Below are 57671 nucleotides of genomic sequence, written 5' to 3' on the forward strand. Positions count from 1 at the left end.
TTAACGTGAAAAAGCGCGACTATTCCGCGTGTTGGAAGGTAACAAGCTGCCCGTGAGCAAGCGTCAGCACCCGGTCCATCCGCTCGGCGAGCGCGATATTGTGGGTGGCAACGAGCGCCGCAACGCCCTCTTCCCGCGCCGCTTTGCGGAAGCTGTCGAAGACCGCATCGGAAGTATCCGGATCGAGATTGCCGGTCGGTTCGTCGGCGAGAATAATCTTGGGATTGTTGGCGAAGGCGCGGGCGATGGCGACGCGCTGCTGTTCGCCGCCTGACAGCTCTGCCGGCCGGTGAGTCAATCGCTCACCGAGGCCTAGCGCGGTGAGCAGCCGCCTGGCCTCCGGCATGGCTTTATGACGCATTTCACCATGAATGAGCCGCGGCAGGGTGACATTTTCGAGCGCGTCGAACTCCGGCAGCAAATGATGGAATTGATAGACGAAGCCGATATGGTTGCGCCGCAGCCCGGTGCGGACATCGTCGCTGGCATTAACGGCGTCGATTCCCGCAACCTCGACTTTGCCGTCATCGGGCGGTTCAAGCAGGCCGGCGATATGCAGGAGGGTCGACTTGCCGGATCCTGACGGGCCGATGAGGCCGACAATCTCGCCCGGATGCAAGTCGAGATCGATTCCGCGCAGCACATGCAGGTCTTCCTCGCCCGACTTGTAGGTCCGGGTCACACCGCGCAGGGAGAGCACCGCCTTACTCATAGCGCAGGGCTTCCACCGGATCGAGCCGCGCCGCGCGCCACGCTGGCGGCAGGGCGGCGAGGAAGGCCGAGAACAGGCCGAACAGGATGGCGAAACTCACCTCCCCAGGATCGATGCGGGCCGGCAGGCGTGTCAGGAAATAGACTTCCGGATTGAACGGATCGACCCCGGTCAGCAATTCGATGAAGCCCTGAATGCTTTCGATATTGAGCACGAACAGGAAGCCGAGGGCGGCCCCGCCGAGCGCGCCAACCATGCCAATCATGGTCCCGATCAGGAGGAAGACCCGCATCACCGCGCCGCGCGTGGCGCCCATGGTGCGCAGAATGGCAATGTCGCGTCCCTTGTTCTTCACCAGCATGACCAGCCCGGTGATGATGTTGAGCGCGGCGATCAGGATCACGACGGACAGGATCAATCGCATCGCGAAGCGCTCGACCTGCAGGGCCTGGTAGAAGGCCAGGCTCTGATCGCGCCAGTCGAAGACGATGGTGCCGGCCGGAACGGCCTGCCGGACCTGGGCCATGGTCTCGGCGATTTCGACCGGGTTCTGCACCCGCGCCTCAATCGTCATCGGTCCGTCCTGGCTGAAAAACAGCAAAGCCTGTTCAAGCGGCATGAAGGTCACGACCTGGTCGAACTGGTGAACGCCGACGGTAAATACGCCGCCGATCGTATAGGCCTTGCGCCGCGGCACCGTGCCGAACGGGCCGGAGGCGCCGTTCGGCGCCAGCAGCGTGATTTCATCGCCTTCCTGAACGCCGAGACGCCGCGCCAGCGCCGCCCCGATGAGGATGGTGTCGCCGCCGTTTTCGCCGACGCCGAAGGTTTCGAACGTCCCGCCGATCAATCCATAGCGCTGGCCCGGTCCCGGTGCCGCTGAAATGCGGTCGATATTGGCGAGATCGGCCGGTTCGATGCCCACCACCTGCGCGCCAACCGTCTGGCCATTGGCCGTAAACAAGGCCTGGCCTTCATAGCGCGGGCCGGCATTGAGGACGCCGGGCGTCGCGATCAGCTCGGTCTGAATCTCGTTGATTTCCCGCTCGGTCAGATTGCGCACATCCACATAGACGTGGCTCTGGGCGCCGAGGAGCTGGCTCAACAGCTCGTACCGGAAGCCGTTCATGATCGAGAGCACGATGATCAGTGCAGCGACGCCGAGCATGATGCCGAGGAAGGAGATGATGGCGATCAGCGCAATGCCGCCTTCCTTGCGGCGGGCGCGCAGATAGCGCATCGCGATCACGAACTCGAAGGGCGAGAACGGGCGGGCTCCGCCCAGTCCGGCTTCAACCATCGGCAAATTGTCCTTCCGCGAGGCGGTTGATCGCGTCCTCCAGCGACATTTCGAACTTCTTGCCGGAACGGCGCACCTTGACCTCCACCTTGCCCTCTTTCAGGCCGCGCGGGCCAATGACCAATTGGTAAGGCAGGCCGATCAGATCCATGGTGGCAAACTTTGCGCCGGCGCGCTCGCCCGTGTCATCGAGCAGCGGTTCTTTGCCGGCCTTTGTCAGGGTTTCGTATGCCTGAGCGCACGCCGCAGATGTGGCGTCATCGTCGGCTCGCATATTGATGATGCCGACGCCATAGGGGGCCACGCTTTCCGGCCAGATGATGCCGCTCTCGTCATGGCTGGCCTCGATGATGGCGCCCATCAGTCGCGAGACGCCCACACCATAGCTGCCCATGTGCACTGGCCGGTCCTGGCCGTCGGGATGGGTGACGAAAGCCTTCATCGGCTCGGAATATTTGGTGCCGAAATAGAAGATGTGACCGACCTCGATCCCGCGGGCCGACAGGCGCTTGTCCTCGGGCACTTCGGCGGTGAAGCGATCGGGTTCGTGCATCTCCTCGGTCGCGGCATAGAGCGCGGTGCGCTGGTCGACGATGGGCTGCAGATCGCTGTCGAAATCGACACCCGGACCGGGCGCGCCCATGGAGATCAGGTCGGCATGGCAGAAAACTTTACTCTCACCGGTCTCGGCGAGCACGATGAATTCATGGCTAAGGTCGCCGCCGATCGGGCCCGTATCGGCGCGCATCGGAACGGATTTCAGGCCCATGCGCGAAAAAGTGTTGAGATAGGCCACGAACATGCGGTTATAGGCTTGGCGCGCGGTTTCCTCATCGAGATCAAAGGAATAGGCGTCCTTCATCAAGAATTCGCGGCCGCGCATCACCCCGAAACGCGGACGGCGCTCGTCGCGGAACTTCCACTGGATATGATAAAGAAGTTTCGGCAAGTCCTTGTAAGACTTACAGGAAGCGCGAAAGATCTCGGTGATCATTTCCTCATTGGTCGGCCCGTAGAGCAGGTCGCGCTCATGGCGGTCGACAATGCGCAGCATTTCCTGGCCATAGTCTTCATAGCGCCCGCTCTCCCGCCAGAGATCGGCCAGCTGCAGGGTCGGCATCAGGAGCTCAATCGCGCCGGCGCGGTCCTGTTCCTCGCGTACAATCTGTTCGATCTTTCGCAGCACGCGGTGCCCCAACGGCAGCCAGGCATAGATGCCCGCGGCTTCCTGTCGGATCAGGCCGGCGCGCAGCATCAGCTGATGCGACACAATCTGGGCGTCGGAAGGGGCTTCCTTGAGAACGGGCATGAAATAGCGGGACAGGCGCATGGGGTCCGGACTTCGGCAAGAGTTGTAGAAGCGGCTTAGACCGACGGCCGCGGCGCCGCAAGCGGCGGCGATATAATCATTCACGCGATTGACAGAACCTCCCCACAATCAATGCTATGGACGATGTCCGGCAAGCCTACACACTCGACGCTTATAACACTCACCATGCTGATTTCCGGCATGGCCCTGTTCGGTTCCGCGACACCGGTCAGCCGCATAATCGGCCAGGACTTTCCGGTGCTGCTGGCGGCGGAGCTCCGTGTTCTCATCGGGACGCTGGTGCTGCTGCCGGTCGCGATCGGCCATTTCGGAACCGTCCCGCGCCTATCCCGTGCGGACTGGATGCGGATTGCAATCATCGCGCTGTTCGGCATGTTCGGTTTCACGCTGCTGATGCTCTACGGGATGCGCCTCATTCCCGGCGCGGCCGGAGCCGTCGTGATGAGTACCGCGCCGGCCATCACGGCCATCGGCGCCATAGCGTTTCTCGGCGACCGTTTAACGCGTGCCAAGGCGCTCGCCATCGGCCTGGCCGTCATTGGCGTACTGACCTTAAATCTGCTTAGCGCCGGCGAGAGTGGCGGCCTGCTGCTGTGGGGCAGCCTGCTGGTGCTCGCGGCCGTGTGTTGCGAAGCCGTCTACACGCTGATGGGCCGCCGGACCACGGAGACGGTTTCGCCTGTGCTGGTCGCCTTTCTCGCCGCAGCGTTATCGATCCCGCTGTTTGCACCCTTTGCACTCTGGCAGGCTTGGGGTTGGGACTGGACGACGGTGTCTGCTGCCAGCTGGGTGGCGCTTGTCTGGTATGGGGCCGGCACGCTCGCCCTGGGCAGTTGGGTCTGGTATGCGGGCGTTTCCCGGGCGAGCGGCTCGACCGCCGCCGGCTTTATGGCGGTGATGCCCTGCTCGGCCTTGCTTTTGTCCTATCTGCTGCTCGATGAACCCTTCAGGTGGAGCCATATTGCCGGATTTGCAATCGTCCTCGTAAGCGTCCTGTTGATGTCGCGGGAACATGCAAAAATGGGACAGGAATCGGAGCGTGACAGTTGACAGAAACGATGGATCCGTTTCCGCGAAATGAGCTCGAATATGCGCTGTCGCAGGCGGCCAGCGATGCCGCGTCGCGGTCGGTTTTCTTTAAATTGGTGCTCGGCTCGCGTATTTTCGCGATTGGCCACGCACCGGATTCGCCCGCCGACCAGCCCTTCCGGATCGCCGCCGGCGACACGCTCTCGCTTGAACACTGGACCGGCGCGGACGGTCAGACCTACATCCCGTTCTTCACATCGCTTGACGCCTTGCAACAATCGGTCGAGCGGCAGGTGAGCTATCTCGCCATACTGGGGCGCGAATTGTTCGACTCCACCCGTGGCAAAAGCCTCATTCTCAATCCCGGCCAACCGCATGGCCACGCCTTCTCGCCCAGAGACATTGAGCGTCTGCTGGCGACGGGCGACGTTGCGCCTGTTGCGGCCCAGCCCCATGACGCCACGCCGCCGGTCGAGATCGGCCAACCGAAAGACTATCCGGTGGCCCTGATCGAAGGACTGACGCGGCTCTTTGCCCGGCACGGCGCCATCCGGCGGGCTTATATCGCCTTAATGAAGGACAGCTCGACCGATCGTCCCTTCAGCCTTCTGTTGGGACTCGATCTTGATGGCGAACTGGATCTTCAGTCCACGGGTCTCGGCCATGTCACAGCCGATCATGCGCCTGACGGTCTGCCGGTAGATATTCTGGTTTTGTCCGAGACGGAGGACGGACCGTCACGATATTTCCGGGAGCAGGCACAGCCCTTCTACGAGCGCCGCTGGGGACAGCGATTGATGGCCTTTTTTGTGCGCCCTTAGGCGTCCCAGGCATCCGAACCCGGAATGAAGGGAATATCGTCGAGCGAGATCAGTCCGAATTCAAACACGGCGAACAAGATCAACCAGATCACGGCGGCGGCGACCGTTGTCAGCCAAGCCTTGCGTTTGAGGCCGGGATCGATCGGCGCGCCGGATTCCGTGCCCTGGATCACCTCCCCGCTCTCCGCCTGCCCCGTAATGCCGAGCGGCAGAATGGTAAACAGCACCACCCACCAGGTGGTCAGATAGATGGCGATCCCGGTGATGAAGTTGATACCGCCGGAGGGCAGGAATAGCTGCGCGACAAGTGCGATGACGAAAATCGCAACAATCGCGGACTGGATGAGGCGGGTCAGATTCATGCGGGTTCCTGCATGAGTTCAATCAGCACGCCGTGAGTGTCCTTGGGATGGACGAAAATTACCGGCACGCCATGAGCGCCGATATAGGGCTCACCGGTGCCGAGAACAGTAGCGCCCTTGCCGCGCATCGCATCGCGGGCGGCGATGATGTCCGGCACTTCGAAACAGAGATGGTGCTGGCCGCCCTTCGGGTTCTTTTCGAGGAATCTGTTGACCGGACTTTCGGCGCCAAGCGGCTCAAGGAGTTCCAGCTCGGTATTGCCGGTATCGATGAAACAGACCTTTACGCCAAGCTTCGGGAATTCCTTGATTTCCGTGGCCTTCTCCAGCCCGTAGAGCGCGGCATAGGCATCCCGCGTCGCCGCAATGTCCGGCGTGGCGATGCCGATGTGATTGAGACGTCCGACGTTCATTTCCAACTCCCTCAAGCGGTCAGCACCATGATGTCGACCTGCGGCTTCTTGCCCCAAAGCATGTTGAGCTCGCGGCGCACGGCGCGCCGGACCGCCTCCTCGACCTCGGCCTCGTCGCAGCGGGCGCGGCGCTTGAGCCGGTCGAAAGCCGCTTCGGCGACCAGGCTGATCTGGTCGAGCAATTGATCGGCATCGATCTCCCGGCTTTCCGGCACGCCCAGCACCCGCACATCGGGACCAGAGATGAGACTCCCCTGCCCGTCGATGACCATCGCCACGGTGATGTGGCCCGCATAAGCCATGGACCGCCGTTCACGCATCGCCGGATTCTCGGCCTCGGTCATGAGATGGCCGTCGAGATACAGCCGGCCGGATTTGACCTCGTCGACGACACTCGCGCCGTCCTTGGAAATGCGGATCAGATCGCCATTGCGCGGGGCCAAAGCCTGCGGAATTTGGATCGACCGCGCGAAATTGGCATGCTCGGCAATATGGCGATGCTCGCCATGAACGGGGATCGCGATTTGCGGTCGGACCCATTCGTACATCTGTTTGAGTTCGTCACGGCAGGGATGCCCGGACACATGCACGTGGCGATCGCGCTCGGTGATAATGTCGACGCCGCGTTCGGAGAGCAGGTTCTGCAATTCGAAAATACCGGTCTCATTGCCCGGAATGACACGGCTGGAAAAAATCACGGTATCGCCCGTCGTCAGGTTGACGGCGCGATGATCGCCGCGCGCGATCCGCGACAGGGCAGCGCGCGGCTCGCCCTGGCTGCCGGTGCAGAGATAGAGGATCTTTTCCGGCGGGAACTGCGCGGCCTCGTCCTCGTCGACGAAAGGCTTGGTGTCCGCCAAGAGGCCGACGGATTTGGCCGCGGCCGCCATGCGGTGCATCGAGCGCCCGACCAGGCAGACCCGGCGGCCATTGGCTTCCGCCGCAACGATCGCGCTTTCCATGCGCGCCACATTGGAGGCGAACGAAGCGATGGCGACGCGGCCTTTCAGTTCGCCGACCAGTGCGATGAGGTTTCTGCGAACGCCGGCTTCGGACCCGGATTCGCCTTCGGTAAATACGTTGGTGGAATCGCAGACCATGGCGAGCACGCCTTCCTCGGCGAGCTCGGTCAACGCGTTGACGTCGGTCGTGTCGCCGATCAACGGATCCGGATCGATCTTCCAGTCGCCGGTGTGCAGGATCAGGCCTTCCGGGGTGCGGATGGCCAGACCGTTGGGCTCCGGAATCGAATGCGTCAGTGTCACGAAGCTGATGTCGAACGGGCCGAGTTCAATGCGCCCATCGACCGGAACGACATGGACAATTGCCTCGTTCTCAAGGCCCTTTTCTTTTAACCGGTCGACCATCAGCCACGCCGTGAACGGGGTGGCATAGATCGGGACGCGGAATCGCTCCCAGAGATGCGCGACGGCGCCCATGTGATCTTCGTGGGCGTGCGTCAGCACAATCGCCAGGAGGTCGTGCGCGCGCTCTTCGATGAAATCGGGATCGGGCAGGATGATATCGATACCCGGCGTGGTGAGATCACCAAAGGTGACGCCGCAATCGACCATGATCCATTTGCGGTTCTCTTCAGGCCCATAGCCGTAGAGATTGAGATTCATGCCGATCTCGCCGCTCCCACCGAGCGGCAGGAAGTAGAGCCCGCTGTCAGCGCTCATCAGCGGTCTCCACCGCCATTGAGTTTCCAGACCTCATACAGGCCGTGGATCGTGATGTCGGGGTCGAACCGGTCGATGCTGCGCGAGGCGCCCTCGAACAGAGAGGCGACGCCACCGGTGGCGATGACTGTCATAGGCTCGCCATGCTCGGCCTTGATGCGTTCCGTGAGCCCGTCGATCAGTTCGACATAGCCCCAGAAAATTCCCGACTGCATGGCCGACACGGTGTCCTTGCCGATCGCCTTGTCCGGCTGGCGGATCTCGATGCGCGGCAGGCGGGCCGCGGCCTCATGCAGCGCCTTGACCGAAAGGTTGATGCCCGGTGCGATGACGCCGCCCTCGAAGGCGCCGTCAGCCGACACGACATCGAAGGTCGTCGCCGTGCCCGAGTCGATCAGCAACAACGCACCGTCATACTTCGTCTTCGCACCGAGTGCATTGACGAGCCGGTCGGCGCCGGCTTCCTGCGGTCGTGGTATGCGAACCTCGACGCCCAGCTCGACGCCCGGTTCCCCGATGATCAGCGGTTCGGCCCCGAGATAACGGCGCGAAAGATTGCGCAAATTGAACAGAGCTTGCGGCACCACTGTGGAGATCACGCAGGCGGAAATGTCGCTGAAGGCAAGCCCGTGCATGGACATGATCTGGGACAGCCAGACGGCATGCTCGTCAGCCGTCCGCGTGGAATGCGTGGCGGTGCGCCATTCCGCGCGCCAGCCCTCGCCGTCATGGACAGCGAACAGCGTATTGGTATTGCCGCAATCGATCGCGAGAAACATGGGCGCGGTTTACTCCAAAGCGCCGGGAAAAAATACATCCCCTGCTGAAATAAGGCGTGTTTCGCCTTTCGCCATTTCGAGTTTCAGCGACCCGTCGGCGGCCAGGTCCGCAAAGACGCCCTCCAGCGTTTCGCCGGCCAGGCGCGCCACGCAGCGCTGTCCCAGCCCGTGCGCGCGCGCCATCCAAGCCTCGCGAATCGGTGCGAATCCGTCGGCCGCCCAGCTCGCGCGCCAGTGCTCGAAACGGGAGACCAGCTGTTCCAGCGCTGTGGCCGCATCAATGCGGGAACCCAGGATGGCCAGGCTGGTTGCCGGATAATCGGGGATGTCCGGTGCCGCGGCCACGTTGAGGCCAATCCCGACCACCAGCTGAATCACCCGGCCGGGGGCATCGGCGGATTCCAGCAATACGCCGCAAATCTTCTGGCCATCGACGAGTACGTCGTTCGGCCATTTCACGCGCACTTGGCGGTCCGGCAATTCAGCCCGGCAGACATCGGATGCGGCGAGTGCGGCCGCAAATGACAATTGCGCCGCTTCGCCCGGAGAACATTTGAGCGAATAGAGACCGGAGCAGTAGAGATTTCGGCTTAGATTCGCCCAGCTGCGGCCGCGCCGGCCACGGCCAGCTGTCTGGCGCCGCGCTGCAATCCAGAGCGGACCGATTTCATCGGCGCGAAAGCGGCGCCTTGCCTCTTCATTCGTGGAATCGATCTCGTCCAGCCACTCGATCCGGACGCCGTGCAACAACATCTAGAGCGGGCCCAGACCCGCATTCCGCGCCAACAGGAACAGCGCCGGGACAATGACGATCAGAGCGGCGGTGGCAATGCCGGCGATATTGGTGATGACGCCCGTGGTCGCAGGCGGTCCGATAAAGGACACGACCGGCTCGGAGAACCACATCACGCGCACAACCCGCAGATAGTAGGCCGCGGCAACGACGGAGAACAGAACGAGTGCAATCGGCAGGATCACCAGCCCCGCCTGCAAGGCGGCGTAGAGAATGAACAGCTTGCCGAAGAAGCCGACCAGGAAGGGCAGACCGCCGATCGAGAACATGGCGCCGGTCATTGTCCAGGCGAGGCCCGGACGCGACTGGGCGAGCCCGGCGAGATCATCGACCTGCTCGACCATGCCTTCATTGGTACGCATGGAGAGCACGACGCCGAAGGCCGCGATCAAGCCGACAACGTACAGCACCATGAAGGCGAGTAGTGCCCACAATCCGGTCTCTGTACCGGCGGCAATGGCGACGAGCGCATAGCCCATATTGCCGATCGAGGAATAGGCCATCAGCCGCTTGATGTTCTGCTGGGTGAGCGCGCCGAACGCCCCGACCGCCATGGACGCAATCGCGATGGCCGTGATCACCTGCTGCCATTGTTCGGTCATGGCTCCGAAGGGTTCGAACAGGAGGCGGGCCAGCAGTACGATAGCCGCAAACTTTGGGGCCGTAGCGAAGAACGCCGTTACAGGTGTCGGCGAACCTTCATAGACGTCGGGCGTCCACATGTGGAAGGGCGCCGCCGAGACCTTGAAGGCGAGCCCGCAGATCATGAAAACCAGTCCGAACAAGAGGCCGATCGAAACCTCGCCAGACGCGGCCGCGACCGCGATTTCATTAAAGCCGGTCGCCCCGGAGAAGCCGTAGACCAGCGACGCACCGTAAAGGAGCAGGCCGGAGGACAGTGCGCCGAGCACGAAATATTTCAGTCCGGCCTCGGAGGCCCGCAAGCTGTCGCGGTTGAAGGCGGCGAGCACGTAAAGCGCCAGCGATTGCAGCTCGACCCCCATATAAAGCGCGATCAGATCATTGGCCGAGACCATCATCGACATGCCGAGCGCGGCGAGCGCGATCAGCACGAAGTATTCAAAGCGCGCCAGGCGCTCGGACTTGAGATAGGGCACGGCGAACAACAGCGCGATCGCCGCGGCGCCAAAGATCGCGATCTTCGAGAACAGGGCGAGCGGATCGAATATGAAGGCGCCGCCAAAGGCTTGTCCGCCTTCTCCCGGCACCAGGAAGGCTGCCGCCAGCGCTGCGACGACCAGCAGGCCGGCGGTCAGCGGCGCAACAAGGCCGGCCGCGCGGCCATGATCCTTGATGTAGACGCCGAGCATCAGTAGCGCCATGGCGCCGACGGCCAGGATCACTTCGGGTGTATAGAGCAGATATTCCGCGGAGAGCGTGGCGAGATCCATGATCGGCAGCCCCTACTGCGCGCTGGCGGCAATCGCCGCCTCGTAATTCGAAATCAGCTGCTCGACCGAGGTCGCCGTGACATCGGTGATCAGCGTGGAGAAGAAGCCGAGGACAAGCGTTGCAATGATCAGCGGCATGAAGATCGCCCATTCGCGCACATTCATGTCGTTGATCGCTTCCAGCTTCGGATTGGTGAGATCGCCCAGCACCAGATTGCGGTAGGCGGTCAGCATGTAAACAGCCGACAGGACGACGCCGATGGCAGCCCCCGCCGCGGCCCAAGTCGAAACCTGGAAAGTGCCGATCATCGCCATGATCTCGCCGACAAAGCCCGACGTGCCCGGCAGGCCGACATTGGCCATGGTAAAGAGGGCGAGTACGGCGGCATAGACCGGCATACGGTGCACCAGCCCGCCATAGAAGGCGATCTCGCGCGTATGCATGCGGTCATAAATGACGCCGACGGCGAGGAAGAGCGCGCCGGAAATGACGCCGTGCGAGAGCATCTGGAAAATCGCGCCCTGCACGCCGAGCTCGGTCATGGCAAAGAGGCCCATGGTCACCAGCCCCATGTGGGCGACCGATGAATAGGCGATCAGCTTCTTGATGTCGGTCTGCCGGAAGGCGACCAGCGAGGTGTAGACGATGGCAATCACCGACAGGGCGAAGACCAGCGGCGTGAAATAGGCACTCGCATCCGGGAACATAGGCAGCGAGAAGCGCAGGAAGCCATAGCCGCCCATCTTCAACAGCACCCCGGCCAGGATAACCGAGCCGGCGGTCGGCGCTTCGACGTGGGCGTCCGGCAACCAGGTGTGGACCGGCCACATCGGCATCTTCACCGCGAAGGAGGCAAAGAAAGCAAGCCACAGCCAGGTCTGGATCTCTGCCGCGAAAGGCGTCTCCAGGAGGACGGTGATATCCGTTGTGCCGGCCTGCAGGAACATGAAGACCATGGCGACCAGCATCAGCACCGAGCCGAGCAGCGTGTAGAGGAAGAATTTGAACGCCGCATAGACGCGGTTCGCCCCGCCCCAGACGCCGATGATCAGGAACATCGGGATAAGGCCGCCTTCGAAGAAGATGTAGAACAACACCATGTCCAACGCGCAGAAGACGCCGATCATCAGCGTTTCCAGCACCAGGAAGGCGATCATGTAATCCGCGACGCGCTTCTCGATTTTCCAGCTTGCGAGAATGGCGATCGGCATCAGGAAGGCGGTCAGCAGGACGAAGAGGACAGACAGACCGTCCACGCCCATGCGATAGGCCATGCCGAACTCGGAGAACCACTGGACTTCCTCCAGCAGCTGGAAGCCCGGATTGGACGGATCGAAGCGGATCATCACCACGATCGACAGAGCAAAGGTGACAAGCGTCGTCAGCAGGGCCACGCCGCGCGCATTTTTCTCGATAAAGGCCGAATCCTCGGCGCGCGAGAACAGCTTGAACAGCGTGATCACGAGAGCGCCGGCGAGCGGCGCGAAGGTGACGGCGGATAACAACATCTATTCGCCTCCCGCGCCGGCCATGGCCCAGATGGTGAGCACCACCACCCCGATCAGCATGACGAAGGCATAGTGATAGAGATAACCCGATTGGGCTTTCGACAGCCGCCGCGCCGCGGCGAGCGCCGACGCCGCAAAGCCGTTCGGACCGAAGCCATCAATGATGCGCCGATCACCGACCTTCCAGAACAAATCGCCGAGGGCGCGCGCGCCGCGGACGAAGACGAAATTGTAGATCTCGTCGAAATACCATTTGTTCAAAAGGAAGGAGTGCAAAGGGCCCTCGCGCGAGGCGAGGCGGGCACCGAAACCGGCGAAACGGATGTAGAAGATCCAAGCCAGAATAAAGCCCAGAATACTGACGGTGAGCGGTGCGAAGAGCACCCAGGTCGGCGGATGGTGGCCGCCATGTTCGCCTGCGCCATATTCGCCCTCACCGCCATGATCGTCGCCATTGGCGGCAGCTTCCGACGGTGCTTCTGCATCGCCTGCATCAACGGCGGCCTCATAGGATTGCGCTTCCAGATCGGAATGCTCTTCCAGAATTCCGGCGGCCTGGGATTGTGCGTAAAAGTCGCCGTAATTGCCTTCCGCATAAGGTCCGGGCGGCAGTGAGTCCTCCCAGAAGGTGAAGGCGTGCTTGCCGACGAACTGATCCTTGAAAGCGGCGCCGGCAAGAACCGCACCGACGGCCAGGAGGATCAGCGGAATCATCATCACCGGCGGGCTTTCATGGGCGTGATCGATGACCTCCTTCTCGCCACGGAACTTGCCGTGGAAGGTCATGAAAATCAGGCGCCATGAGTAGAAGCTGGTTAGACCGGCGGCGATCACACCGACCCAGAAGGCCAGCATGCCGAACGGCACGCCCTCCTCACCCATCATGAAGGCTTCCTCGATAATCATGTCTTTCGAGAAGAAGCCGGCAAAACCCCAGCCGATGATCGGCAAGCCGACGCCGGTCAGCGCCAGCGTGCCGATATACATGAGGATCGCGGTAAACGGCAGGTAAGCGAAAACCCCGCCCATTTTCCGCATGTCCTGCTCGTGATGCAGGCCGTGAATGACGGAGCCCGCGCCAAGGAAGAGGAGCGCCTTGAAGAAGGCGTGCGTGAAGAGGTGGAACATCGCCGCGGAATAAAGGCCGAGGCCCGCGGCAAAGAACATGTAGCCGAGCTGCGAACAGGTCGAATAGGCGATGACGCGCTTGATGTCGTTTTGCGCCAGGCCGACCGTTGCGGCGAACAGCGCAGTCGTCGCGCCGATCACGGTGACGAAGGCCGAAGCATTGGGCGCGGCCTCATAGATCGGGAAACAGCGGCAGACGAGGAAGACTCCGGCGGTCACCATGGTGGCGGCATGGATGAGCGCGGAGACCGGCGTCGGGCCTTCCATCGCATCCGGCAACCAGACATGGAGGAAGAACTGGGCCGACTTGCCCATCGCGCCGATGAAGAGAAGGAACGCGATCAACTCGACCGCATTGAATTCGAGACCGAGAAAGTTCCAGGTCAGCGTGGCCATGCCTTCGACGTCGTTGAAGACGGCATCGAAACTGATCGAACCGAACACGGCGAACACCGCCATGATGCCCAGCGCAAAGCCGAAATCGCCGACGCGGTTGACGACGAAGGCCTTGATGGCCGCGTCATTAGCCGATTTCTTCTTGTACCAAAATCCGATCAGCAGATAGGAGGCGAGCCCCACGCCCTCCCAGCCGAAGAAGAGCTGCAGGAAGTCGTCCGCCGTTACCAGCATCAACATGGCGAAGGTGAAGAGCGAGAGATAGCTAAAGAAGCGTGCCCGGTGCGGGTCGTCGCTCATATAGCCCCAGGAGTAGACGTGAACGAGCGAGGAAACGAAGGTCACGACGACCAGCATCACGGCCGAGAGTGCGTCCAGCCGGATCGACCAGGTCGCTGAGAAATCGCCGATCTGCATCCAGGTGGCGAGCGGGATGGTGCGGACGTTTTCCGCGAAGATGACGTCGTAAAAGACCCAGGCCGACAACAAAGCGGACAGGATCAAAAGCCCGGTGGTGAGCGCCATTGCGGCGCGGTCGCCAATGAAGCGCTGGAACAGGCCGGCGATGATGGAGCCCAGAAGCGGGCCGAAGACGATGATTATCGGAGCCATATCGCCTAGCCCTTCATCAGGTTGATGCCCTCAACCGAGATATCACCCCGGTTGCGGAAGAAGACGACAAGAATGGCGAGGCCGATCGCGGCTTCCGCGGCGGCCACCGTCAGCACGAACATGGCGAAGACCTGGCCAGCAAGATCGCCGAGATAAGCCGAGAACGCCACGAGGTTGATGTTTACCGCCAGAAGCAGCAGCTCGACCGACATCAGGAGGACGATGACGTTCTTGCGGTTCACGAAGATGCCGAAGACACCGATCGTGAACAGGATCGCGGATACGCCGAGATAATGCGACAGGCCGATATCCATCATTCGCCCAGCCCCTCTCCGGATTTCACGTCATGCAGCGTGACAGCCGTTTTGCGGTCGCGGCCGACCTGTTCGGCAATGTTCTGGCGCTTGACGTGCGGCTTGTGTTGCAGCGTCAGTACGATGGCGCCAATCATGGCGACGAGCAGGATGAGACCCGAAGCCTGGAAGAAATAGGCGTAATCGTCATAGAGTAAGAGGCCGAGCGCCTCGACATTGGAGATGCCCTCGGGCGTCGCACTGGCAGCATTGGTGGCGACGACATTGGCCTCGGTCCAGGCGCGGCCAACCAGTATCAGCTCGGCCGCGAGGATGACTGCGATCAGCCCGCCGAAGGGCAGATAACTCAAAAAGCCTTCTTTGAGCTCGGCGAAATCGACATCGAGCATCATGACCACAAACAGGAAGAGCACCGCGACGGCGCCGACATAGACAACGATTAGCAGCATGGCGAGGAATTCGGCACCGAGAAGCACAAACAGGCCCGCCGCGGAGAAGAAGGCGAGGATCAGCCAGAGCACCGACCGTACCGGATTGCGGGCCGCCACGACGAAGAAGGCGGACAGGATTGTCACGCTCGCCAGCACCCAGAATGTTATTGCCTGCAGCATCAGCCGCCCCGTCCCTCTCTTCGCGCCCTAGCGGTAAGGCGCATCGATTTCCAGATTGCGCGCGATCTCACGTTCCCACCGATCGCCGTTCGCCAGAAGCTTTTCCTTGTCATAGTAAAGTTCTTCGCGGGTCTCCGCGGCGAACTCGAAATTCGGACCTTCGACAATGGCATCGACCGGGCAGGCCTCTTCGCAGAAGCCGCAATAGATGCATTTCACCATGTCGATGTCGTAACGCGTTGTGCGGCGCGAGCCATCCTCGCGCGGTTCCGCCTCGATGGTGATCGCCTGCGCCGGACAGACCGCTTCGCACAGCTTGCAGGCGATGCAACGCTCTTCTCCGTTGGGATAGCGGCGCAGCGCGTGCTGACCGCGGAAGCGCGGGCTCAAGGGACCCTTCTCGAAGGGATAATTCACCGTCGCCTTCGGGCGGAAGAAGTACTTCATCGCCAGGATGAAGGCGCCGACGAAGTCCATCAGCAAAGCGCCGCGAATGGTTTGCGCGATGCGGCTCATGACTGGCCTCCGAAGTAAGCGATATAACCGCCGACAATCGCGACCGCGGCGAGCGATGTCGGCAGGAAGATCTTCCAGCCCAGGCGCATCAGCTGGTCATAGCGGTAGCGCGGGACGATCGCCTTCACCATGGCGAACATGAAGAAGAAGAAGACAATCTTCGCGGCGAACCAGAAGAAGGGTGGCAGGAAGTCCAGGAAGGGGAATGGCGCATGCCATCCGCCAAAAAAGAGGATCGTGGTCAGCGCGCACATCAGGACGATGTTGAGATACTCGCCGATCATGAAGAGCAGATAGGGTGTGGACGAGTATTCGACCTGATAGCCCGCGACAAGCTCGGATTCCGCTTCCGGCAGGTCAAACGGCGGGCGGTTGGTTTCCGCCAGCGCCGAGATGAAGAAAATCACCATCATCGGGAACATGACGAGGAACATCGGAACCGGCAGGGTGTGCAGGGCCAGCATGTTCCAGTTCCAGAAGCCGCCGGCCTGTTGCTCGACAATGACCGAGAGGTTCATCGAGCCCGCAAACAACAGCACGGTAACGATGATGAAGCCGATCGAGACCTCGTAGGAAATCATCTGCGCCGCCGAGCGCAGTGCGCCCAGGAAGGGGTATTTCGAGTTCGAGGCCCAGCCGCCGATGATGATGCCGTAAACTCCAAGCGAGGAGATCGCGAACAGGTAGAGAATGCCGACATTGAGATCGGCGATCACCCAGCCCGGCGCGACGGGCACGACGGCCCAGCCGATAAAGGCCAGCACGAGCGTGATCAACGGCGCGACCAGGAACAGGACACGATCCGCGCCGGCCGGCACAACGATTTCCTTGAGCACGAATTTGAAGAAGTCGGCGAAGGACTGCAGCAGGCCGAAGGCGCCGACCACGTTCGGTCCCTTGCGCATCTGCACCGCCGCCCAGACCTTCCGGTCCATCAGAAGGAGGAAGGCCAGCGAGATCAGCAGCACGATCATGAAGGCGAGGATCTGGCCGATGGCCAGGGCCGTACCGCCCCAGACGCCGTATTGCTCGATGAAGTGGCCCATCGTCCCCTACTCCGCCGCGAGCGACGCAGGCGCCGCTTTCATTGCCGAACACTCCGCCATGGTCTTCGAGGCCCGCGCGATGGCGTTCGTTAAGTAGAAGTCGGAGACACAGGACCGGAACGGTTCGGCGCCCATATCGCCCGCTTCGCCGATCGATGCCACATCAAATTCAGCCGCCGTCGCATGCCCCGGCGCATGATCGATGCCGCCAAAGACAGGATGATCGGCGATCAGCTTTTCGCGCAGCGCTTCCAGCGTGTTGTAGGGCAGTGTCTTGTTCAGGCGCTCGGAGAGCGCCCGGAAGATCGCCCAGTCCTCTTTCGCTTCGCCTTTCGGGAAGACGGCGCGGGCATTCATCTGCACGCGGCCTTCCATATTGGCCCACATGCCGCGTTTCTCGGTGTAGGCCGCCCCCGGCAGGATCAAATCGGCGCGATGGGCGCCGCGATCGCCGTGATGGCCGATATAGATGACGAAGGCTTCGCCGAATTCGGCGTCGATTTCGTCCGCCCCCATCAGCACGACCGTGTCCATGCCGCCAGCCTGCATCTCGGCCGCCGTCTTGCCGCCCTCGCCCGGCACGAAACCGAGATCGAGCGCGCCGACGCGCGCAGCGGCCGTATGCAGCACGTTGAAGCCGTTCCAGCCGTCCTTGACCGCACCGACTTTCTTGGCGAGATCGCCGACCGCGCTGAGGACCTCAGCGCCATCCTCGCGGGCCAACGCGCCCATGCCGACAATGATCATCGGCTTTTCGGCGTCTTTCAGAGCCTTGGTGAAGCCGGACCGCTTGCCACCAAAGCCTTTCAGCTCCTTCGGGCCGGTCCCGGCCTGATCGAACGGATAGGTCAGATCACCGACCTCACCGATGACGCCGACTTTCACGTCGCGCTCCAACCAAGCCCGGCGAATGCGGGCATTGAGCACCGGGGCTTCGAGACGCGGATCGGTGCCAACCAGCAGGATCGCGTCCGCTTCGTCAATCCCGGCAATCGTCGAGTTGAAGAGCCAGCTCTCGCGCGGCCCATGCCCGATCGGTGCGCCGTCTTGGCGCGCATCGATCGATGTCACGCCTAACGCATCGAACAGGTCCTTGGCGGCTTTCAGCTCTTCAATGGAATTGAGATCGCCGGCAATGACGCCGATCTTCGAGGCGTCGCCGGAGAGCTTCGAGGCGGCAAGACCGAGCGCCTCCTCCCAGCTGACCGCGGCCAGCTTGCCGGCCTTGCGGGCATAGGGCTTGTCAAGTCGCTGGCGTTGCAGACCATCCCAGACAAAGCGGGTCTTGTCCGAGATCCACTCCTCGTTCAGCTCGTCATTGACGCGCGGCATGATGCGCAAAACGCCCGGACCCCGGCTGTCGACCCGGATCCAGGATCCCATCGCGTCCATGACGTCGATGGTTTCGGTCTTTTTCAGCTCCCAGGGCCGCGCATTATAGGCGTAGGGTTTGGACGTGAGCGCGCCGACCGGGCACAAATCGATGACATTGCCCGACAATTCCGACTGGATGTTGCTTTCCAGATAGGTCGTGATCTCGGCATCTTCGCCGCGATTGAGCATGCCGATCTCTGGCGAGCCGGCGACTTCGGTGACGAAACGGACGCAGCGCGTGCACTGGATGCAGCGGGTCATGATGGTCTTGACCAGCGGACCCATATTCTTGTCTTCAACAGCGCGCTTATTCTCGGTGTAACGTGTACCGGAACGGCCATACGCCATGGCTTGGTCCTGCAAATCGCACTCGCCGCCCTGGTCGCAGATCGGACAATCCAGCGGGTGATTGATGAGCAGGAATTCCATCACGCCTTCGCGCGCCTTCTTCACCATGGGCGAGGCGGTATTCATGGCCGGCGGTTCGCCATTCGGCCCGCCGCGCATGTCGGAAACATTCATGGCGCAGGAGGCGGCCGGCTTCGGCGCGCCGACGAGTTCCACCAGGCACATACGGCAATTGCCGGCGACCGACAGGCGCTCATGATAGCAGAAGCGCGGGATTTCCTTGCCCGCGGCCTCGGCCGCCTGCAGCAGCGTGTAATGGTTCGGGACGTCGATTTCCTCGCCGTCGATGATGATGGTCCGCAAGTCACTCATGCGGATACCTCTTCCGTCTGGATAGATGAAACACCCATCCCTCCCCTCGACGGGGAGGGTGCCGCGAAGCGGCGGGAGGGGTGGGCGGTATCTCCACCCCCTCCGTCGGCTGCGCCGACACCTCCCCCGTCAAGGGGGAGGATGGCGCGGGTGCCGTCGATGATGATGGTGCGGAGATTGTCTGACATCGTGCTTCCCTACTCCGCCGCGACCGCTGACACCGCGACCGGCTTGCCGGCGCGATAAGCATTGATGCGATCCTCGATTTCATGCCGGAAATGGCGGATCAGGCCCTGCACCGGCCACGCCGCGGCATCGCCAAGCGCGCAGATCGTGTGACCTTCCACTTGGCCGGCGACGTCCAGCAGCTTGTCGATCTCGTCGGTCGAGCTTTCGCCGCGCGCCATGCGCTCCAGCACGCGCCACATCCAGCCCGTGCCTTCACGGCACGGCGTGCACTGGCCGCAGCTCTCATGCTTGTAGAAGTACGAGATCCGGGCGATTGCCTTGATGATATCGGTGGACTTGTCCATGACGATTACCGCGGCCGTGCCGAGACCGGACTTCTCGTCCTTCAGCGCGTCGAAATCCATCAGAACGTCGTCGCAAACGTCCGCCGGAATGCACGGCACGGAGGAGCCGCCCGGGATGACGGCCTTGAGGTTCTCCCAGCCGCCTCGGATCCCGCCAGTATGTGTTTCGATCAGCGTTTTCAACGGGATCGACATGGTCTCTTCGATATTGCACGGCTTGTTCACATGGCCGGAAATCGAGAACACTTTTGTGCCGGTATTGCCCTGGCGGCCAAAGCCCGCAAACCAGTCGGCGCCGCGGCGCAGAATGGTCGGCGCCACCGCGATGGATTCGACATTGTTGACCGTGGTCGGACAGCCATAAAGGCCGGCATTGGCGGGGAAAGGCGGTTTCAGGCGCGGCTGGCCCTTCTTGCCTTCGAGGCTCTCCAGAAGCGCGGTTTCTTCGCCGCAGATATAGGCGCCGGCGCCATGGTGGACGTAGCAGTCGAAATCCCAGCCATGGATGTTGTTCTTGCCGATCAGATTGGCCTCATAGGCCTCCTTGATCGCCTTTTCGAGCGCCAGGCGCTCGTCGACATATTCGCCGCGGATATAAATGTAACAGGCGTGCGCGCGCATCGCGAAGGATGCGATCAGGCAGCCCTCGATGAGCAAGTGCGGATCATTGCGCATGATCTCGCGGTCTTTGCAGGTGCCCGGCTCGGATTCGTCAGCATTGACGACCAGATAGTGCGGGCGGGCGCCGACCTGCTTGGGCATGAAGGACCATTTGAGACCGGTCGGAAAACCGGCACCGCCGCGGCCGCGCAGGCCCGACGCCTTGACCTGGTCGATGATCCAGTCCTGGCCCTGGTCGATCATATCCTTTGTGGCATTCCACGCACCGCGCTTTTTCGCGGCTTCCAGGCCCGGGTCTTCGCGACCGAAAAGATTGAGAAAAATCCGGTCTTTATCTTCGAGAAGCTGAACCATTATTCGCCTCCCTTCTTCTTGTCGGCCTTGGCACCGGTGCGGCCGGTCTCCTTGGGACGCGCCTTCTCGGTCGGCGCAGCCGCCTTCTCGCCGGTATCGTTGGCGGCATTCGGAAGTTTCACCTGCCTCGCCAGCGAGCCGTCATAGAGCGAGGCATCGGTCAGCGTGGTTGAGCCGCCCTCGGCTTCCGAACAGGAGCGGCCGGTCTGGGAGCCCGGCTTCGGCGCCTTGCCGGCGGCCAGGTCGTCGAGGATCTCAGCCATGCTCTCGGCCGTCAGGTCTTCATAGTAATGATCGGATTTGGCGTTGGATATCTGGACCATGGGGGCGTTCGCACAGGCGCCCAGGCATTCGACTTCCATCCAGGAGAATTTGCCGTCCGGCGAAACCGTGCCCTTCGGACCGATCCTGTCTTCGCAGACCTTCTTCAGATCCTCTGCGCCGCGCAGCCAGCACGGTGTTGTCCCGCAGACCTGGATCAGATGTTCGCCGGCCGGTTGCAGATTGAACATGGTGTAGAAGGTCGCGACCTCCATCACCCGGATTTTCGGCATGTCGAGCCGGTCGGCGATGACGCGCATGGCCGGCTCGGTGACCCAGCCGTCCTGCTTCTGCGCAATCCACAGCATAGGGATCACGGCGGAAGCCTTCTTACTGTCCGGGTACTTGTTCAACCAGAACTTTATTTCTTTCTCGCTTTCTATTGAAAACAAGAAGCTTTCCGGCTGTTCAAGAGCGATATCGCGAGCGCTCATCGGTCGATTTCTCCGAACACAATATCGAGCGAGCCGAGAATGGCGGACACATCCGCCAGAAGATGGCCGCGATTGAGATGATCCATGGCCGCAAGGTGGGCAAAGCCCGGCGCACGGATTTTTACCCGGTAGGGCTTGTTGGTGCCGTCGGCAATCAGATAGACGCCGAACTCGCCCTTGGGCGCTTCGACGGCGGCATAGGCCTCGCCCGCCGGCACGTGGACGCCCTCGGTGTAGAGTTTGAAGTGATGGATCAGTGCTTCCATCGACTGCTTCATCTCGGCCCGCCGCGGCGGCGCAAACTTGGTGTCAGTCGGAAGGACCTCACCGGCATTCTCGGCGCGCGACAGCCATTCGACACATTGTTTCATGATCTTCACGGACTCGAGCATCTCGTCCATGCGGATGAGATAGCGGTCCCAGCAATCGCCATTCTTGCCAACGGGAATGTCGAATTCGAGCTCGTCATAGACCTCATAGGGCTGCGCACGGCGCAGGTCCCAGGCCATGCCGGAGCCCCGTACCATGACACCTGAAAAGCCCCAGGCGAGCGCGTCTTCCTTCGACACCACACCGATATCGACATTGCGCTGCTTGAAGATCCGGTTCTCGGTCAGCAGGGTGTCGATATCCTTGAGCTTTTCAGGGAATTGCTCGCACCACTCGCCGATATCCTCGATGAGATCCGGCGGCAGGTCCTGGTGAACGCCGCCGGGCCGGAAATAGTGGGCGTGCATGCGCGAGCCGGAAGCGCGCTCATAGAAAACCATCAGCTTCTCGCGCTCCTCGAAACCCCAGACCGGCGGGGTGAGCGCGCCGACGTCGAGCGCCTGCGTCGTTACGTTTAGCAGATGCGAGAGAATGCGGCCGATCTCGCAATAAAGCACGCGGACATAAGAGCCGCGCCTGGGGACAGGGATGCCGGCCAGGCGCTCAACCGCCAGGCAGAAGGCGTGCTCCTGATTCATCGGCGCGACATAGTCGAGCCGGTCGAAATATCCGATGCCCTGGAGATAGGTCTTGTGCTCCAGGAGCTTTTCCGTGCCGCGGTGCAAAAGGCCGATATGCGGATCGACGCGATCGACGATCTCGCCATCCAGTTCCAGCACGAGGCGCAACACGCCGTGCGCGGCCGGGTGCTGCGGGCCGAAATTGATCGTAAACTTGCGGTCGTCGACCTGTTCGATGTTGTCGGGGTTGGCGATATCGTTCATTACGCTCCCTCCCCCTTCGCCTTTTCATCGCCAGGCAGCACGTATTTCGCGCCTTCCCAGGGCGAGAGGAAATCGAAGTCGCGATATTCCTGGACCAGCTCGACGGGTTCGTAGACGACGCGCTTTTCTTCTTCGTCCCACCGCACTTCGACATAGCCTGTCAGCGGGAAATCCTTGCGCAGCGGGAAGCCGTTGAAACCATAATCGGTGAGGATGCGGCGCAGATCCGGGTGGTTGTCGAACACAATGCCATACATGTCGAAGGCTTCGCGCTCGAGCCAGTTGGCGACCGGGAAAAGCCCCGTCACGGACGGAACCGGCGTTTCCTCATCGGTTGCGGTCTTGACGCGGATGCGGTGGTTCAGCTGCATCGACAACAGGTGATAGACGACGTCGAACCGCTCGGTCCGGCCGGGATGATCGACGCCGCAAATGTCGATCAGCGTCGTGAACCGGCAGGCACGGTCGTCGCGCAAATGGCGGATCACCTCCTCGACGCGGTCACGATAGATCACCAGCGTCAGCTCGCCATGATCGGCCGACCATTCGCGGATCGCCGAATCGAGTTGCGCGGCAATATGCGCGCCGAGTTCGTTCAGTCGTTCGCTCATCGTTCGATCGACCCTTCGCGGCGGATTTTCTTCTGCAGCTGCAGGATGCCGTAGACCAGCGCTTCGGCGGTCGGCGGACAGCCCGGCACGTAAACGTCGACCGGCACGATGCGGTCGCAACCGCGCACCACGGCGTAGGAATAGTGATAATAGCCACCGCCATTGGCGCAGGAGCCCATCGAAATCACATAGCGCGGCTCGGGCATCTGGTCGTAAACCTTGCGCAGCGCCGGCGCCATCTTGTTGGTGAGCGTGCCCGCGACGATCATCACGTCGGACTGGCGCGGCGAGGCGCGCGGCGCAAAGCCGAAGCGCTCCACATCGTAGCGCGGCATGGAGGCCTGCATCATTTCGACCGCGCAGCAAGCGAGGCCGAAGGTCATCCACATCAGCGAGCCTGTGCGCGCCCAAGTGATGAGATCGTCGGCCGCGGCGACGACGAAGCCCTTGTCGGCCAGCGCGTCGGACACCCCGTCAAAGAACGGATCGTGTTTTTTCGGATCATAGTGCGGGGTGGCGGCGCGGCCGGCCTGCCCTGCGGGGGTCAGCGTATTGTCAGCCATGATCTATTCCCACTCCAGCGCGCCTTTTTTCCACTCGTAGATAAAGCCGACGGTCAGCACGCCGAGGAAGATCATCATCGACCAGAAGGCAAAGACGCCGGTCTCGCCGAGCGTCACGGCCCAGGGAAACAGGAAGGCGACTTCCAGATCGAAGATGATGAAGAGAATCGCGACGAGGTAGAACCGTACGTCGAACTTCATGCGGGCATCGTCGAACGCTTCAAAACCGCATTCGTAAGTCGAGACCTTCTCGCTGTCCGGATTGGACGGCGCCAGCACGAACGCGGCCAGCATGAAGAGGATGCCGAGCGCGGCGGCAATGCCCAGGAAAATCAGGATCGGCAGATATTCGAGCAGGAGCTCATTCATGACGGATCGCCCCGTTTAGCGTCTTGCGGGGCATGGCCGTCGCTGAACAGCGAAATGGGCCGACAACATGCCCCCGCACGGTCGAGGCGGAAGCTAGAGCGAGCCGACTTCACTCGCAAGGCGAAATGGCCGCTTTTTCTGCGCCAATTCGTCACCCAAGTAATTGATTTTTCACTACATGAGAATGATTTGCAAGTGGCCCTTCTGCCTCAAGGCCGATTGCGCAGGTGAGCGGCCAGCCGCGCCGCGTTTTCGCCGCGCAACTGCCAGCTCATACAGCGCACCCCACCTCCCAGATGACACACGCCGCTCGACGGCACCGGGATGACCTCACGGTCGGTCAGAGTCTGTACCTGATTCACGACGTCGGCATCCTCGGCAACACCGAATTGCGGGAGATAGACGCGGTTCGGAGTGACCAGCGCATTGGTGTACAGGCCGCAGGCAGAGCCGAACCGGTCATCATAGACGGCGCTGGCATCGTATGGCGTCGGCACTTCGTGAATGCTCACACCCGGCAGGCCGGATTCGAGATCGGCGCGGAGCGCTGCGGCGTAATCCGGATCATCGGGATAGGCATTTACAATCAGTGTCCCGGGACCAATGAAGGCGAGAACGCCGTCTGCGTGTTCCAGCCCGCCCTGCTCGTCGGCCTCAATAAATGCGATTTGGCGCGCGCCGGTCCGTTCCCTGATGAGACGCCGGGCTTCGGATTCACCCAAATCGTTATCGCGGAGGAATTTGCGGCTGATGACCACCGACCCCGCATAATCATCCACATAATTGCCGCCATCGTTCAGCAACCTGCCGAATGCAGCGGTCAGCCCCGCCTGGTCCGCCAATTCAATGGCGGCGGATTGAACGGCATCTGCATCGGCCTGGCCACCGGGCCCGCTGCCCTGGCCTGCCGCGGTGTACCGGAAAAAGACCGGGCTCGCAGCATTAGACGTTCCAAAGTCGCGCGCCCAGATATCCTCAACCGGATAAACCGCGACATGCGACGGCCCGAGGGCTTCGATGAATGCGGGCGCCGCCGTTTCGTCGCTTAAAATGATGACATCATCGCCGGCACTGATTATGCGGCGGCCGAATTCGATCTGGAACTCGACAATGTCGGCATAGACATCCGCATAGTATGGATCGCCGGCGATCGGGGCCGCGAGGATTATCAGCTCCGGTCCGGCAGACATGTCGACCGCATCGCCCGCCATCTCACAACCGGCGAGAAACAAGCCAAGGCAAAGCCAACGCGCGACATCCACTGACGCACTCCCGCATTTCGACAGGAGACTCGTAACATGTTGGCGACGGCTGGCCGATCTTATTCAGCCGCCTCGCCTATCTTGTCCTGGGTTCTGGTTTCGAAGTCCGAGGTATCATGCCGTTCGCGCAATTGCGAGGCGGGGTCGCCCCAGCCGCGATTGACCATTCGGCCGCGCTGTACGGCAGGGCGGGCGTAGATCTGGTCGGTCCAGCGGATGACATGTTTGTAGTCCTGCACCGACAGGAATTCGCCGGCATCGTAAAGCAGGCCTTTCGCGAGCGCGCCATACCAGGGCATGATCGCCATGTCGGCAATCGTGTATTCGTCACCGGCGATGAATTCGCGATCCGCCAGCGTCTTGTCGAGGACGTCGAGCTGACGCTTCACCTCCATCGCATAACGGTCGATCGGGTATTTCTGCTTCTCGTCCGCATAGGAATAGAAATGTCCAAAGCCGCCGCCCAGGATCGGGGCGGCGCCCATTTGCCACATCAGCCAGTTGAAGGTCTCGGTGCGCTTGTCCGGGTCAGTCGGCAGGAAGTCACCGAATTTCTCGGCGAGATAAACCAGGATCGAACCGGATTCGAAAACCCGCCGCGGCTTATCGCCGGAGCGGTCGACCAGTGCCGGGATTTTCGAGTTCGGATTGATGGCGACGAAGCCGGATCCAAATTGTTCGCCTTCATTGATATCGATGAGCCAGGCATCGTATTCGGCGCCTTCATGCCCCTTCGCGAGCAATTCCTCGAGCAGGATGGTGACCTTCACGCCGTTCGGCGTGGCCAGCGAGTAGAGCTGCAGGGGATGCTTGCCGACCGGCAGGTCCTTGTCGTGAGTGGCGCCGGAGACGGGCCGGTTGATCGAGGCGAAGCGGTTCCCGCCCGCTCCCTTGTCCCAAGTCCAGACTTTCGGCGGTGAATAGCTGTTGGCCATGATCGGTCCCTTCCGGTTCGGCGCTGCGCAACGCGGCGTTGGAGGGGCATATAGGGATTGCCGGGAACGATTAAACCTCGTCAACCATCACGGTAGCGTGTGTCCCGTTCAGAACCAATGTTTAAATCGGAACCACCAAGTGAGGCCGATGGCGATGAGGAAACAGAGAGCGCAGACGATATAGAAAGCCCAAGCATAGTCCGCGCCCGGCATGCCGCCGACATTGATCCCCAACAGGCCTGTGAGAAAGCCGAGCGGCAAAAAAATCGCCGCGACGACCGACAGGACCAGCATGTTGGCATTCATTTCCTCGGCGCGCCGGTCCACCAACTGGTCGTTCAGGATGGCGCTACGCTCGCGCACCGCGTCGAGGTCCTCGACCAGCCGCGTGACCTGGTCAGCGGTTTCCCGCAGATGGATCTGCACCGGCCGTTCAAAACGCCCCGACGTATCGGCGGAAAGCTTGGCCAGCGCGTCGCGCTGCGGCGCGATATAGCGGCGCAGGGCAATCGTCGCACGGCGGATATCGGCAAGCTGACCGCGCAATCCTGCCGCGCGGTCCACGCTTTCCTCTTCCAGCGCGTCAATGCGATCAGCAAGTTCCGCGACAACCGGATCCATGCGCTCGGTCAGGCCCGCGGCGAGCTTCGCAATGAAGGCCCCGGCACTCGCGGGGGGATGGCCGGCCTCGACCTGCTCACGGATCCCGACGACCGCCATAAGGCGGCGGACACGGGTCGAGATGATCAGATTCGGCGCCAGCCAGATCCGGATCGACACCATGTCTTCGGGATCGCTCTCCGGATTGAGATTTACACCGCGCAGGATCAGGATGTGCCCGTCATCCAGCGGATTGACGGAGGGCCGCGTGTCCTGCCGCGTCAGGGCCTGGGCGACGACCGGATCGGTTCGCTGGGCGATCCAGTCGCGGACCCCCGGTTCGGCAAGGTCGAGATGAATCCAGCGATAGGCCAGGTGCGCGGGCTCGGGCGCCGCAATGTCCTCCAGCCGCTGCACGGATCCGTCAGTCAGGATGTCGAAGGCGTGAATCGGTTTGGGCGTCATGTCGCGGCCTCGTCTGCCGCGGGGGGTATCATGTGCACATCGCGCTGCGGGAACGGAATGGTGATGCCATTCGCCTTGAACGCGTCATTGATGGCAAACATGACATCGCTTTGCGGTTCCAGGCGCCCCGCCGTCACGTCTCCGACCCAGAACAGCAGCATGAAGTTGATCGAGCTGTCGCCGAAGGTCCGCAACACGCACATCGGCGCCGGATCGGTGATGGTCATGGGATGGCTGCGGGCCGCCTCCAGCATCAATTCGCGCGCCTTGTGCAAATCGCTGCCATAGGCGACGCCGACATCGATCTGGATCCGGCCCTTATTGCTCGACAGCGTCCAGTTGATCACCCGGCCGGTGATCATGTCCTCGTTCGGCACGAGAATTTCCTTGCCGTCGAAGGTCTCCATGAGGATGTAGCGGGCGCTGGTTTTTCTCAAAAACCCGGCCGTGCCATCGGCCAGCTCAATCAGATCGCCTTCTTCGATTGCATTCTCGGAAAGAAGGATCAGGCCGCTGATGAAATTGGAGGCGATCTTCTGCAGACCGAATCCCAGGCCGATTCCCAGAGCGCCGCTGAAGACCGTCAATGCCGTTAGATCGACGCCGGCAATGTCGAGCGCGACGATGAAGGCGAGGACATAGAGGACGATCCGGATGACGTTGGTGATCAGCACCCTCGTGCTGGACCGGACCTTGTCGAGCGCCCGTATCCGGCGCTCGATATAGGCGGCGATAACACCGACAATCCAGAACACCGTTGCCAGCGCGATGAAGGCGGTCAGTACGTCGTAGGCACTGACGCGCGCTTCGCCGACCGAGAAGGCAAAGGAATCCTGATCGAGCACCGCTTCGACCGCCGCCAGACGGCCGGTCAGAATGGCCGCCAGCACTCCGGCAAGCAGCACAAATACCGCCCATTTCCAGAAGCTGGCCAGCCATCTAAGGAATTTGCCAATTGCCTTCATCGCCCGCCCCGCCGCACGGAATCATCTCCGAGAACGGCAGGTTAGCTCAAGTCAGCGGCCGCGGCGACCGATCGCGATTGTCCTACCAGGCAAGCGGTTTGCGGTCCTGGAAGAAGCCACCGGTCGGCCCATCCTCCGGCAAGGTCGCGAGCCAGATTCCGGTGTCGGCCCCCTCCTCCGGCGTTTTGGTCGCGGACTCGCCGCCCATGCGCGTGCGAACCCAGCCCGGGCACATGGAATTGAGTTTCACGGTTTCCGGAAGATCACGCGCAGCGGCGAGTGTGAGGCCGTTCAGCGCGGCCTTGGCGAGCCCGTATGGTCCGGGGCCGGCAAGCCCGGAATTGAACGATCCCCATTCCGAGGACACGTTGACGATCCGGCCATAGCCCCGCTCCGCCATACCGGGCGCGACTCGGCGAATGAGCTCGTATGGCCCTTTCAGCATGACGGCAAGCGCCTCATCGAAAGCTTGCGGATTTTCGAGTAGCGGATCGGTCGACAACACGCCGGCATTGTTGACCAGAACGTCGATCGGACCGGTCTCTTCGAGCGCGGATTCGATACTCGCCTCATCGCTGACATCGATTTGGACCGCACGCGCGCCGATCTCCGCAGCCGCCGCGTCGGCATCCGCCTTTTTTCGTGCGCCGACAATGACGTCGAGCCCCTGTTCGGCAAGCCCCTTGGCAATGGCGTGGCCGATGCCGCGATTGGCGCCCGTCACGAGGGCTGTTTTCTGGTTGGACATGATGAACCTTTCCCTTCTTGGCCTGACCGATCTGGGCTGCCGCCCGGCCCGGCGCTAGGGGCGGGTTCGGAAAAAGCCTGTTTCCGGCCGGCAAGTGCGCGGCGGCATGAAAAAAGCCGCCCGGAGGCGGCTTTTTTATCCAAGGAAATGGCGCGAGTGACGGGACTCGAACCCGCGGCCTCAACTGCGGCAGAAACGCCGCCAGCATTTACTTTTTGGGTGGCGTTTACGACCATTCGCCACACATTGCATGAAGCGTGAGGTCGAAAAAGAATGATGTCCGCGTGTTAGATGGCAAGGGCGCTGAAATGAAACGTGTTTGTATCATCGGCATTTCCGGCAAGCTCGGACAATATATGACGGAACACGCTCTAGCCCGCGGATACAAAGTCGTCGGGGTTTGCCGGAAAGAAAGCCTCGCCAAGCTCGATCGCTTTGGCGATCGCATTACAGTGTATACTGGCCACACGAATGAGCGCGCGGTTATCCAGGAGGCGGTCGCGGGGTGTGAAGGCGTCTTGTGCGTTCTCGTGCCTTGGGGTGTCAATGGATACGCGACGGGCACAGCCCAGGCGGTTCTGGATTATGCTGAGCCCGGCGCGCGCCTTGTCTTCTCGTGTGGCTGGCACATAAGCCTTGATGGTCGCGACATCTACCCGATTCAACAGCGAATTTTCGTGTCGATATTCGGCACCCTCGCCAGACTATTCCGCTTTGCTGACCTGCGTGATCAGGAGGAAGCATGCCGACGCGTTTTTCAATCGGACACAGCGTGGACGGTCGTCCGCGGGTCCGATCTGGAGGAGGGTGAGAGCGAAGGGCTACCGGTTTGGTCGCATCATGTAGGCGATGCCATTCTCGCGAGCAATATTACGCGCCGAACAGACTTCGCTCTATTCATGGTGCATGCGCTAACCGATCCGCATCTGATCCGGGCAGCGCCCGCCATTGTGAGCTGCCAAAGTCCGTCTGCCTTGGCGCATAGAGCGGACTAGCCGGGAGACGTGAACGCAAGACTGGGCCATTACAAAGGCGCTGTTCACTAAACTCAACTGAAACAAAAAAAGCCGTCCCAAGAGACGGCTCGTTTCAATAGAGGAAATGGCGCGAGTGACGGGACTCGAACCCGCGGCCTCCGGCGTGACAGGCCGGCGCTCTAACCAACTGAGCTACACCCGCTTGGGCCATTCCTTCCCTTTCGGGAGGCCGCGACGTTTACGCAAGCCCGCGCGGCGGGTCAAGCAGGTTTGGCGGCATTGTGCAGGGTGATTGTGAAGTTTTTCGCGGACGGTAGCCGGACCGGATTCCGGAGCGCGGAAACGGGCTGCTGCCTTGCTGCTGGGCGCCTTTGTGGGGGCGCGGCGATCCACCCCGTTCAGGGCGTGATGGCGCCAAGGCTGTTTGTTCATTTTGCTGCGGGCGGGAGCCTGACGCTGGAAACTCTCCTTACACGTCATCCCGGACAGGCGGAGCCTGATCCGGGACCCATTCCGGATCGTCCGTGTCACGGCATGGGTCCCGGGTTCGCGCGAATGCGTGCCCCGGGGATGATGAAGGCTGCAGATTTTATGTCCGTCTCCGAACCTGCACACGCTCGTTGTCCTGAACACTGGTATTGTCAAGATAATTATTGAAAGTCTGCCATTTGGGTGGCGCTTGAACTTTCTCTTGGCCGGGATGGCTTAATAGCAGTTTACGGCCGTAGTAATCGGGAAAGAACTTATCATCGCCTGCTCCCTCAATTAGATTTAGAAATTGCCGCATTGGCTCAAGCTCACCAAAGCATTGAAGTTCGAAACAGGAAGGTATTGAGGGGCTCTGATCGTTCTTTCTGTTGGATGGGGAAAAAATTTGGCCGAATGCTGGCGGCCATCACGTTCAAATAGAACCGTCACTGAGGGTTGGTTTTCTCCAAAACCAAAGGTTTCGATCTGAGTAACTCGATCGCCTGCCTCTAAACCCGCCGCCTCGGCGGGGCCACCTTCTATTACCTCTGATATGATACCGACTTCGGATTCAGATAGACTCCAACCCATCTCGTGGGCTGGCCATTCCGCATGAGTCAAAACGAAGCGTTGTTGATTCACCCACAAATGACAGGGAAGATGCTCGATAATAAGGCCGCCATCTACCTCACCAACATATTGGCTGAGGCTCGGATTTAACCGCTGTGCGCTTTCCCAGAAGCGTTCAGATGAAAGTGGTTCGCGAGCACCGTCGCGAAGCGCAAAAAAGAGTGGATCAAAGCGGTGCTCAATAAGGTCTGAGACACCGCGTTCCGTGGCAACAATCCACGCGAGAATGCCTGTGTCATAGACAAGCTGGAGATCAACCTCACGAGTCGTCGTATTTAAGATCGCCTGGTTAATCCTGCTAACCAGGTGTTGTTCGCGGAAATAGCCTGCTCTGAACAACTCTATATACGCTGATAATTCTGCGAGCCCTTCGCCAATCCAGGTATCGACTACAACCCCGCCCAATTGCGCCGGCACCCAAAGGTGTGCAATCTCATGAGTGAGCCCAAACACCAAGGTTTGCTCGGAAACGCCCAAGCCATAATAAAGTCCGGCCGAAGTGGGCTTCGCAATGCCAGAGAAATGTCCGAAGCTCTCAGAGTCTAAGCTAGGAGGGGTGAGAAATGCCGTGTAGCGTTCAGCCGCTACAGCTCCCCAGCTAGCCCAAAACCCATCAATCGCATGCCCTATAGCCGCTATGGCATCTGGTGAGAAGGGCTCTGTATCGCCCGCTCTCAAAATCGTCAGTGGGATAGTGGCGTTGTTGGAAGCAACTTCGCTACGCCAATCTCCGACAGCAAAAAAAGAAAATCGATAATCATCAATTCTTTCGGCATGCCATTGCCCGGACTCCTGAGGCGTAGCGTTTGATATGGAAAACAACGGAAGCTGATCGCTAATGTATTCTAAAGATGTAGATCCAATTCGATATGGGCTGCCGTCTAGTCCAAAAGGCCGAATAGCAAGTAGCAAGGCCCGCCCATCAATTAGCCCATACTCTTGATCCTGAAGAATGGCGCTGCATCCCGCTAGGTCTGATACCCGATGAGATAAGTTCGATTGAGTGGCCCGGATCCGATAGTGGATACTGATCGGTTCTTGTCCTGCAGGGCGCAGGATCAACCTACCGTTGTTCAGCTCGGCACTGCCGTTAAAGATGGCATTCTCGATACCCAGAAATTCATATTCAATTTGCGGGCACCGCTCGTGGACATGGCGCATATCTCGCACATGAAGCGTGCTCATTTCAATTGTTGGAACGTCGATTGAAATCCGCCACTCGGCATTGGGCATTTCGATGATCGAAATTCGGGCATTCGTTTGAGTGGAACGGCCGTCCGCCGCCTGGGCATGCCCTAGAGCAGCAAAAACAATAAAAAGAAGATGATACGCTGAACGGACCATGCGCCGACCTTTGCCATTTGTTTTACGATGGCTTCTTTTGAGACGCCCCGACGATGAATTGATTGAAGCATATAGCTAAGAAGCTTTTTCATATCCTCAAGGGTTCGGCGAGGCAGCCTTCACTGACTTCGTCAGCGAAAAACTGCCTGCTCACAGCCTTTTCGCCGCGAACGCTCTGCCAGACCCCGACTTGAGATATTTCTCGAACTCGGCCGCGCGCGAACGGTCATCGAACGCGATGTGTGTCCGCAACTCCCATAGGCGAAATTCGGAAGTATGAATTACCGATCCGGAGTTATGCTTCGCCAGTCGAGCCTGAATATCTCGCGTCAAGCCAACATAAAAATGCTGACCGCATTCGGATTGAACGATGTAGACGAAGTGCAAGGAGGGACGCCTCGCCCGCCTTCGCCCTTCGGGCTTCGGCGAGGCAGCCTTCACTGACGTCGTCAGCAAAGGCTGGTGGGCGGTGAGGGGCTCGAACCCCCGACCCTCTCGGTGTAAACGAGATGCTCTCCCAGCTGAGCTAACCGCCCGTTACCGCGCTCAATAACCTCTTTATCCGCGCTCGTGAAGCACGGATGACGGTGCCAGCCGGTCGGCACCGTAACAGCCAAGCACCCGAAGGTTTGAAGCCTGCTTTTCCAACCCCTCGATCGCGCGCCGGCAGGCGGCATCCGCCATGTTGGCTTCGAAATCGAGGAAGAACATCTCCTCCCAGGGCGAGCCCGGCACGGGCCGGCTTTCCAGCCGCGCCAGATTGATTCCTTCGTCACGGAAGGCGGCCAGGCCATCCACCAGCGCGCCGGGCTTGTGCGCGGTCTTGAAGACGATGGTGGTCTTGCAGGGCAGACCCGCCGCTGGCGGGGTCGGGTCTTTCGCCAGCGCCACAAAACGCGTGTAGTTCTCGCCCGCGTCGCTGGCCTGATCGTCGATCACGTTGAGCCCGAACAGGCGTGCGGCATCGGCGCCGGCGATCGCGGCGGTCTGGGCGCCCTCTTCCATGGCGTGCTCGAGGGCACGCGTCGATGAGGACGCGAATCTTTGCGTTACGCCTTCAAGACCGGACAGGAACCGCCGGCATTGCGCCAGCGCCTGCGGGTGGCCGTAGATCGTCGAGATACTGCCGAGCGACTTACCACGGCCGACGACGCAGTGGCGGACGCGATAGTGATGTTCGCCGGCGATCTGCAGTTGGGTGTCGAGCAACAGGTCATAGACTTCGTTGATGCTGCCGGTCGTCGTGTTTTCGATGGGCAGAAAGGCATAATCGGCTTCTCCATCTTCGGCGGCGCGCACAATCGAAGCGAAATCGCGGCGCACGACGGGAGCCATCGCGGCGTGGCGCCCGGCAAAATGCGCCAGCGCGGCAAAATGCGAATAGGTGCCCGGACCGCCCAGATAGGCGACGCGGGCTTCGCTATCCTTTTCGACGGCGCGTGCATCGAGCTCGGCGCGCTGACCGGACAAGGACAATTCGATCAGGGTCTGATAGAGGCGTTCGACCGCGGCCCCGTCAAGGCCGAGCGCTTCGCCGGTCTCCACGGCCGCGCGCAATACCTCGCGTTCGCGCGCCGGATCGCGGACGGCATTGCCGGCGGCCGCCTTGGCGCGCGCAATCTGGATGCCGAGCGAAGCGCGCCGCGCGCACAGGCGCAAAATGTCGCGATCTGTCTCATCGATTTCGTGACGCAAAGTATCGAGCTGTTTCTTGGTCATGCAGCATCCCCGTCCCGGTCGAACAACCGTTAGCAGCTGCAGCAAAAATGGAAAGTCCGGGCAGCGGCGCTGGCTCAGGCGGCGGCTCGTTCGGGTTTCGCCCGCCAGGCGCTCGGTGTCTCGCCCGAGACCTGCTTGAATATCCGGTTGAAGGAGGGTTTGGAGGCGAATCCCGCCTCAAACGCTATCTCCATCAGGCCGCAGTCTGCCCAGTCCGGATCGCGAAGCAAGCGCTGGGCGTCAGTCACGCGATAGCCGTTGACGAAACGGAAGAAATTCTGCCCGGCGAGCTGATTGATCGCGGCCGATACCGCCCGTTCTGTCTTCGCCGCACGGCGGGCGAGATCGCTTAGCTTCAGGTCGGGCTCGCGCCATAAGTGCTCGTCCATCATGACCTGACGAATGCGATCGAGTGTCGCCTCGTCCGACTTTTCGTCGATGGCGTGAGGGTAGACTCGCGGCAGCGCCGATTGCCGCAATCCGAACCAGGCGGTGAGCAGCAATTGCACCGTGACAATACCCATGACGCCAGCCAGAAGCGCCGAGACGCCAAAGGCCGGAAATTGCCCGGAAGCGATAACAAGTCCGCCGCCGGCAATCGTGCCGACGATTGCTACGGTCAGCAAATAAGCCAGCCAGTTCAGGTCGACGCCTTTCAGCTGCGATACGTGATCGAGCAATCGGCGCCGGTAAACGGCGATCGTGACCAGCCCGCCTGCCGGATACAGCAAGCTGGCCAGAACCGGCACGGCCGGCAGTACGGCGACGGAATCTCTGCCCGCCAGGATCCAGATCGACCAAGCGATGCCGGGCAGAAGCGCCAGCCACTCCGCGCGCGCGGCATGGCCCGTCAATCGCCTGACGTAGAGCCAGAGAAAGGCCGGCAGCAGCAGGAAAAGCGGCCCATTGGCGAGCGCGAGTACAGATGCGGGCAATATCGCGGCGGCCGCCAGCAGAGCGGTGATGACCACGAGGGTCGCCAGCAGGGCCATCAGCCAGGCATCCGCCGGTAAACGGTCAGGCTTGCGCAGATAGAGCAAGAACAGCGTCAATGAGATGCCGGCCACGATCCCGAACAGGAAAGTCATGCGCGCGCCTTCCTCGGCGTCCGGAGCAGCACCGCGCTGTCGACCATCAGCCAAAGGCAGAAGCTGACGAGAAACACGCGCTGCGACAGGCCGATCAGCGGATGGTCGAGACCGATTGTCATCATCGCGCCGAGACCGGCGACCATGCCGGTTACAGCGATGGCATTGATCGCCGCGCGCGATCCGTTCCGCCGCGCCAGCGAGACAACCGTCAAAATAAGAGCTGCGAGAATCGCCAGCAGGAATGCTCCAAAGGCGGCCTGATTGTGGATCATAGCGGCGGGTGACATGTCGACAAAGCCGCAACCGGCGTCGCACCGGTAAATGCCCGCAATCAAGAAGCCGGTCCCCGACAAGCTCACAAGGGGGCCGCTGAGCCACTCCCCTTGCCCCAACCGGCCCAAGCCGCCCAGGGCAATCAGACTGCCCGCAGGCGCAAGGACCAGGCCGTTAAGCAGCCATGCATTCGGAGCGCCGACCGCTCCGAGTTCCGAAACAAATTGCGACAGCGGATCGTAATTCTCGGCCATCGCCCCGACGACGAAAATGCCAATCAGAAAAAGCGTGGCGCCGATCAGGCCGGCCAATATCAACATGCGTTTCATCTCATCGTGCTCCCATTCGATTGAGAGCATGATGCGAATTGCGCGCGGCCGCGTCGTCTCGATAAGCGGCCAATCGTGAGTTGAGACAAAAAAAGCGCCGCCTCCCTCGCGGAAAGCGGCGCTGCTGTTTCAGAGTGAATGTCCGGCTTAATGGGCGACCTGGCTGCCAGGCGAACCGGCCGGCGGTGTGGTCGACAAGGCGGCCAGGGCCGCTTCGTCGGCTTCGGTCCATTCGGCCGGCGTGATCGGCTCGACGAGGGCGTTCTCCAGAACCTCCTCGACCGTGGAGACGGGGATGATTTCCAGCCCGTCCTTCACATTGTCGGGGATTTCCGCGAGGTCCTTCTCATTGTCGATCGGGATCAGCACGGTCTTCACCCCGCCCCGCAGCGCGGCCAGCAGTTTTTCCTTCAATCCGCCGATCGGCAGGACACGGCCGCGCAGCGTGATCTCGCCGGTCATGGCGATATCCTTGCGTACCGGGATCTGGTTCAGCACCGAGACGATGGCCGTCATCATGGCGATACCGGCAGACGGTCCGTCTTTTGGTGTCGCACCTTCCGGGACATGGACGTGGATGTCGGTCGCCCGGAACACGGTCGGCTTGACGCCGAGCTTGGGCGCCCGCGCCTGCACGAAGGAATTCGCGGCGGAGATGGATTCCTTCATCACATCGCGCAGATTACCGGTCACGGTCATCTTGCCGCGGCCGGACATCTTCACGGCCTCGATGGTGAGAAGGTCGCCGCCAACCTCGGTCCAGGCCAGGCCGGTGACGACACCGATCTTGTCCTCGCCCTCGGTCTCGCCGAACCGGTGCTTCCGGACGCCGGCGAAATCGCCGAGATTCTCGGACGAGATGGTCACGGATTCAGCCTCGCCGCCTTCGATCTTGCGGACCGATTTGCGGGCCAGATTGGCGAGCTCGCGCTCGAGATTCCGCACGCCGGCTTCGCGTGTGTAATAGCGGATCAGGTCGCGGATCGCCTCTTCCTTGATCTCGAACTCACCGTCCTTGAGGGCATGGTTCTTGACCTGTTTGGGCAGGAGGTGGCGCTGAGCGATCTCGACTTTCTCGTCTTCCGTGTAGCCGGCGATCCGGATGATCTCCATCCGGTCGAGAAGCGGCTGTGGCATGTTGAGCGAGTTTGCCGTGGTCACGAACATGATGTCGGAGAGGTCGTAATCGACTTCGAGATAATGGTCCGCGAAAGTCGAGTTCTGTTCCGGGTCCAGCACCTCCAGAAGCGCCGCCGACGGGTCGCCGCGGTAATCCGCGCCAAGCTTGTCGATCTCGTCCAGGAGGAAGAGCGGGTTCGTCGACTTCTTCTTTTTCAACGCCTGAATGATGCGGCCGGGCATAGATCCGATATAGGTCCGGCGGTGACCGCGGATCTCGGCCTCGTCACGCACGCCGCCGAGCGACATGCGCACAAATTCGCGGCCGGTCGCCTTGGCGATCGACTTGCCCAGCGAGGTTTTGCCGACGCCGGGCGGTCCGACGAGGCAGAGGATCGGCCCCTTGAGCTTCTTCGCGCGCGCCTGCACGGCGAGATGCTCGAGGATGCGTTCCTTGACCTTTTCAAGCCCATAATGGTCGCCGTCGAGCGTCGCTTCGGCCTTTTTCAGATCATGCTTTAGGCGCTTGCGCTTGCCCCAGGGCAGCGAGGTCATCCAGTCGAGATAATTGCGCACGACGGTGGCTTCCGCCGACATAGGGCTCATTTGCTTGAGCTTGCGGAACTCGGCTTCGGCCTTTTCGCGCGCTTCCTTGGACAGCTTCGCTTTCTCGATCTTTTCCTCAATCTCGGCGAGTTCCTCACGGCTGTCATCCGGCTCACCCAGCTCGCGCTGGATCGCCTTCATCTGCTCATTGAGGTAATATTCCCGCTGCGTCTTCTCCATCTGGCGCTTGACGCGGCTGCGGATCTTCTTCTCGACCTGCAGGACGGAAATCTCGCCCTCCATCAGGCCCATCACCATTTCGAGGCGCCGCGATACGCTGCGCTCTTCCAAGAGGCCCTGCTTCTCGGAAATCTTCACCGCGAGGTGCGCGGAGATGGCGTCGGCCAGCTTGGCGGGATCGGTGACTTCCTTGATGGAGGCCAGCGCGTCCGGCGGAACCTTCTTGTTGAGCTTGACATAGTCGTCGAATTTTTCGGCCGCCGTGCGCATCAGCGCCTCGATTTCGGCCGCGTCGCCGGCCTCTTCGGCCAGGATCTCGGCCTCGGCTTCAAAATACGAGGCATTGTCGAGGAAACGTTCGATGCGGATGCGCGAACCGCCCTCCACCAGCACTTTCACGGTGCCGTCGGGCAGTTTCAGCAATTGCAGCACGGACGCGACGACGCCCATGGTATGAATGTTATCGACGTCCGGATTGTCGTCTCCGGCGTTTTTCTGGGTCGCAAGCAGAATTTGCTTGTCGGCCCGCATGACCTCTTCCAGCGCGGCCACCGACTTGTCCCGTCCGACGAAGAGCGGAACGATCATGTGCGGAAACACGACAATGTCGCGCAGCGGCAGCAACGGGAGAATTTTGGTCTCGGTCATAGGCGATCATACTCCTGACGGTCGGGCCGCAATCGCCTCATGCTGATACGATTCGCGGACCGGCAAGCGCGCCTATCACGCGTCTTGCACAGCTTTCCCAGCTTACTCACCCAATTGGTTGTTGGCGTGGCGGATTTCAACCGCCGCCCTGCGCGGCCGTCAGGACGCGGTCGGCCGCTTGTCGGCTTTACCCGCCTCTTCCTTCTCGGTGTAGATAAAGAGCGGCTTGGCGCCGCCATCCACTGCGTCGCCATTGACGACCACCTCGTCGACGCCGTCCATTCCCGGCAGGTCGAACATCGTCTCCAGGAGGATTCCCTCCATGATCGAACGCAGGCCCCGGGCGCCGGTCTTGCGCAGGATCGCCTTCTTGGCAATCGCGACCAGGGCGTCGTCGGTGAAGGTCAGGCTGGCGCCCTCCATCTCGAACAGGCGCTGATACTGCTTGACGAGCGCATTCTTTGGCTCGGTCAAGATCTCGATCAACGCATCTTCGTCGAGATCTTCGAGCGTCGCGACAACCGGCAGACGGCCGATGAATTCCGGTATCAGGCCGAAGCGCTGCAAATCGTCCGGCTCGACTTCACGCAGGATTTCACCGGTGCGGCGATCATCTGCATCCTTCACATCAGCGCCAAAGCCGATGGAAGAGCCCTTGCCGCGTTGCGAAATCACTTTTTCGAGGCCGGCGAACGCGCCGCCCACGATGAACAGGATGTTGGTCGTGTCGACCTGCAGAAATTCCTGTTGCGGATGCTTGCGTCCGCCTTGCGGCGGCACCGAAGCCACCGTGCCTTCCATGATCTTCAGCAAGGCCTGCTGCACGCCCTCGCCCGAGACATCGCGCGTGATGGACGGGTTGTCGGACTTGCGGGAAATCTTGTCGATCTCGTCGATATAGACGATGCCGCGCTGCGCCCGCTCGACATTGTAGTCGGCGGCCTGCAGCAGCTTGAGAACGATGTTTTCAACGTCCTCGCCGACATAGCCGGCTTCCGTCAGTGTCGTCGCATCGGCCATGGTGAACGGCACATCGATGATGCGCGCCAGCGTTTGGGCCAAAAGCGTCTTGCCGCAACCGGTCGGGCCGATCAGCAGGATGTTGGACTTGGCGAGCTCGACGTCCTGGTTTTGCGTGGCATGATTGAGACGCTTGTAGTGATTGTGCACTGCGACCGACAGCACCCGCTTGGCCTGGTCCTGGCCGATCACGTAATCGTTCAATACCTTGTAGATCTCGGTCGGCGTCGGCACGCCTTCCTTGGACTTTACCAGCGAGGTCTTGTTCTCCTCGCGGATGATATCCATGCAGAGTTCGACGCATTCATCACAGATGAAGACGGTCGGACCGGCGATCAGCTTGCGGACTTCGTGCTGGCTCTTCCCGCAGAACGAGCAATACAGCGTGTTTTTGGCCTCGCCGCCATTGTTCGATGATTTGCTCATACTCTGCCCGCCTGTCTCTCTGGCACGTCACACCAATGCTTCGTGTCCGCCCCTTCCGGTGTAGCAAGATCGGGGCCGAAGCTTAGCGAAACGTAATCACACACCCTTTTCGATGATATGCCAACCGTGTTGAGCAAATGTTGATCAGCAATGCCAAGCCTATTCCTTGCTGCCTGCCTGCTCTTCGCGCGAGGCGTAAACATGGTCGATCAAGCCCCATTCACGGGCTTCCTCCGATGACATGAAGGTGTCGCGGTCGAGCTTCGTCTCGACTTCTTCATACGTCCGGCCGGTGTGCTTGACGTAGATTTCGTTCAGGCGGCGTTTGGTTTTGATGATGTCCTCGGCATGCCGCTCGATATCCGACGCCTGGCCACGGAAGCCCCCGGACGGCTGGTGCACCATGATGCGCGCATTCGGTGTCGCCGAGCGCATATTTTCCGCACCGCCGCACAACAGGAGCGATCCCATCGAGGCGGCCATGCCGATACAGGCCGTCGCCACCGGACTGCGGATGTATTGCATGGTGTCGTAAATCGCCATGCCGGACGTCACCACGCCGCCCGGCGAGTTGATGTACATGGCGATCTCTTTTTTCGGGTTTTCCGATTCCAGGAAGAGCAGCTGGGCCACGATCAGGCTGGCCATATTGTCCTCGACCGGGCCGGTGACGAAGATGATACGCTCTTTCAGGAGCCGCGAATAGATATCGTAAGCCCGTTCCCCACGGCTGGATTGCTCCACCACCATGGGAACGAGATTCATCATGACGTCTTCGGGATCTCTCATCGCGCACTCCAGCTAGCAAGGCGGAACCGGCAGGACGCCGGTCCGATTCGGATCGATCAGCTGGAAACGAATATCGCGAGGCAAAACGCCCCGCGCAAGGCGGGGCGTCTCCTGGATGTCAGCTTGGCGGTTGCGGCCGTCAGCTCTTCTTGGCGGCGGCCTTCTTTGCCGGCGCCTTTTTGGCGGCCGGCTTCTTGGCCGCGACTTTCTTGGCCGGAGCCTTCTTCGGCGCCGGTTTCTTGTCGTCGGCCTCGGCCGCGGCTTTCTTCGCCGGAGCCTTCTTCGCAGCCGCTTTCTTGGCCGGGGCCTTCTTGGCAGTTTTCTTTGCCGGCTTCTTGGCGGCCGACAAAATGTCGTCCTCGTCGGAGAACAGTGCTTCGCGGCTTACCGGCACGTCTTCCACCGTGGCGAGCTCTAGCACGTAATCCACGACCTTCTCTTCGTAGAGCGGGGCGCGGATCTGTGCGACGGCGTTCGGGTTCTTCTGATAGAATTCGACAACCTGCTGCTCCTGACCCGGATAGCGCTGGGCTTCCTGGTTGATGGCGCGGGCAAGTTCTTCCTGCGTGACCTGAACATTCGAGCCCTGACCGATCTTGGCCAGCACCAGGCCGAGGCGGACCCGGCGTTCGGCGATCGTGCGGTATTCCGCTTTGAGCTCGTCCTCGGACTTGTCCTTGTCCTCATCGTCGAGATGGCCGTGCTCCATAGCATGGCTGACCTCGCGCCAGATATTCTCGAACTCCTGTTCGACCATGGTCGGCGGCAGGTCGAATTTCTGGCCAACGTCGAGGGCGTCCAGAAGAGCCCGCTTGGCGCGCATGCGGGACTGGCCGGAATGTTCGCGTTCGAAACGCTGTTTCAGCGCGTCCTTCAGCGAGTCCAGGTTTTCCAGGCCCAGGCGCTTGGCGAGATCATCGTCAATCTTGGATTCTGCCGGTGCCTCAATGGCTTTGACCCTGGTTTCGAAGACCGCTTCCTTGCCGGCCAGATGCTTGGCCTGGTAGTCATCCGGGAAGGTCACTTTGAGTTCGCGCTCTTCGCCCTTCTTGGCGCCTTTGAGCTGTGCTTCGAAGCCCGGGATGAAGGCCCCGTCGCCGATTACTACGCGCGCATCTTCAGCCGAGCCGCCTTCAAAGGCTTCACCGTCGATCTTGCCGACGAAATCGATCACGACGGCGTCGCCGTCATCGGCCTTGGCGGTCTTGGCCGTCTTTTCCTTGAAGGCGCGGCTTTCTTTCGCCAGCTCGGCCAGCGCATCGTTGACCTGCTGGTCTTCGACCTTGGCAACCGGCCGCTGGATGGCGAGGTCCTTCGGCTCCGGCGCGCTGAATTCCGGCATGATGTCGACGCGAATCTCAAAGGCGAAATCGGCCCCGCCGATCAGCTCCTTGGGATCGCTCTTGATCTCGATCTGCGGCTGCGAAGCCGGCTCGACGGCGCGCTCCTTGAGCGCCGAATCGATCGATTGCGGCAAGAGTTCGTCATTCAGCAGATCGCCGAGAATCGACTCGCCGAAGACTTTGCGGATGTGGTTCGCGGGCACCTTGCCGGGACGGAAGCCCTTCAGGCGGACCTGCGGGCGGATTTCTTCGATTTTGGCGTCGAGGCGAGCCTGCAGATCCTTTGACGGGATCACGACTTCCAGCGTGCGGCTCAAGCCTTCGGCGGCTTTTTCATTGACTTGCATTTATGTCAGTCCTGGCATGATTGATCGATCCGCGGAGCAATGCGACTCCGCGCCGTGAAGGCGCGGGTTATGTCACGGTGAACTGCCCTATGCAACGGGCGTTAGCGGAAGCGAATACAGTGCGCCTGCCAAGCGCGCGCCGGGCCCGGTGGTCACGCTTGCCGACCCAAGCGCGAGCCAGATTTTACCGACGCTCCGCCGTCTCGTCGACGGAGCTGCCGGATTCCAAGTAGAGCGAATTGCGGTTTTCAAGATCGAACCAGCCCTCGCCGCGCATATAAGCGAGGGCGAATATGATGGTCAGCGCGACGGCGACGGTCGCCAGGATCAAAGCTATGCCTGTATAAATCGCGTCGCGCATGCCGCGTCATCCCCCCGGATCGACCCACCTGATGACCACGTTCAGTTCGCAAACGATGTTTACAGCGTGTCCCCGGCGGGGGGTCTAACCGGAAATCGCGTTCCGCCCGAAGAAAAAATTCGGATTTGCGGCCGAACTGGTCCTTTGGCGTATGAGTGTTGCGTAAGGGTCACCCTTTGGAGAGATCTTAGACTGGCGCTCTGACCTGGTGAGGGCTCGGCAAGGTGACAACTCGCCTGTAGCGTCAGTGAGAGCCATCAGGTTGACGCGGGTCAGAACCGCCAACACCCCAGCCTTGAGCACGTTTCATGTGAGCACGGCCCGCAACGGCAACGGCCGACACGAACGCCCGGGCCGCGCGCAACGGAAACAACCAGGATCGAGGTCCTCCGGTCCGCGCCCGCGCGGCCGGAGGATGACGGGTGTTTGGGTGATATATGGTCGCCCGCAGCGTGAGCGAGGAGCGAGGAGCGACGGCCCGGATGGGCCGGAGCACTGAGAATACTACAGCCGAAGCTCGCGCTAAAGGCGCTTGATCGAGAACGCCCTGCCTGAACCCGTTTTTAGATATTTTTCGAATTCTGCTGCGCGCTTGCGGCAGTTAAATCCGATAATCGTTCGGAACTTCCACGGCTTGTATTTGGAAGTGTGACCGACCGATCCGGCATTGTGCTCTTTCAAACGGCGCGCAATATCATTCGTCAAACCCGTATAACGATGTTCGCCAGTCTGCGACTCAAGAATGTAAACGTAGTGCAATCTCATTACTTGAGATTGTCATGCGGGTCCGCCTTCGCTCTCTAAAAAGCTGGCTTGCCAGCCGAAGCTCGCGCTAGCGAGCGAAGGCTGGTGCGGATGAGAGGACTCGAACCTCCACGCCTTGCGGCACTGGAACCTAAATCCAGCGCGTCTACCAGTTCCGCCACATCCGCACGGGGTAGAGGCTTTACCTAGCCAATGGCCCGGTGCCCGGAAAGCGGGAATTCACAGCCAGGCCTGCGCCCGCGCCAGATCCAAGCCATGCACCAGGCCGAGACCGATAATCAGCGTGAACAATATGAGCGCGATTCCGACCGCTAAGGCTTTGCGCATAAGACGGGCTCCCTGGCCTGCGCATGAAGACTGATACGCCCCCTCGCCGCGATCAAGACAATTCGGTTAGCTTTGGCCGTTACCTATGGGACGGACAATCGCCATGACTTCGAGCCCCGATCGCGCCCCGATGGACTGGGAACAGCGGTTCCGTGACGAGACCACGCCCTGGGAACGCCCCGGCCTGCACCCGGCGTTCGAGGCGTGGCAGGCGGAGGGCGCGTTCGACCCGGTCGACACCGTGATCGTGCCGGGCTGCGGGCGGGCGCCGGAGCTCAAGGCTTTTGCCGCGCTCGGGAAAGCCGCCATCGGCGCTGACCTTTCAGCAACTGCCCTCGCCTGGCAGAAACGGCAGTTGGAAGCGGACGGTCTCACCGGGGAGCTGATTGAGGCGGACATTCTGTTGTGGCGCCCCGACACACCGATGGACGCAGTCTATGAGCAGACCTTCCTGTGTGCGATCCCGCCAAAGCTGCGCGACGAATACGAGCAAGCCGTCCACGCTTGGCTGAAACCGGGCGGCCAGCTGTTCGCCCTGTTCATGCAGAAGGCGGAGATGGGCGGCCCGCCCTATGGCTGTTCCATCCCGGCGATGCGTGAACTGTTTCCGGCCGAGCGCTGGGACTGGCCGGACGGCGATCCTGCGCCCTACCCGCACCCTTCATTGAACGGTAAACCAGAACTCGCCGTTATTCTGACGCGTCGGTAGCCGGCGCGGCATCCGCCGGGACGGCCGCCTGGGCTTGTTTCCGCTTACGGCGCTTGCTGGCCTCCATCGGGGCGCGGAACAGCACCCAGCCGGCGGTGCCCAAGCCGGACAGGATGTTGGCCAGAGCGATGCCCGCGATCACGCCGAGTGGCGCATTGAAGAGGATCCCCCCGAGCACGGCAAAGACCGCCATCATGATCGCCCGACTGGAGGTGATCATCACGCCGAAACTCGGCCGGCCGAGCCCGTTGAACCCGGCGCTGGCGGCCATCGAAATGCCGTAACCGGCGATGGTCAGCGTCACGAGGCCCCAATAAGAACGCGCCACCTCCTGCCCCATCTCGCTGGGCAGAAAGGCGGGCGCCAACCAGCGCGACAGCAAGAGGATGATCACCGCCATGGCGAGCGACCAGAGGAGGCAGAAGAGGAAGCTCTTGGCGAAAGCCTCGCGGACCCTTGAGGTGATCCCCGCCCCGCCATTCTGCCCGGTGACCGGGCCGATGGAGGCCGACAGGGCAAAGAGCGGCACGATGGCGAAGGCTTCGAGGCGTGCCGCCACGCCGACACCGCCGACAGCGGCATCGCCGAATTGCGCCATGCCGAGTCCGCCCATCACAATGGTGAGCGCAAACGGGTTGAAGGTGTTGGAGGCCGCCGCCGGCAGGCCGACGCGGGCGATCTCGCCCCAATTGTGGAACAGCTCGTCAAAGCCGTGCCAGGAAAAATCGATCAGCTTTTCGCGGAAGACGAGATAGGCGCCGATCATCAGGAAGGTCACGGCGTTGGCGGCAACGGTGGCCAACGCGGCTCCCGAAACACCCCAGCCGAGCGCCGTCGCGCTCCATTCGATCCCGGCCCAGCCCAAGGAAATCTCATCGAGAATAAAGATCGGATCGAGGATCATGTTCACGACCGCCGCGCCGATCATCATCATCGAGGGCAGAACCGCATTGCCGAGCGCCCGGAGAATATTGCTGGCGACCATCGGCCCGACGATCAGCACGATGCCGCCAAACCAGACGGTCATGTAATCGACGACATGCGGGATCATCGTGTCGGAAGCGCCGATCAGCCGGAACAGCGGCTCCACAAAGATCACGCCGAGAATGGAGACCAGTCCGACCGCCAGAATGGACAGCGACAGCGCGTCCGTCGCGGTGCGGCGGATGATGGTGTCGTCCTTTTCACCGGCCGCGCGCGAAACCACCGAGACCGCCCCTGCGCCCAGGCCGATCGAAATGCTCATCACCAGCATGGTGACCGGGAAGGAGAGCTGAACGGCGGCCTGCTGGCTGGTGCCGAGCGTGCCGACCCAATAGGTGTCGATCACGCCGGTCAACATCATGGCGACGATGCCGAAACTCATCGGGATCATCATGCGGGAAATGTGTCCGAAGACAGGCCCTTCGGTCATGTCCCGGGATGCGCGTCCAGCCATTCAACTGCCCCTCACTTGTCCGGGGGATATACGGGCGTTCGCCCAGGATTGCACCTCACGAAAACCTGATGGCTGATATGCGTTCATGTGATGAGGCGGTGGAGGTCGTGGCTTCTTTTCCCTCCCCTTGATGGGGAGGGAAGACGGCGCAGCCGTCAGGGTGGGGTGAACATAAAGGCGAAACTTGCCCCCCACCCCTACCCCTCCCCACCAGGGGGAGGGGAAATCTTCATCGAGTTCCGCCGCTTACAATGCCGCGCGTGACGGATCGTAAGCTGCGAGGCCCGCCAGGTTGACGATGTCGGAGACCCGGGCGCCCAGCCTTGCCACCTGCACCGAACATTCGAGACCAACGAGGATCGGGCCGATGACCGTCGCCGCGCCCGCCGCCTTCAACAGACGCGTGGAGATCGAGGCGGAATGCACCGCCGGCATGACCAGCACATTGGCCGGTTCGGTCAGGCGCGAGAACGGGTAGAGCTCGTGATGATCCGGGTCGAGCGCGACATCGGCCGCCATCTCGCCCTCGTATTCGAAATCCACGCCGCGAGCGTCGAGCAGTTTCACCGCCCCGGACATCTTCTCGGTCCGTTCGCCCGGCGGGTTGCCGAAGGAGGAGTAGGACAGGAAGGCAACGCGCGGCGTCAGCCCGAACCGGCGCGCCGTGGCGGCCATTTCCACCGCGATATCTGCGAGCTCCTCGGAAGTCGGGAATTCGGTTTCCAGCACGTCACCGATCAGCAGGTTTCTCCCGCGGGATATGGCCGCGTTGATGCCGACAATGCGGCCGCCCGGAACCGGATCGAGTACCAGGCGGATATCGTCCATCACCATGTTGGTGTGGCGCGTGACGCCGGTGACCATGCCGTCGGCCTGGCCCATTTTCACCATGCAGGCGGAAAAAACATTGCGGTTGGTGTTGACCAGACGCTGCACGTCGCGTTTCAGAAAACCCTTGCGTTGCAAGCGTTTGTACAGGAATTGCGCATAGTCGTAATTATTGTCGGACAGGCGCGCATTGCAGATTTCGAGCGAATCTTCCGGCACCCCCACTTCGCGCATATTGGCTTTCGCGATTTCCTCGCGTGCCACCAGGATTGCCTTGCCCAGCCCCTGCGACTGAAAGGCGTGCGCGGCGCGGATGACGCTGGGCGCTTCGCCCTCGGCAAAGACGATGGTTTTCGGCTCGGCGCGGATGGCCGCCGAGACACGCTGCTGCAAGCCGGCGGTCGGATCGGCGCGCCGCGCCAGCGAATGGCGGTATTCCTCATCCGGGCGGGCTTCGATCCGCGCGACACCGGATTCGACGGCGGCGCGGGCAACGAGGGGCGGGATGTGCGAGATCAGGCGCGGGTCGAATGGCGTCGGGATGATGTAATCCGGGCCGAACTTCATCCGCCCCTTCTTGTAAGCCGCGGCGACCTCGTCGGGCACGTCCTCGCGGGCCAGGGCGGCCAGCGCCCGGGCGCAGGCGATCTTCATCTCTTCATTGATCGTGCGGGCGCGGACATCCAGCGCACCGCGGAATATGTAGGGAAAGCCCAGCACATTGTTGACCTGGTTCGGGAAGTCGGACCGGCCGGTGGCGATGATGGCATCGCTGCGCACTTCCTTGACGATTTCCGGCCGGATTTCCGGTTCCGGATTGGCCATCGCGAAGATGATCGGCTTCTTGGCCATCGTCTTGACCATGGCCGGCGTCACCACCCCTGCGGCCGACAGGCCGATCAGGCAGTCGGCGCCTTTCACCACATCTTCGAGGGTGCGCAGCCTGGTCTTCACCGCCTGGTTGGCGAGGCGCGGATGAAGCCCTTCCCGGCCCTCGTAAACAACGCCGTCAATATCGACGACAATGGTCTTGTCCTTGTCGACGCCCATCGACTGCAATAGCTCGATCACCGAAAGGCCGGCCGCACCGGCGCCGACAAGCACGACATTGAGGTCTTTCAGCTTCTTGCCGGAAAGCTCGCAGGCATTGATCAGCCCCGCTGCGGCGATGATCGCCGTGCCGTGCTGGTCATCGTGAAAGACGGGAATATCGAGCCGCTCGCGCAGGCGCTGTTCAATGTCGAAGCATTCCGGGCTGCGGATATCCTCAAGATTGATGCCGCCGAAACTGTTACCGAAGCCGGCCACGCATTCCACGAACTGGTCCGGATCGGTGTAGTCAACCTCGATGTCGAATGCATCGATGTCGGCAAACCGTTTGAACAGGACGGCCTTGCCTTCCATCACCGGCTTGGCCGCCGCCGCGCCGAGATTGCCGAGGCCGAGGATGGCGGTCCCGTTGGACACCACAGCAACCATATTGCCCTTCGAGGTATAATCGTAAGCGGTATCGGGATCTGCCGCGATCTCCCTCACCGGCACGGCGACGCCCGGAGAATAGGCCAGCGACAGATCGCGCTGGGTGCCCATCGGCTTGGTCGGCTGTAACGCCAGCTTCCCCGGCGTGGGCTTGCGGTGAAAGTCCAGGGCCTCGCGGTCGAAGGCGGACAGATCGGTGCGTTTGGAGGTGTCGGGCATGGAGAATCCCTGAAGCGGTTTGCCGCCTTTATGCGCTGTTCGGGTTGGAGAGCAAAGACTGGCGTGCGGCGCGAATGCGCATCCTGCGGTCCAGCGCCTGCAGAGCCTCCGGGATCGCCGCGGGGAGATCCTCGGCAATCAGGCCCCTGCCGCGGCGCAAGCCCGCCTCGCCATGAAGCCAGACGGCGATCGACGCCGCTTCAAAGCCGTTCAATCCATGCGCCAGGAATCCGCCGACGAGACCCGCCAGAACATCGCCGGTGCCGGCGGTCGCGAGCGCCGGGGAGGCATGCACATTGACCCGAACCGCGCCATCCGCGCTGGCAATAACGGTGTCGGCGCCCTTCAGCACCAATACGCTCCCCGCCCGTTTGGCCGCCGCCCGCGCACGCTCGATCTTGTTCAGCCCGTCATCGGCAGCAAAATCCGGAAACAGGCGGGCGAACTCGCCCTCATGCGGCGTCAGCACATCGTCGGTGCGCAGGTGGGCGAACAGGTGATCGGGCTCGTCGGCGAAACTGGTCAATGCGTCGGCATCGAGCACAAGACCGGCTTCGCGTGCCGATGCCGCAATCACCCGGTCGCGGGTTTCCGCGCCCACGCCGTTACCGGGACCAATCAGGACGGCCGTGGCCCGGCGGTTATCCAGCGCGTCGAGAAAGCCCTGCGTATCGTCGAACCGCGCGATCATGACGGCGGTTGTGTGCAGCGCGTTAACCTGCATAGCGGCCGCCGGCGTCAGAATCGTCACCAGTCCCGCTCCGGCCCGCAATCCGGACAGAGCGGCCAGTCTTGCCGCACCGGTCGAGGAGGGGCCGCCGGACACGACGCACAGCCGTCCCTTGCGATGCTTGTGTATATCTGCTGGCCCGCTTAGCGGGTGCTGTGTCCAGACGGCGGGATCATTAAGTTCGGCAACCGGTGCCGCGTGCGTATCCCATCCCGACGGAATGCCGATGTCTGCGAGCACGATCTGGCCGCACATTTCACGGCCGGGTTGAAGCACATGCGCGGGCTTCAGACGGTGGAATGTCACGGTGAGGTCGGCCGGAAAAGCCTCGCCGGGCGGTTTGCCCCGATCACCGTGCAGGCCGGATGGAATATCGACCGCGACCACCGGCCGGTCCAGATCGGCCAGCGACACGGCCCATTTTGCAGGCGCACCCTCAAGCGGGCGCGTCAGTCCCGCGCCGAACAGCGCGTCGACGAAAAGACCAAAACGCGGCGGGTCGAGTTGATCCAGCCGATGCGTGCTGCCTTTCCAGCGGCCCCGCATGACGGCGGCATCACCCCGATCGTCTTGAGGATCGCCGAGAGTTGCAACCTCGACCGGCCAGCCTGCGTTGGCCAGGTGCCGCGCCGCAACGAAGCCGTCACCGCCATTATTGCCCGGACCGCAGAGCACAATCGTCTTGCGGGCGCTCCAGCGGCGCATGATTTCCGCTGCGACGGCTCTGCCCGCCGCTTCCATCAGGTCAATGCCGGGAACGCCATTCGCGGTTGCGAAGGCGTCGGCCGCGCGATGATTGTCCACGGAGAGAATTTTGGACGGGAGGGGATGCATTTTCGCTCCGACTCTGTTTATGCTGCACCTGCGTAATCCGCGATCGGTATTGATTCTCGCTCGCGTTGATATAACTCGTCAAACGCGAGCCGGGGGCCATGAAAAAAATCGAAGCCGTCATAAAGCCGTTCAAGCTCGATGATGTCCGCGATGCACTTCAAGATATCGGCGTGCAAGGCATGACCATCACCGAAGCCAAAGGGTTCGGACGGCAAAAGGGCCATTCCGAGCTTTATCGCGGTGCGGAATACGTCATCGACTTCCTGCCCAAGGTCAAACTCGAGATCGTGGCGCCGGAAGCCCGCGTCGAGGCGATTGTCGAGGCGATCCAGACGGCGGCCCGGACGGGCCGCATCGGCGACGGCAAAATCTTCGTTTCCCCAATTGATCAGGCGATCCGCATCCGGACCGGCGAAGCCGATGAAAATGCCCTTTAAGGTCCGACCTCACCCCATCTTCCAGTAAATCCCAGAAAGGGAGCCCTCCTGCGATGTCAAACGACATTCTCAAGAAAATCAAAGACGAAGATATCGAATTCGTCGATCTGCGCTTCACCGATCCGCGTGGCAAAATGCAGCACGTCACTTTCGATGTTTCGATGGTCGACGATGATTTCTTCGAGGACGGGGTGATGTTCGACGGGTCGTCGATCAATGGCTGGAAAGCGATCAATGAATCCGACATGACGATGATGCCGGATACCAGCAACGCCACCGTCGATCCCTTCTTCCAGAACAAGACGCTGTCGATGTTCTGCGACATTCTCGAGCCGGGCACCGGCAACGCCTACAACCGCGACCCGCGCACCACGGCGAAAAAAGCGGAAGCCTATCTGAAATCAACCGGCATCGGCGACACCATCTATATGGGGCCGGAAGCCGAATTCTTCGTGTTCGACGATATCCGCTGGTCCACCGATCAGCAGAACACCGGCTACGCCATCGATTCCGAGGAAGGCCCCTACAATTCCGGCCGTCAGATCGAAGGCGGCAATATGGGCCACCGCCCGGGCCCGAAAGGCGGCTATTTCCCGGTCCCGCCGATCGATAGCGGCCAGGACATGCGCTCGGAAATGCTGGCGGTGATGACCGAGCTCGGCCTCGAACCGGAGAAACATCACCATGAGGTGGCGCCGTCGCAGCACGAGCTCGGCATGAAGTTCTCGACGCTGACGACGATGGCCGACCGCATGCAGGTCTATAAATACATCGTGCACAATGTCGCGCACGCTTATGGCCGCACGGCGACCTTCATGCCGAAGCCGGTGTGGAACGACAACGGCACCGGCATGCATGTCCACCAGTCGATCTGGAAGGATGGCAATCCGCTGTTCGCCGGCGACAAATATGCCGACCTGTCGGAGACCTGCCTTCACTATATCGGCGGCATCATCAAGCATGCCCGTGCGATCAACGCATTCGCCAATTCGACAACGAATTCGTACAAGCGCCTGGTGCCAGGCTTCGAAGCGCCGGTGCTGCTCGCTTATTCGGCGCGCAACCGTTCGGCCTCCATCCGCATCCCGTATTCGACGTCGCCGAAAGGCAAGCGGATTGAAACGCGGTTCCCGGACCCCGCCGGCAACCCTTATCTGACATTCGCCGCCCTGATGATGGCCGGCCTCGACGGTATCGAGAACCAGATCCATCCGGGCGATGCGATGGACAAGGACCTCTACGATCTGCCGCCGGAAGAATTGAAAGACATTCCGACGGTTTGCCGTTCGCTGCGGGAAGCGCTGGAATCACTCGATAGCGACCGCGATTTCCTGAAGAAGGGCAATGTCATGGATGACGACCAGATCGACGCCTTCATCAATCTCAAAATGGACGAGGTGCTGCGTTATGAAATGCACCCGCATCCGGTCGAATTCGACATGTATTACAAGGTCTAGGCCTTCATAACCACAACACGCACGGCCGGAGCCGCAAGGGTTCCGGCCGTTTTGCTGATGGCAACGGTGATGGACGGTCGACGCCGCGCTTTGGGTCGGCTAAACCTTGCGGCCAGTGTGCCAATACGCCCGTGAGTTACCAGTTGAGAGTCGCCATGCGGAACCGTTTCCTGATTTCGACCGCCTTCTGCGCGGCCTTCCTGTCCGCCCCTGCCCTGGCGCAGATCGAGGTGTCGGATACGCGGACGACCGGCATCCGCACGTCGACGATCAATGACGGTCAGCCGGGCAGCATCGTCATCACATCGACCGGCCGCGTTTCGATCACAACCGATGAGGGCAGCACGGGCCCCGCAGTCACCGTCGACAGCGATAACGATTTTACCAATGAAGGCACGATCGAGGACACGACGGGCAATAACGATGTCGTCGCCGTGATGATCAATGGCGGCACCACGTCAACGGTAACCAATTCCGGTCTCATCGAAGTCTCCGGCACAACGCTGGGAACCGATGAAGACGGCGATGGCGACAATGACGGCCGCTTCACCACCGGCGAAAACCGCGTCGGCATCCTTGTCGGCGGCACTGGCACGTTCACCGGATCGATCACCAATGATGCGAACGGCTTTATCGACGTGGCCGGCAATCATTCGGCCGGCATCCGCACCATTGTGCTGGTCGACGGATCGATCACCAATGGCGGCGTCATCAACATCCTTGGCGACAATTCCTACGGTATCGATATCCAGAACGGCCTGACGGGCGATTTGCGGGTCGGTGGCCGCGTGCTGGCGACCGGCGAAAACAGCTCTGCAGTCCGGGTCGGCAGCAATATCGACGGTATTTTCCTGCTGACCGGCGATCTCCAATCGACCGGCTATCGCTACACCGTCACGCCTCCCCGCAACGAAGAATTCCGTGTCGATGACGACGATACGTTCCGGTCCAGCTCGACCGTGCAGGTTGGCGGCTCGCTCGGCCGCGGCATGTTCGTCACAGGCGCGGAGTTCAACGGTGGTGGCGTCGGCTCGCAAATCGTTTCACGTTCGACGGCACCAGCCGTTTGGATCGCGCCGTCGCTCGGAACCGGCGAAAGCATCGTCCTGGCCCGTGTTTTCATCCCGGCCGATCCCGACGATGAGGACAGCACGGAAACGAGATTCGACTTCGGTTTCGTGAATGACGGTCTCATTTCCGGCCAGTCGACATTCCGCGAGTTTGATGCCCAGGCGTTGCGGATCGAAGGTTCGATGGTCGACGGGCAAATGCGCACCACGACGCTCGAAGGCGGGCTCTATAATAGCGGCACGATACTGGCGCAGGCCCGCCAGGCCGAGGCGATCGCGATCGTTCTGGGCAATGGCGCGATCATTCCGCTGCTTGAAAATGCCGGCACGATCTCTGCGACGACGATTGGCGATGGCTCCAACAGTGTGGGCATCTATATTGAGGCCGGCGCCAACGTGCCGGTGCTCCGCAATGCCAACTTCATCAATGTTGTCACGACCGGCCTCAACAGTTCGACCGGTATCATCGACGAATCGAACACGCTGGCGCTGATCGAAAATACCGGCGTGATCTTCGCGACCATTGGCGGGGGATCGACGACCTTCCCAACGGATTTCGACAATGCGGCCGCCTCCAGCAATGAAAGCGGGTCGGTTAACCGGACGGCGATTGATGTTTCGGCGTCGACCATCGACGTGACCTACCGGCAAAGCGCGCCGGGCGAAGATTCGACCAACAGTGCCAGCGTGGTGCGCGGCGATATTCGCTTCGGATCCGGCAATGACACGGCCGATATCCAGAGCGGATTCATCGATGGCGATATTTATTTCGGTGACGGTGCGGACACGCTGACGGTTTCGGGCGGCGGTGCGATCATCGGTTCGCTGCATGACAGTGACGGCCAACTGACCATCACGGTGAATGACGGCCAGCTTGAACTGCGCAATAACGAAGCGGTCCAGCTGACGGAAGCCACCTTCAATGACGGGTCGCGGCTGATCTTCGAGGTCGGCAGTCTCGATCAGGACTCACGCTTCATCAACGCCAGCGGCACGGTGACCTTCAATGAGGGCGCGACCATAACCGCCTCGCTCGACGGGCTGATCGGCGAAGGCGCCGAGTTCATCGTGCTGACGGCGAATGATCTGGTGATCAATACGGCCATTGAATCCCTGCAGGATACGGATGCGCCCTATCTTTACGACACGCGCATCGTGCGCGATCCCAACAACAGCAACCAGCTGGTCCTGACGCTGCAGCGCAAGACGTCCGAACAACTCGGCATGCATGAAAACCGCGCGGCGGCCTACGAAGCGGCCTTTGCTGCTTGGACAGAGAATACCGACCTCGGCAACGCGTTTGCGTCGCTGAATAATTCGGCCGACTTCTTTGAAGCGTACGATCAATTGCTGCCGGAATATGCGGCCAGCGCCATACAGTTCGCGGTCGCCAGCAATGACAGTGCCATCGGCGCGCTGTCCAACCGGCTCGATGCGGCCCGCCGCAGCCCCGACGGTACAGGCGGTATCTGGTTGCAGGAATTCGGTTATTTTGCGGACCGTGAGCAATCCTCCTTCGGCCCGGGCTATCGCGGCCAGGGTGTCGGGCTGGCCGGCGGCATCGACCGTCCGTTCGGGCCGCTCTATGCGCTCGGCATCAATTTCGTCGGTGCAGCCAGCGATATCGAGGAATCGAACGGTGTTGACGAACCCATGACGGCGCTCACCGCGCAGGTGGGCGTATATGGCGGCGCCGACTTTGGCGGCGCGGTTTCCGGCGAGTTCTACCTTGGCGGCGGTGTCGACAGTTTCGAGACCGAGCGGCGGGTGCTGATCGGGGCTTTCGACCGCACTTCGACAGCGGAATGGACCGGTTATCACTATGCCGGCGCAGCGCGCCTGTCGCGCGACTTTGAAATGGGCCGCTGGTATCTGCGGCCGTCCGTGTCGGTCGATTATCTCCGCCTGTTCGAAAGCGCGTTCTCGGAATCGGGCGGTGGCCAGGGCATCGACCTGATCATCGACGATCGCGAAAGCTCGACCTTCTCGTCCACCGCCAGCCTGACCGCCGGCGCGCGTTATGGCAGCACGGCCAGCTGGTGGTCACCGCAAGTGCGGGTCGGTTACCGGAATGATTTCGGCAGCGAGGATGCGATCACGACCGCCCGTTTCTCGGGCTATCAGAATGAGTTCTCTTTCCGGTCGGAAAACCTGCCAGGCAGTGGCCTGATCCTGGGCTTCGCCTTGCAGGCGGGGTCGAACTATTCGACCTTCTCGCTGGATTACGATGCTGACCTGCGCGACGGATTTGTTCGTCACACGGCACGCTTGGTCGTCCGGCTGGTTTTCTAGGAAACCCCCGATTAACCGGAATCCCTGCATGAGAGGGCATGTCCATTCGGCATGCCCTTTTTGCGATCTGCGCCGCCGGGCTGGCCGCCGCTTGCGGCCACTCACCGCCCGAGTCGACGCATGACGCCTGCCTGATCCTCGAAGACAATCGCGCCTGGTGGCGGGATCTGCGCCGCAGTGAGGACCGCTGGGGGCTGTCTCCCGGCGTTCAACTCGCCATTCTCAAGCGCGAATCATCATTCGACGCCAATGCGCGTCCGGCACGCCGGCGATTGCTTGGCATCATTCCCGGGCCTCGCCCGTCATCCGCTTATGGATATGCGCAGGCGCTGGATGGCACCTGGGACTGGTATCGCGAGGACACTGGCCGCCGATGGGCCGATCGCGACGATTTCGGCGACGCCACGGATTTCATCGGCTGGTATGGTAATATGAGCGGCCGGCTGTCGAGCATTCCCCCGACCAATGCACGCGCGCTCTATCTCGCCTACCACCAAGGCCATACAGGCTATAACCGCGGAACCTATCGCGGCATTTCCTGGCTGAACCGTGCTGCCGACCAGGTCGCCACGGACGCCGCCCGCTACGATCGGCAGATCGCGCAGTGCAGACGGCGGCTTGATCGCCGCTTCCTGGGCGTGTTCTGAACTCCCCATCGCGAAACGACTCGGGCAATATCGCCAGATGAGTGCAAAACCTGACCAGGACGATCTGTTTTCGTCGCCCCCTTCAGCGCCCAAACCGGCCGGAGAAACATCGGCCAGCGGTGGCAGCGGCTATGATGCCGCCTCGATCGAGGTGCTCGAAGGCCTGGAGGCCGTGCGCCGCCGCCCCGGTATGTATATCGGCGGGACCGATGAACGCGCCCTCCATCATCTGTTTGCGGAAGTGCTCGACAATTCCATGGACGAGGTCGTGGCCGGATGGGCTGACCGGATTGAGGTCCGGCTGGACGCTGATGGCTTCGTAACGGTATCGGACAATGGCCGCGGTATTCCCACCGGTCCGCATCCCAAATTCAAGAACAAGTCAGCGCTTGAAATCGTCTTCACAACGCTGCATGCCGGCGGGAAGTTCTCCGACAAGTCGTACAAGACCGCCGGCGGTCTGCACGGGGTCGGTGCGGCCGTCGTCAACGCGCTGTCGGAGCGCCTGGAAGTCGAAGTCGCGCGGGAAAAAACCCTGTGGCGGCAAGTGTTTGAACGCGGCTTGCCGGTCGGCGGTCTCGAGAAGGTCGGCGCGGCACCCAATCGCCGCGGCACGACCGTGCGGTTCCGCCCCGATCCGGAAATTTTCCGCGGGCGGGCCCAGCTGAAACCCGCGCGCCTGTTTGCCATGGCGCGCTCCAAGGCCTTTCTGCGCCGCGGTGTCGAGATCCGCTGGTCGTGCGATGCGTCCCTGGTGGACGGCAGCGATACCCCAGATCAGGCGGTTCTCAATTTTCCCGGCGGCTTGTCCGACCGGCTGGCCGAGATCATCGGCAACAAGAGCCAGGTTACCCAAACACAATTCGCCGGCCGGATCGAGAAAGAGGAAGGCCATGGCGCGGTCGAGTGGGCGGTCAGCTGGTCGCTGGTCGGCTTCGGCGATGCCGACGGTTTCGTCGAGTCGTTCTGTAACACGGTGCCGACACCGCAAGGCGGAAGTCATGAGCAAGGTCTGCGCAATGCGTTGACCAAGGGGCTGCGCGCCTATGCCGAGCTGACCGGGGTCAAGAAAGGCAATCTGATTACGCCCGAAGATGTCATGGGCGGTGCGGGGGCGCTGGTCTCGGTCTTTATTCACGACCCGGAATTCCAGGGTCAGACCAAGGACCGGCTGGCGACACCGGAAGCCACGCGCATCGTCGAAGGCTCGGTGCGCGACCGTTTCGACCACTGGCTCGGCGGATCGCCGAAGGAAGCCGACATCCTGCTGCAATGGGTGATCGAGCGCGCCGAAGACCGGATGCGGCGGCGCAAGGAAAAGCAGGTGAAGCGCCAGACGGCGTCGCGGCGGCTGCGGCTTCCAGGCAAGCTGGCCGATTGCTCACGGGCCGGATCCGACGATACCGAGCTCTTCCTGGTCGAGGGCGATTCCGCCGGCGGCTCGGCGAAACAGGCGCGCAATCGCGAGACACAGGCCATCCTGCCTCTGCGCGGCAAAATCCTGAACGTGGCGTCTGCGACCGCTGACAAGATGGCCGCCAATCAGGAGATCAGCGATCTGTTGCTGGCGCTTGGCGTTCAGACCGGGGCGAAGTTCAATCCGGACGATCTGCGTTATGAGCGGATCATCATCATGACCGACGCGGATGTCGACGGTGCCCATATCGCCGCCCTGTTGATCACCTTCTTCTATACGGCAATGCCGCGCCTGATTGAGGCGGGGCGGCTGTATCTCGCGCAGCCGCCGCTCTATCGCATGACGCAAGGCTCGAAGACGGTCTATGCGCGCGATGATGCGCATCGCGAAGAGTTGCTGAAATCGGAATTCAAGGCGGGCAGCAAGGTCGATATCGGCCGTTTCAAGGGCCTTGGCGAAATGACCCCGTCACAGCTCAAATCGACGACCATGGACCCG

General features: G+C 61.4%; 50 protein-coding genes and 4 tRNA genes (1 of these 54 only partly in view). 9 read left to right on the forward strand and 45 right to left on the reverse strand.

All coding sequences use genetic code 11. The features are described 5' to 3' along the window. Nucleotides 1–19: 19 nt before the first annotated feature. From ACO08C_RS00920 to proS, 3 genes are read right to left on the reverse strand one after another with little or no spacing between them, the layout of a single operon-like run. A complete protein-coding gene (locus tag ACO08C_RS00920; RefSeq protein ID WP_421786712.1) occupies nt 20–712 on the reverse strand; it encodes an ABC transporter ATP-binding protein in 693 nt (230 codons plus the stop codon). After that, nucleotides 705–2012: a lipoprotein-releasing ABC transporter permease subunit gene (locus ACO08C_RS00925; RefSeq protein WP_421786714.1), complete on the reverse strand. Its 1308-nt coding sequence runs from the start codon at nt 2010–2012 to the stop codon at nt 705–707. Before ACO08C_RS00925 ends, ACO08C_RS00920 begins: the two co-directional genes overlap by 8 nt. After that, complete coding sequence (gene proS, locus ACO08C_RS00930; RefSeq protein WP_421788741.1) at nt 2005–3342, reverse strand: proline--tRNA ligase; 1338 nt, start codon at nt 3340–3342, stop codon at nt 2005–2007. The genes ACO08C_RS00925 and proS overlap by 8 nt, the downstream gene beginning before the upstream one ends. 123 nt (nt 3343–3465) lie before the next feature. On the opposite strand from proS, the gene ACO08C_RS00935 reads away from it, so the two are divergent. Both ACO08C_RS00935 and ACO08C_RS00940 read left to right on the forward strand, forming a co-directional pair. Then, nucleotides 3466–4392, forward strand: a complete 927-nt coding sequence (locus tag ACO08C_RS00935; RefSeq protein ID WP_421786716.1) for a DMT family transporter — start codon at nt 3466–3468, stop codon at nt 4390–4392. Next, the gene (locus ACO08C_RS00940; RefSeq protein WP_421786718.1) at nt 4389–5192 is read left to right on the forward strand and encodes an enhanced serine sensitivity protein SseB C-terminal domain-containing protein; all 804 of its coding nucleotides are present in this window, start codon (nt 4389–4391) and stop codon (nt 5190–5192) included. Before ACO08C_RS00935 ends, ACO08C_RS00940 begins: the two co-directional genes overlap by 4 nt. Here ACO08C_RS00940 and ACO08C_RS00945 read toward each other — a convergent pair. The 25 genes from ACO08C_RS00945 to ACO08C_RS01065 all read right to left on the reverse strand — a co-directional run bounded on the left by ACO08C_RS00945 (nt 5189) and on the right by ACO08C_RS01065 (nt 29094). Beyond that, nucleotides 5189–5554: a DUF1467 family protein gene (locus ACO08C_RS00945; protein ID WP_421786720.1), complete on the reverse strand. Its 366-nt coding sequence runs from the start codon at nt 5552–5554 to the stop codon at nt 5189–5191. The genes ACO08C_RS00940 and ACO08C_RS00945 overlap by 4 nt on opposite strands. Further along, nucleotides 5551–5967, reverse strand: coding sequence for a methylmalonyl-CoA epimerase (gene mce / locus ACO08C_RS00950; protein WP_421786722.1), 417 nt, complete (start codon nt 5965–5967; stop codon nt 5551–5553). The genes ACO08C_RS00945 and mce overlap by 4 nt, the downstream gene beginning before the upstream one ends. 11 nt (nt 5968–5978) lie before the next feature. Next, a complete protein-coding gene (locus ACO08C_RS00955; RefSeq protein ID WP_421786724.1) occupies nt 5979–7649 on the reverse strand; it encodes a ribonuclease J in 1671 nt (556 codons plus the stop codon). Beyond that, nucleotides 7649–8428, reverse strand: a complete 780-nt coding sequence (locus tag ACO08C_RS00960) for a type III pantothenate kinase (RefSeq protein ID WP_421786726.1) — start codon at nt 8426–8428, stop codon at nt 7649–7651. Before ACO08C_RS00960 ends, ACO08C_RS00955 begins: the two co-directional genes overlap by 1 nt. Nucleotides 8429–8437: 9 nt before the next feature. Beyond that, nucleotides 8438–9181: a biotin--[acetyl-CoA-carboxylase] ligase gene (locus ACO08C_RS00965; protein WP_421786728.1), complete on the reverse strand. Its 744-nt coding sequence runs from the start codon at nt 9179–9181 to the stop codon at nt 8438–8440. Then, complete coding sequence (gene nuoN, locus ACO08C_RS00970) at nt 9182–10633, reverse strand: NADH-quinone oxidoreductase subunit NuoN (protein ID WP_421786730.1); 1452 nt, start codon at nt 10631–10633, stop codon at nt 9182–9184. Nucleotides 10634–10645: 12 nt separating this feature from the next. Then, nucleotides 10646–12142 (reverse strand): NADH-quinone oxidoreductase subunit M, encoded by a 1497-nt coding sequence (locus tag ACO08C_RS00975; RefSeq protein WP_421786732.1) that lies wholly within the window; start codon nt 12140–12142, stop codon nt 10646–10648. Beyond that, the gene (gene nuoL / locus ACO08C_RS00980) at nt 12143–14278 is read right to left on the reverse strand and encodes an NADH-quinone oxidoreductase subunit L (protein WP_421786734.1); all 2136 of its coding nucleotides are present in this window, start codon (nt 14276–14278) and stop codon (nt 12143–12145) included. 5 nt (nt 14279–14283) lie between these two features. After that, nucleotides 14284–14592, reverse strand: coding sequence for an NADH-quinone oxidoreductase subunit NuoK (gene nuoK, locus ACO08C_RS00985; RefSeq protein ID WP_421788742.1), 309 nt, complete (start codon nt 14590–14592; stop codon nt 14284–14286). Continuing rightward, nucleotides 14592–15203, reverse strand: a complete 612-nt coding sequence (locus ACO08C_RS00990; RefSeq protein ID WP_421786736.1) for an NADH-quinone oxidoreductase subunit J — start codon at nt 15201–15203, stop codon at nt 14592–14594. Before ACO08C_RS00990 ends, nuoK begins: the two co-directional genes overlap by 1 nt. Before the next feature lie 27 nt (nt 15204–15230). Next, nucleotides 15231–15719 carry an NADH-quinone oxidoreductase subunit NuoI gene (gene nuoI, locus ACO08C_RS00995; RefSeq protein WP_421786738.1) on the reverse strand — a complete coding sequence of 163 codons (489 nt, stop codon included), beginning with the start codon at nt 15717–15719 and terminating at the stop codon, nt 15231–15233. Then, nucleotides 15716–16765, reverse strand: a complete 1050-nt coding sequence (gene nuoH, locus ACO08C_RS01000) for an NADH-quinone oxidoreductase subunit NuoH (protein ID WP_421786739.1) — start codon at nt 16763–16765, stop codon at nt 15716–15718. The genes nuoI and nuoH overlap by 4 nt, the downstream gene beginning before the upstream one ends. A 6-nt stretch (nt 16766–16771) precedes the next feature. Beyond that, nucleotides 16772–18859, reverse strand: coding sequence for an NADH-quinone oxidoreductase subunit NuoG (gene nuoG / locus ACO08C_RS01005; RefSeq protein WP_421786741.1), 2088 nt, complete (start codon nt 18857–18859; stop codon nt 16772–16774). Between the two features lie 197 nt (nt 18860–19056). Continuing rightward, nucleotides 19057–20367, reverse strand: coding sequence for an NADH-quinone oxidoreductase subunit NuoF (nuoF, locus tag ACO08C_RS01010; RefSeq protein ID WP_421786743.1), 1311 nt, complete (start codon nt 20365–20367; stop codon nt 19057–19059). Then, entirely contained in the window at nt 20367–21122 is a 756-nt protein-coding gene (gene nuoE, locus ACO08C_RS01015) for an NADH-quinone oxidoreductase subunit NuoE (RefSeq protein ID WP_421786745.1), read from the reverse strand. Before nuoE ends, nuoF begins: the two co-directional genes overlap by 1 nt. After that, entirely contained in the window at nt 21119–22336 is a 1218-nt protein-coding gene (locus ACO08C_RS01020) for an NADH-quinone oxidoreductase subunit D (protein WP_421786747.1), read from the reverse strand. The genes nuoE and ACO08C_RS01020 overlap by 4 nt, the downstream gene beginning before the upstream one ends. Further along, the gene (locus ACO08C_RS01025; protein ID WP_421786749.1) at nt 22336–22947 is read right to left on the reverse strand and encodes an NADH-quinone oxidoreductase subunit C; all 612 of its coding nucleotides are present in this window, start codon (nt 22945–22947) and stop codon (nt 22336–22338) included. Before ACO08C_RS01025 ends, ACO08C_RS01020 begins: the two co-directional genes overlap by 1 nt. After that, nucleotides 22944–23510 (reverse strand): NuoB/complex I 20 kDa subunit family protein, encoded by a 567-nt coding sequence (locus ACO08C_RS01030; protein ID WP_421786751.1) that lies wholly within the window; start codon nt 23508–23510, stop codon nt 22944–22946. Before ACO08C_RS01030 ends, ACO08C_RS01025 begins: the two co-directional genes overlap by 4 nt. Nucleotides 23511–23513: 3 nt before the next feature. Beyond that, nucleotides 23514–23879 (reverse strand): NADH-quinone oxidoreductase subunit A, encoded by a 366-nt coding sequence (locus ACO08C_RS01035; RefSeq protein WP_421786753.1) that lies wholly within the window; start codon nt 23877–23879, stop codon nt 23514–23516. Nucleotides 23880–24088: 209 nt separating this feature from the next. Beyond that, nucleotides 24089–25141 carry an agmatine deiminase family protein gene (locus tag ACO08C_RS01040; RefSeq protein ID WP_421786755.1) on the reverse strand — a complete coding sequence of 351 codons (1053 nt, stop codon included), beginning with the start codon at nt 25139–25141 and terminating at the stop codon, nt 24089–24091. A gap of 59 nt (nt 25142–25200) precedes the next feature. After that, nucleotides 25201–26076, reverse strand: a complete 876-nt coding sequence (gene yghU, locus ACO08C_RS01045) for a glutathione-dependent disulfide-bond oxidoreductase (protein WP_421786756.1) — start codon at nt 26074–26076, stop codon at nt 25201–25203. A gap of 108 nt (nt 26077–26184) precedes the next feature. Then, complete coding sequence (locus tag ACO08C_RS01050) at nt 26185–27141, reverse strand: zinc transporter ZntB (protein WP_421786758.1); 957 nt, start codon at nt 27139–27141, stop codon at nt 26185–26187. Beyond that, nucleotides 27138–28106 (reverse strand): mechanosensitive ion channel family protein, encoded by a 969-nt coding sequence (locus ACO08C_RS01055; RefSeq protein ID WP_421786760.1) that lies wholly within the window; start codon nt 28104–28106, stop codon nt 27138–27140. Before ACO08C_RS01055 ends, ACO08C_RS01050 begins: the two co-directional genes overlap by 4 nt. 82 nt (nt 28107–28188) lie before the next feature. Beyond that, complete coding sequence (locus ACO08C_RS01060; RefSeq protein ID WP_421786762.1) at nt 28189–28854, reverse strand: SDR family NAD(P)-dependent oxidoreductase; 666 nt, start codon at nt 28852–28854, stop codon at nt 28189–28191. Nucleotides 28855–29002: 148 nt separating this feature from the next. After that, a tRNA-Arg gene (locus tag ACO08C_RS01065) sits at nt 29003–29094 on the reverse strand. A 68-nt stretch (nt 29095–29162) separates the two neighbouring features. Between ACO08C_RS01065 and ACO08C_RS01070 the strand changes: the two genes are divergently transcribed. Beyond that, entirely contained in the window at nt 29163–29849 is a 687-nt protein-coding gene (locus tag ACO08C_RS01070) for an NAD(P)-dependent oxidoreductase (protein WP_421786764.1), read from the forward strand. A 107-nt stretch (nt 29850–29956) separates the two neighbouring features. On the opposite strand, the gene ACO08C_RS01075 is transcribed toward ACO08C_RS01070, so the two are convergent. The 14 genes from ACO08C_RS01075 to ACO08C_RS01140 all read right to left on the reverse strand — a co-directional run bounded on the left by ACO08C_RS01075 (nt 29957) and on the right by ACO08C_RS01140 (nt 43456). Further along, nucleotides 29957–30033 (reverse strand) — tRNA-Asp (locus ACO08C_RS01075). A gap of 569 nt (nt 30034–30602) precedes the next feature. Further along, a complete protein-coding gene (locus tag ACO08C_RS01080) occupies nt 30603–32273 on the reverse strand; it encodes a PDZ domain-containing protein (RefSeq protein WP_421786765.1) in 1671 nt (556 codons plus the stop codon). Between the two features lie 150 nt (nt 32274–32423). Further along, a complete protein-coding gene (locus ACO08C_RS01085) occupies nt 32424–32660 on the reverse strand; it encodes a GIY-YIG nuclease family protein (protein ID WP_421786767.1) in 237 nt (78 codons plus the stop codon). Between the two features lie 73 nt (nt 32661–32733). Further along, nucleotides 32734–32809 (reverse strand) — tRNA-Val (locus ACO08C_RS01090). Nucleotides 32810–32831: 22 nt separating this feature from the next. Next, complete coding sequence (locus ACO08C_RS01095; RefSeq protein WP_421786769.1) at nt 32832–33992, reverse strand: bifunctional chorismate mutase/prephenate dehydratase; 1161 nt, start codon at nt 33990–33992, stop codon at nt 32832–32834. 74 nt (nt 33993–34066) lie between these two features. Continuing rightward, nucleotides 34067–35080, reverse strand: coding sequence for a helix-turn-helix domain-containing protein (locus ACO08C_RS01100; protein WP_421786771.1), 1014 nt, complete (start codon nt 35078–35080; stop codon nt 34067–34069). Further along, the gene (locus ACO08C_RS01105; protein WP_421786773.1) at nt 35077–35685 is read right to left on the reverse strand and encodes a DUF998 domain-containing protein; all 609 of its coding nucleotides are present in this window, start codon (nt 35683–35685) and stop codon (nt 35077–35079) included. Before ACO08C_RS01105 ends, ACO08C_RS01100 begins: the two co-directional genes overlap by 4 nt. A 147-nt stretch (nt 35686–35832) precedes the next feature. After that, the gene (gene lon, locus ACO08C_RS01110; RefSeq protein WP_421786775.1) at nt 35833–38238 is read right to left on the reverse strand and encodes an endopeptidase La; all 2406 of its coding nucleotides are present in this window, start codon (nt 38236–38238) and stop codon (nt 35833–35835) included. Nucleotides 38239–38397: 159 nt separating this feature from the next. Further along, nucleotides 38398–39684 carry an ATP-dependent Clp protease ATP-binding subunit ClpX gene (clpX, locus tag ACO08C_RS01115; protein WP_421786777.1) on the reverse strand — a complete coding sequence of 429 codons (1287 nt, stop codon included), beginning with the start codon at nt 39682–39684 and terminating at the stop codon, nt 38398–38400. 159 nt (nt 39685–39843) lie between these two features. Next, nucleotides 39844–40473 (reverse strand): ATP-dependent Clp protease proteolytic subunit, encoded by a 630-nt coding sequence (locus ACO08C_RS01120; RefSeq protein WP_421786778.1) that lies wholly within the window; start codon nt 40471–40473, stop codon nt 39844–39846. A 139-nt stretch (nt 40474–40612) separates the two neighbouring features. Further along, a complete protein-coding gene (tig, locus tag ACO08C_RS01125) occupies nt 40613–42163 on the reverse strand; it encodes a trigger factor (RefSeq protein WP_421786780.1) in 1551 nt (516 codons plus the stop codon). A 184-nt stretch (nt 42164–42347) separates the two neighbouring features. After that, nucleotides 42348–42524 (reverse strand): hypothetical protein, encoded by a 177-nt coding sequence (locus tag ACO08C_RS01130; RefSeq protein ID WP_421786782.1) that lies wholly within the window; start codon nt 42522–42524, stop codon nt 42348–42350. 522 nt (nt 42525–43046) lie between these two features. Next, nucleotides 43047–43289, reverse strand: a complete 243-nt coding sequence (locus ACO08C_RS01135) for a GIY-YIG nuclease family protein (RefSeq protein WP_421786783.1) — start codon at nt 43287–43289, stop codon at nt 43047–43049. A gap of 82 nt (nt 43290–43371) precedes the next feature. Beyond that, nucleotides 43372–43456, reverse strand: a tRNA-Leu gene (locus ACO08C_RS01140). A gap of 263 nt (nt 43457–43719) precedes the next feature. Between ACO08C_RS01140 and ACO08C_RS01145 the strand changes: the two genes are divergently transcribed. Next, nucleotides 43720–44325, forward strand: a complete 606-nt coding sequence (locus ACO08C_RS01145) for a methyltransferase domain-containing protein (RefSeq protein ID WP_421786785.1) — start codon at nt 43720–43722, stop codon at nt 44323–44325. Here ACO08C_RS01145 and ACO08C_RS01150 read toward each other — a convergent pair. The 3 genes from ACO08C_RS01150 to ACO08C_RS01160 all read right to left on the reverse strand — a co-directional run bounded on the left by ACO08C_RS01150 (nt 44306) and on the right by ACO08C_RS01160 (nt 49823). Further along, a complete protein-coding gene (locus ACO08C_RS01150; RefSeq protein WP_421786787.1) occupies nt 44306–45763 on the reverse strand; it encodes an MATE family efflux transporter in 1458 nt (485 codons plus the stop codon). The two genes, ACO08C_RS01145 and ACO08C_RS01150, sit on opposite strands and share 20 nt — an antisense overlap. A gap of 246 nt (nt 45764–46009) precedes the next feature. Then, complete coding sequence (locus ACO08C_RS01155) at nt 46010–48289, reverse strand: NADP-dependent malic enzyme (RefSeq protein WP_421786789.1); 2280 nt, start codon at nt 48287–48289, stop codon at nt 46010–46012. A gap of 28 nt (nt 48290–48317) precedes the next feature. Next, nucleotides 48318–49823 (reverse strand): NAD(P)H-hydrate dehydratase, encoded by a 1506-nt coding sequence (locus ACO08C_RS01160; protein WP_421786790.1) that lies wholly within the window; start codon nt 49821–49823, stop codon nt 48318–48320. A 128-nt stretch (nt 49824–49951) separates the two neighbouring features. On the opposite strand from ACO08C_RS01160, the gene ACO08C_RS01165 reads away from it, so the two are divergent. The 5 genes from ACO08C_RS01165 to parE all read left to right on the forward strand — a co-directional run. After that, a complete protein-coding gene (locus tag ACO08C_RS01165; protein WP_421786792.1) occupies nt 49952–50290 on the forward strand; it encodes a P-II family nitrogen regulator in 339 nt (112 codons plus the stop codon). Between the two features lie 53 nt (nt 50291–50343). Beyond that, nucleotides 50344–51747 (forward strand): type I glutamate--ammonia ligase, encoded by a 1404-nt coding sequence (glnA, locus tag ACO08C_RS01170; protein WP_421786794.1) that lies wholly within the window; start codon nt 50344–50346, stop codon nt 51745–51747. Nucleotides 51748–51902: 155 nt separating this feature from the next. After that, nucleotides 51903–55109 carry an autotransporter domain-containing protein gene (locus tag ACO08C_RS01175; RefSeq protein ID WP_421786796.1) on the forward strand — a complete coding sequence of 1069 codons (3207 nt, stop codon included), beginning with the start codon at nt 51903–51905 and terminating at the stop codon, nt 55107–55109. A gap of 38 nt (nt 55110–55147) precedes the next feature. Next, nucleotides 55148–55756 (forward strand): hypothetical protein, encoded by a 609-nt coding sequence (locus ACO08C_RS01180; protein WP_421786798.1) that lies wholly within the window; start codon nt 55148–55150, stop codon nt 55754–55756. A 37-nt stretch (nt 55757–55793) separates the two neighbouring features. Then, a protein-coding gene (parE, locus tag ACO08C_RS01185) for a DNA topoisomerase IV subunit B (RefSeq protein WP_421786800.1) crosses the window boundary here: on the forward strand, nt 55794–57671 show its 5' portion. Its footprint extends 156 nt past the window's final position; the window shows 1878 of its 2034 coding nt (coding positions 1–1878); it begins with the start codon at nt 55794–55796; its stop codon lies beyond the right edge, outside the window.

This window comes from Hyphobacterium sp. (genome assembly GCF_965229905.1).
Lineage (GTDB): Bacteria > Pseudomonadota > Alphaproteobacteria > Caulobacterales > Maricaulaceae > Hyphobacterium.

Coding starts and splice junctions, on each gene's coding strand:
- ACO08C_RS01175 (WP_421786796.1), top strand. CDS start 51,903: ATGCGGAACCGTTTCCTGATTTCGACCGCCTTCTGCGCGGCCTTCCTG.
- ACO08C_RS01050 (WP_421786758.1), bottom strand. CDS start 27,141: ATGACGCCCAAACCGATTCACGCCTTCGACATCCTGACTGACGGATCC.
- nuoI (WP_421786738.1), bottom strand. CDS start 15,719: ATGAGCCGCATCGCGCAAACCATTCGCGGCGCTTTGCTGATGGACTTC.
- ACO08C_RS01020 (WP_421786747.1), bottom strand. CDS start 22,336: ATGAACGATATCGCCAACCCCGACAACATCGAACAGGTCGACGACCGC.
- ACO08C_RS00945 (WP_421786720.1), bottom strand. CDS start 5,554: ATGAATCTGACCCGCCTCATCCAGTCCGCGATTGTTGCGATTTTCGTC.
- clpX (WP_421786777.1), bottom strand. CDS start 39,684: ATGAGCAAATCATCGAACAATGGCGGCGAGGCCAAAAACACGCTGTAT.
- ACO08C_RS01095 (WP_421786769.1), bottom strand. CDS start 33,992: ATGACCAAGAAACAGCTCGATACTTTGCGTCACGAAATCGATGAGACA.
- nuoE (WP_421786745.1), bottom strand. CDS start 21,122: ATGAGCGCTCGCGATATCGCTCTTGAACAGCCGGAAAGCTTCTTGTTT.
- ACO08C_RS00925 (WP_421786714.1), bottom strand. CDS start 2,012: ATGGTTGAAGCCGGACTGGGCGGAGCCCGCCCGTTCTCGCCCTTCGAG.
- ACO08C_RS01100 (WP_421786771.1), bottom strand. CDS start 35,080: ATGACTTTCCTGTTCGGGATCGTGGCCGGCATCTCATTGACGCTGTTC.
- ACO08C_RS01120 (WP_421786778.1), bottom strand. CDS start 40,473: ATGAGAGATCCCGAAGACGTCATGATGAATCTCGTTCCCATGGTGGTG.
- nuoN (WP_421786730.1), bottom strand. CDS start 10,633: ATGGATCTCGCCACGCTCTCCGCGGAATATCTGCTCTATACACCCGAA.
- lon (WP_421786775.1), bottom strand. CDS start 38,238: ATGACCGAGACCAAAATTCTCCCGTTGCTGCCGCTGCGCGACATTGTC.
- nuoF (WP_421786743.1), bottom strand. CDS start 20,367: ATGGTTCAGCTTCTCGAAGATAAAGACCGGATTTTTCTCAATCTTTTC.
- ACO08C_RS01070 (WP_421786764.1), top strand. CDS start 29,163: ATGAAACGTGTTTGTATCATCGGCATTTCCGGCAAGCTCGGACAATAT.
- ACO08C_RS01030 (WP_421786751.1), bottom strand. CDS start 23,510: ATGGCTGACAATACGCTGACCCCCGCAGGGCAGGCCGGCCGCGCCGCC.
- nuoH (WP_421786739.1), bottom strand. CDS start 16,765: ATGGGCCACTTCATCGAGCAATACGGCGTCTGGGGCGGTACGGCCCTG.
- ACO08C_RS01130 (WP_421786782.1), bottom strand. CDS start 42,524: ATGCGCGACGCGATTTATACAGGCATAGCTTTGATCCTGGCGACCGTC.
- ACO08C_RS00975 (WP_421786732.1), bottom strand. CDS start 12,142: ATGTTGTTATCCGCCGTCACCTTCGCGCCGCTCGCCGGCGCTCTCGTG.
- nuoL (WP_421786734.1), bottom strand. CDS start 14,278: ATGGCTCCGATAATCATCGTCTTCGGCCCGCTTCTGGGCTCCATCATC.
- glnA (WP_421786794.1), top strand. CDS start 50,344: ATGTCAAACGACATTCTCAAGAAAATCAAAGACGAAGATATCGAATTC.
- ACO08C_RS00920 (WP_421786712.1), bottom strand. CDS start 712: ATGAGTAAGGCGGTGCTCTCCCTGCGCGGTGTGACCCGGACCTACAAG.
- yghU (WP_421786756.1), bottom strand. CDS start 26,076: ATGGCCAACAGCTATTCACCGCCGAAAGTCTGGACTTGGGACAAGGGA.
- ACO08C_RS00990 (WP_421786736.1), bottom strand. CDS start 15,203: ATGCTGCAGGCAATAACATTCTGGGTGCTGGCGAGCGTGACAATCCTG.
- ACO08C_RS01055 (WP_421786760.1), bottom strand. CDS start 28,106: ATGAAGGCAATTGGCAAATTCCTTAGATGGCTGGCCAGCTTCTGGAAA.
- ACO08C_RS00935 (WP_421786716.1), top strand. CDS start 3,466: ATGTCCGGCAAGCCTACACACTCGACGCTTATAACACTCACCATGCTG.
- ACO08C_RS01105 (WP_421786773.1), bottom strand. CDS start 35,685: ATGAAACGCATGTTGATATTGGCCGGCCTGATCGGCGCCACGCTTTTT.
- ACO08C_RS00965 (WP_421786728.1), bottom strand. CDS start 9,181: ATGTTGTTGCACGGCGTCCGGATCGAGTGGCTGGACGAGATCGATTCC.
- ACO08C_RS01080 (WP_421786765.1), bottom strand. CDS start 32,273: ATGGTCCGTTCAGCGTATCATCTTCTTTTTATTGTTTTTGCTGCTCTA.
- nuoG (WP_421786741.1), bottom strand. CDS start 18,859: ATGAGTGACTTGCGGACCATCATCATCGACGGCGAGGAAATCGACGTC.
- tig (WP_421786780.1), bottom strand. CDS start 42,163: ATGCAAGTCAATGAAAAAGCCGCCGAAGGCTTGAGCCGCACGCTGGAA.
- ACO08C_RS01150 (WP_421786787.1), bottom strand. CDS start 45,763: ATGGCTGGACGCGCATCCCGGGACATGACCGAAGGGCCTGTCTTCGGA.
- ACO08C_RS01025 (WP_421786749.1), bottom strand. CDS start 22,947: ATGAGCGAACGACTGAACGAACTCGGCGCGCATATTGCCGCGCAACTC.
- ACO08C_RS01145 (WP_421786785.1), top strand. CDS start 43,720: ATGACTTCGAGCCCCGATCGCGCCCCGATGGACTGGGAACAGCGGTTC.
- ACO08C_RS00955 (WP_421786724.1), bottom strand. CDS start 7,649: ATGAGCGCTGACAGCGGGCTCTACTTCCTGCCGCTCGGTGGGAGCGGC.
- ACO08C_RS01135 (WP_421786783.1), bottom strand. CDS start 43,289: ATGAGATTGCACTACGTTTACATTCTTGAGTCGCAGACTGGCGAACAT.
- mce (WP_421786722.1), bottom strand. CDS start 5,967: ATGAACGTCGGACGTCTCAATCACATCGGCATCGCCACGCCGGACATT.
- ACO08C_RS01060 (WP_421786762.1), bottom strand. CDS start 28,854: ATGTCCAACCAGAAAACAGCCCTCGTGACGGGCGCCAATCGCGGCATC.
- nuoK (WP_421788742.1), bottom strand. CDS start 14,592: ATGGATATCGGCCTGTCGCATTATCTCGGCGTATCCGCGATCCTGTTC.
- ACO08C_RS01035 (WP_421786753.1), bottom strand. CDS start 23,879: ATGAATGAGCTCCTGCTCGAATATCTGCCGATCCTGATTTTCCTGGGC.
- ACO08C_RS01155 (WP_421786789.1), bottom strand. CDS start 48,289: ATGCCCGACACCTCCAAACGCACCGATCTGTCCGCCTTCGACCGCGAG.
- ACO08C_RS01165 (WP_421786792.1), top strand. CDS start 49,952: ATGAAAAAAATCGAAGCCGTCATAAAGCCGTTCAAGCTCGATGATGTC.
- ACO08C_RS00960 (WP_421786726.1), bottom strand. CDS start 8,428: ATGTTTCTCGCGATCGATTGCGGCAATACCAATACGCTGTTCGCTGTC.
- ACO08C_RS01180 (WP_421786798.1), top strand. CDS start 55,148: ATGTCCATTCGGCATGCCCTTTTTGCGATCTGCGCCGCCGGGCTGGCC.
- proS (WP_421788741.1), bottom strand. CDS start 3,342: ATGCGCCTGTCCCGCTATTTCATGCCCGTTCTCAAGGAAGCCCCTTCC.